We start from the raw sequence: 57671 nt of genomic DNA on the forward strand, positions 1-57671 counted from the left end.
TGTTTACGTGACTCGAAATCGAAGCTTTCAAGTTTTAAGAAATCTTGAACTTGCTTTGCCAAAGTTGGAAGAACTGGAGCCAAGTACACTGCGAGTTGACGGAATAAGTTGATACCCACAGAACATACATCAAGAACTTGTTGCTCTTGACCTTCTTGTTTAGCAAGTGCCCAAGGTTTTTTCTCATCAATATATTGGTTTGCACGGTCAGCAAGCGCCATAATTTCACGGATCGCCGTAGAGAATTCACGTGCTTCATATGCTTTAGCAATTGAATCGCCTGCATCAATAAAGATTTGTACTAACTCAGATTCTGTACATCCAGCAGATAAAGTATTGTTAAAGCTACTATTGACGAATTTTGCACAACGGCTAGCAATATTGACGACTTTACCGACTAGGTCTGAATTTACTTTTTGAACAAAGTCATCAAGGTTCAAGTCAGAATCTTCAACCTTATCTGAAAGTTTAGAGGCAAAGTAGTAACGTAAATATTCTGGGTTTAAATGCTGTAAATATGTCTCGGCCTTAATGAAAGTACCACGTGACTTAGACATTTTTTGTCCATTTACAGTCAAGAAACCATTTACGAACAAGCCTGTTGGAGTGCGATAGTTCGCACCTTCAAGCATTGCAGGCCAGAATAAAGCATGGAAGTAAACAATGTCTTTACCAATAAAATGATAAACATCGTTTTGACTATCTTTTTTCCAGAAATCATCAAAGTTTAAGTCTGGACGTTTAGTTTTGATATAGTTTTCAAAACTAGACATATAACCAATTGGTGCATCTACCCACACATAGAAATATTTATTTGGTGCGTCTGGAATTTCAAAACCAAAATATGGTGCATCACGAGAAATATCCCAGTCTGCTAAACCAGCTTCAAACCACTCATCTAACTTGTTCGCAATTGAAAGTGGTAAGCGACCTTCATCACGCGTCCATTTTTGTAAATATTCAGAGAAGTTTGGAAGCTTGAAGAAATAGTGGTCTGATGATTTTTCAACTGGTGTTGCACCACTTAAAGTTGAACGCGGGTTAAGTAACTCTGTTGCATTATAAGTTGTACCACACACTTCACATGAGTCGCCGTATTGATCTTCTGACTTACATTTCGGGCAGGTACCCTTAATGAAACGGTCAGATAAGAACATCCCTTTTTCTGGGTCAAATAATTGAGTTACAGGGCGAACTGCAATATTTCCAGCTTCACGGTTTTTAATGTAGATATCTGTTGAGCGTGCTTTGTTTGCATCGCTATGTGTTGAATCGTAATGATCGAAATGAACGCCAAAACCGTCAAAATCACGAATGTGTTCTTTTTGAACATTCGCAATTTGCTCTTCTGGGCTAATACCATTCGCTTCAGCACGTAGCATAATCGCTGTACCATGAGCATCGTCCGCACACACATAAGTCACATCATGACCCATTGCCCGCATGGCACGAACCCAGATATCTGCCTGGATGTAACCGAGTAAATGACCCATATGAATTGGACCATTCGCATAAGGGAGGGCATTAGTGACTAAAATTTTACGCACGGATCTCATTCTCTCATTCGTATTTATAAGGTGGAAGATTTTAACTGATGAGTGAAGAAAAACAAAGCATGAGAAGGATTGCTTCATAAGGGGGACGAGTGCAAGACAAGAGCTAAGCTTGAGTAGTTGGATAAGCAAAGATTAATAATCTTTGGCTAGAAGCAAGGGGAAGCAAAACATATTTTAAGTTAAAAGTTATTTCTCTTTAGAAAAGATAAACAAATCAAAAAATATTTGAATCTTCCTGTATTGTCTTTGTTTCAAATTGCAGTTACGGTCAGAAAATAAGTCATAACGATGTATAACTATTAACTTACTTCAGGTAATTTTTTTAATTAACGATGAGGATAACAACGATGACTACTGAAAATAAATTAGATGAATTAAAGGCAAAAGCGGCAGATGCAAAAGTAAAGGGTGAGAAAGCTTTGGACGACCTAAAGGAAAATGTTAAAGAGAAACAGGCCGCTGCAAAAGATGCTGTTGAAGATAAAGTAGATGAATTAAAGTCAAAGGCAGCAGATGCAAAAGCACAAGGTGAAAAAGCCTTGGATGATTTGAAGGACAATGTAAAAGAAAAACAGGCTTCTGCAAAAGATGCTGTTGAAGATAAAGCCACTGATTTGAAAGGCAAACTTGATGATGCTCAGCATAGTCTGCAAGATAAGTTTGATCACTTACGTACTGAAGCGGCCCATAAGCTTGATGATGCTAAAGCCAAAGCCGCAGAATTGAAGGAAGAAGCTGCATCAAAACTTGATGAATTGAAAACGCAGGCAACTGCAAAGTTTGATGAATTGAAGAAAACAGCAACCGATAAGCTGAATAAGTTAAAAAATCACGATTCTGCTGAATAAGCTGATTTAAACTAAAATCCGTACTGCTCACTCAAATGTTGAGGCTTTAAAATTAGCAATTATTCATTTCGAGTTGAGCGAGTACGGACCAATACTGTTACACTAGCTCCAATAAGCTGTAATGATCTGTTTTTGGAGTAAACAATATGTCTTGGCTTTCTTCATTAAAGTCTGTTTTTTCACCGGCACAAGAAGTGAAAGAAGATGAAATCCAAACCGTACTCCAAAATTATTTGCTACCCCATTCCAAAGATGCCTTAAAAGAGCGCATTAGTCAGCTTCAGGTGCAAGGTCGAGTTCTACAACTCACCATTAATGCATTTCCTGATGAAAAAGAGCATTTGCAGCAAATTCATGATGAATTAGCCGATGCCTTAGAAAAGTGTGGTATTGAAGAACTTAATTTGCACGTAGTTCAGCAAAAGCGCCCAGCACAAGAAAGCGCAGGTCAAGGTTGTTCATCTAAAGCGCCGAAAGAAAATCCGGACTTACCACCGGTAGTTGATGCTTCAACTAAGCCTGAACCTGATCCAAACAATCCACCGATTCAAAAAGCCGCGCCTCAACAAAGAGATGTTCCAGCTCATCCGCGAATTAAGAACGTTATTTTGGTTTCATCTGGTAAAGGTGGTGTTGGTAAATCGACCACTACGGTCAATTTAGCGCTTGCCTTACAAAAAATGGGACTCAAGGTTGGGGTATTAGATGCCGATATCTATGGCCCAAGTATTCCAACCATGTTAGGTAATGCTGGCAAAACACCTCTTATTGAAAGTGAAAATTTTGTACCTTTAGATGCATACGGTATGGCTGTACTTTCTATTGGACATCTCACTGGTGATAACAATACACCTGTCGCATGGCGTGGACCGAAGGCAACAGGTGCTCTAATGCAATTGTTTAATCAAACACTTTGGCCAGATTTAGATGTATTGATGATTGATATGCCGCCAGGTACAGGCGATATTCAACTCACACTTGCACAGCGTATTCCTGTGACTGGCTCAATTATTGTGACGACTCCGCAAAATGTTGCTTTATTGGATGCCACCAAAGGAATTGAGTTGTTTAATAAAGTTGGCATTCCTGTATTAGGCGTCGTCGAGAACATGTCGACTCATATTTGCTCTAACTGTGGGCACGAAGAACAAATTTTTGGTATTGGTGGCGGTGATAAGCTTTCCGAACAATACCATATTCCATTATTAGGTCGTTTACCTTTAAATGCTCAAATACGTGAGCATGCTGATGAAGGTAAGCCGAGTGTTGTTGCAATGGATGATGCAGCTGATAGTTATATTGAGATTGCTAAAGCAGTCTGGCAACAGATTGAAAAAATCCCTCAACGCACACGTGATGATAAGCGAATCTTTTGATTCATCCGACCCGACTTTAAGTCGGGTTTTTTATTGGTTGGTTAAAAGTAAAATTTAAATTACTGAATCTAAATAACAAAGCTAATCTTGAAATTGGCATGTAGATTGCTAGTTTACGCTTTTAAAAAGAAATAGGTTGAAAATGCAATTTAAATATACTTTTGGCGTCATCAGTTTATGTAGTGCGGTATTTTTAATGGGATGTAATGATGACAACTCAACTGTTTCACAAACATCGACAGTTGAAGAGCAGAAACAGAAACTACAGCCGATTATTATTCAAGGTGCTCTACCTGTAGAATCGCAACAGATGGCAGCTAAATTACAGAATGTGACTGTTGAAAATGTTGGTGGGTGGACCTTCTGGAAAGGAACACACAATGGTTATCCAATGATTATATCCAAAACACGTATGGGCATGAGTAACTCTGCTGCTGCAACAGCTTTAGCCATTGAGCGTTATAAGCCGATTGCAATTATTAATCAGGGGACATCAGGTGGACATGACCCAGATCTACATGTTTACGATATTGTTTTAGGAAAGTACGCAACTAATATTGGTGCATTTAGAACTCCTAAACAACCATTAGGAGCTGGATCAAATTCACTCACTTGGGTTGAAGCATTTGATGTTTTACCAACCGATGAGTCTGATCCCGAACCGATTGCAATTCGCAAATTTGAAGGCGATAAAGAGTTATTAATGGCGGCCCATAAAGTTCGTTATGACAAAGGTCAAGTAGTTGAAGGAACGATTGGATCAGCAGATGTTTGGAATAATGAATTGGATCGTATTCAATTTTTCCATCAACGTTATGGTACCTCTGTTGAGGAAATGGAAGCAGCATCAGTTGCACAAATTGCAAGCCAGTTTAATGTTCCTTTCTTAGGAATTCGAATTTTATCTAATAATATTACCAATAATGGCGCATATGACCCAGGTACTGGAGAAGCTTGCCAAGACTATGTGCTTAATGTGGCAGAAGAATATATGAAATCTAAACTAGCAAAATAATAATTTAACTCTATGCAAGAAGATGAGTTCTTAAAGAGCATCTTCTTGTTTTTTATAACCAGCTCGACTTTTCCAATTTCGAATGACCATCCAACGCCAAAAAACTTCAGTCACTATATAAAGTATGATTGCAAATACAAATGCTTCAACTACAAGTCCTGACATTAAGATTTTGGCGAGACTGAAATCTATATGTCCATGACCAAAGTGAGTAATCCACCTAGAAATTTGATGCAATACACCTAAAAGCATCTTTTTATTAATCATATGTACATGATAAATATGTGAACCAAACCAGAACCCAGTATATAAAATGGGAACTAAAGTGAGAGGATTACTGAGCCAAGCAAGCATTAGGCTAATAGGCAAATTCACTTCAAATAGCAATACTGCCATCACAATAAAGACGCTATGAAATGGAATAGGCAGTAAACCGAAAAATGTTCCTACAAAAACGGCTCTTGTAATTGATTTACGGTTGACATACCAAAGCACAGGATTAAGGGTTTTTTCCCCAAAAATCCTTAAAAATTTCATATTTGAAACTTTCTCTGGAGAAGGAAGCCAAGACTGAAAAAATTGCTTTGCCATAATCATAGGATAGTAGAGTCTGGTGACTCATATAAACACAAAAAAACAATATATTAATTGAAACTTATTGAAAGCTTAAAAATTAAACTTACTGCAGTAATAATTCATTATAGATCTTTTCGAGGTAAAAATAGATTTTAAATAAAAATACTTATATTACTTAATACAATTTGGTACGCAAAGTTCAACAACTGACTGCTAAGTTTTTTAGATTAAAATTTTAAAAAATTACCTATCTTATTGTTTAATATTTATTTTTAAATATTGAATGTTAACTTTTTAAAAAATTGTCTTACAATTAGATTTTGCCTTGGCGAAAAATATCTATTAATCTGAAATGACTACATTGTGAGGTCATTCAATGATTTCATGGCTATTTATTGGCTTAGTTGCCACAATTTTACTTACCCCAGGCCCAACCAATACTTTACTAGCATCGTCAGGAGTACAAGTAGGTCTTAAGAAGTCTGCGAAATTAATTCCGGCAGAAGTTCTTGGATATGTAATTTCTATTTCAGCTTGGGGAATGTTAATTGGGAAGGTATCCGCAACGCTTCCTTTCTTACCTCCTATGCTTAAATTGCTAAGTGCTTGTTACATCATTTTCTTAGCTATTAAATTATGGCATACAGCCAATCAGCAATTTGAGTTAGATCAGCCAACGATTCGCCCGCGTGAATTATTCTGTGCAACTTTACTCAACCCTAAAGCATTACTTTTTGCTTCAGCGATTTTCCCTGTTACCGCATGGACTGATTTTCATATTTATCTCATTCATATGCTGGCTTATTTAGCGTTAATTACACCGATTGCATTGTTCTGGATTTTCTTGGGTTCAATTTTGGCAGGCAATAAGGTACGGTGGTTAAATCAATCGAATTTACAAAAAACAGCCTCGCTGATCTTAGTGAGTTTCTCAATTCCGATTAGCTATTCTGCTTTATTAAACCTTTAAAAGTCTTACTGAGCTATTCTTATCGAGAAGAGTAGCTCAAGCATTGTTTTCATAATTGCTTTTTTACGTTAAAGTACGTCGCAATCAATGAAATTACCTTTTGGATAGAAAATACATGGCTATTAAGTCTGATCGTTGGATTCGCGAAATGAGCGAAAAACACGGCATGATTGAACCTTATGCAGAGAATCAAGTCCGTTTTGATAAGAATGGCGAAAAATTGATTTCTTACGGGGTCTCTAGCTATGGTTATGACGTACGCTGTGCCCGCGAATTTAAAGTTTTCACTAACGTACATTCTGCAATTGTTGATCCGAAAAATTTTGATGATAAAAGTTTTATCGACATTGAATCTGATGTTTGTATTATCCCGCCAAACTCATTTGCTTTAGCACGTACAATTGAATATTTCCGTATTCCGCGTAATGTTTTGACTGTATGTCTTGGTAAATCGACTTATGCGCGCTGCGGTATTATTGTTAATGTGACGCCTTTAGAACCAGAATGGGAAGGTCACGTGACTTTAGAATTTTCAAATACTACGAATTTACCTGCACGTATTTATGCTGGTGAAGGTGTAGCGCAAATGTTGTTCTTTGAAAGTGATGAGGTTTGTGAAACATCTTATAAAGACCGTGGTGGTAAGTACCAAGGTCAAACTGGTGTGACACTTCCTAAAACCTAAGTTGTTTTTTAATTTAGATTAAATTCGAAAAATGGGTCACTTTAAGTGGCCTATTTTTGTTGAAAAGTAAAGAAAGTGGCGTTCATCGGAATATTAATAAATGAACGTTTTCTTTTGTAAAAAATGATATAAAATGATCAATAATTGATTTGTTTCTTTGAGTTGTATCACACAAATTAAAAGAAACTAGATCGTAAATATCGGCGTTTTCTTTATGTATTTAATTCAAGGTTAAAGCAAGGGAAGCCAAATAAAAAGAAATCAAATTAGATTATGCCCCCAAGGATACGGAGGTCGGTCATGCGACAGTTTAAGTCCCTTCATGTAGCTATTCTAGCACTTGGAAGTTTATGCTTTTCTTCTGCTTATGCTGGTTCTACCTTAGTTCCAATGTCAGATGCTGAGTTGTCAGCTACTCGTGGCCAAGCCTTGATGAGTATGTCTTATATTGCGCCTACCGATGCTGCAAGTAATTCAAGTACTAACGGAAACATGGGATTCTATCGACTTGCTCTAGATGCTCAATTAGAACTCAATGCCAACATTAAAAAATTACAATTAGGTTGTGGTGGTGTTAATGGAGCAGGGGCATGCGATATCGATATCGATTACTTGAGCTTAAGTGGTGGTACTGTCGATAGTACTAGTGCAGAGCGAGCTGCGTCATCTGCTGTTATTACCAATCCATTTTTAGAGTTCGCGGTTAAAAACCCAAATTCAGCTTCTACACGTGAAATACAGGGTTTCCGCTTAAGTGCCAAATCACTTTCTGGTTTGCTCACTTTTGGTTTACAAAATGGTGATGCTGCAAGTGGTATTAATTCATTGAGTGGATACTTAGTGACGAAACCAACAGGGGGCACAGTAACTACAAATCCTTACTACGGTATTACTCAAGATGAAACAAATACTGCAATTACTGGTCGAGCAACTGTTTTAGGACAAGGGGTAACGGTTCCATTTACTTCTACTGGTTATAATTTAAATTTAGGTGTAGGTACTGGTACATTATCGATGGGGCAGCAAATCATTACTGGTAAACGCATAAATACAGCTAATCTAAATGCGACTGCACGCGTTGGAGGTTTGGCTATTACAGGAACTTTAGATGCAACCGCTTCTGTATTAGGTGCGCCACTTCCTATTTCAGGAAATGTAACTGGTTCTGTGGATAATCTAGATGTTAACGTAGCGATCAAACAAAGTTTGGGTTATTTCCATGCCGCGCAACTAAATGGTTCTGCTGGTTATTTATCTGTACAAGGTGTGAATATATTGTGGCCAGAGGCTGCATCAACTGCCCAAACAGGGTGGTGGCTAGAGCTTACAAACCCAATTGATATTGGTCAAATTACACCAACAGGAAGCGTGGATATTGCACTTTCTACCATCGTTGATGCTTTAGGGCAAGTCAGTGCTTTCTTAAATAGTCCTGGTCATGCAGTAAATTGCGGAGTTTTAGCGGCTAATTGTTTATTTGCAGGAAATCTTCCTGTTGGAACAGTTGATTTGACTGGTAAAACACCAGCTTCGATGGCTTTAACTAATGTAGTGTTACAAAAACAGAGTTTTTCTTCTAACTGTTATGGTTCTTTAAAATTCTGTTAATTACAGTAAATTAAACTGATAGTTTTCATTCATCGGAAAAATGTATTTTTGCTCATTTCATTTTGCATTTGACCAAATATTCAGCATAATAGAAATGTGGAAAAGTTGGCAATTTTGAAGCTTGCCTCTGAGAGATGAAAAAGGAAATCATTTTATCTCACATCAAGGACTGTTAAAGAAAAAGAAATATGGTGCGTGGCATCGTATAAAACAGGAAGGTCACGATGACTACACTTAATTATACGGTCAGTTTTCAAAAAACCGTTTTAGCAAGTTTAATTGGACTTTGTTTAAGTCAATCGAGTTTTGCTCTTGAAGAGCTCTCTGATGCCGGTTTAAGTGAAACTACGGGTGAGGGTATTGCAATATTACCCCAAAATGCATTTATGGTATTCCGTGGTGCTGGCCCCAATGAATCTGTAAATCAAATTATTACCGACCGTAGTAAAGATACAGGCTACATTAACTATGTACCCGTAGGCCCCTTAAGTGTTGCAGCTGCTGATACTAGTGGTAATGGCTCTGTTGGACCTGAAGATAAAGCTGTCGGAAAAGCGGATATATTTCTTTATGGCTTAGCCCTTTCTAAGTCAGATGGTGATGCAAACTCGCGTATTGCCAATACTGCAACAGCAGCAGCGATTTCAAGCTGGGGAACAGGTGCTAACCCTTGGATATTTAAAGTAAAAACTGCGAATAATATTCCTAACTTTAGCACTACAGATAGTGGTGGTTATCCTGTTACCTATTTATCTTTAGAGGCTCCTCTATACCAGCCTACGATTGATGGTGCAGCGGGAGCAGATGCATATAATTTAAAATTAGGTTTATGGGCTGATGCATTTGTACGAAACCCTAATATTGTGGCAACTACAAATGGTTCTTTAGCACAATTTCAATATGGCGATAGTAATGGATTAATTGGTACCAGCATTGATACAAGTCGTGCGAACCGTTTACGTTTACAAGGTATTCTAAATGGCTTTAGTCTAAATGGTAGCCAAATTAGCATGTTCCAAACGCTAGGAGGAGCAACTACTGCGGGTGGAATGAGTCCTTTTTATAACAATACATTGGGTATGTCTGGCTTAGTACGCTTAAATACAGGCGATAGTAAGAATACAAGCATTGTGACTGAAAATGTTACGAGTCAAACCCAAACTTATGCAACGAGTGCGAATAATGGTTGGCAAACAGTACATGCCGGTGCAAATTCAACCTTAAGTACAAGTAGCAGTGGAGATTGTGGTAATAGTAGTACAGGAAGCTTTAGCACATCACGTGGCTGTCGCTACTATGTAGAAAACCGCACAAGAACAGATACAAAAACCTCAAGTAAAACTCGAAACGCTTTTAATGATACTAGTAAAGTCTTACGATTTAGCACCCGTGAAACCTCAGATTCACCAAACGCATCAAATAATTTATATACACCAGCATTAGACTCTAGTGGCGCTATAGCACCAAAGTTTGCAGACAGTGAAGGTTTATATTTATACAATCCAAATATTAACTTGGTCTTAGGTAATTTATATCAACCTCTTATTTTAGGTTCTGACGGTAAAAACTTTAGTATAGAAATCGCACGAATTGCGAATAAGCCGGAAATATATAAACAGATCTACACCGATTACACTGGCGCTGATAATACATATAAAGGCTCTACTTGCAACGTTTATTCTTGTGCAAACCCTACGCATAGTAGTATTGCAATTGGGACAGTTTACAGTCCTGATAGTGGGAAAACCTTATTAGCAGATACAAGTGAAGGTGCAATAGGAGTTTCATTTGGTCGCTTAATTTCAACAGGTACACAGGTTTCTGGAACTTCTGCTGGTAGTCTAGTGTCATTGACTAACTCTGTGTCTGGAACAACCTCTGCAACCATGACAGAAGTCCGTTTCAAACAAAGACAACAGAATACTCAAACATGGAATCAAACCTATAGTTGTGGTTTATTTAATACAAGTTGTGGTTATAAAACAGCTGGTTATTTATATCAGTGGGAATATAACCAAGGTACAGGTACTTGGGTCATTACAAACCCAACAGCAAAACCAGCTGATGCTGCAACTTGTTCTGGTGCATTAGGATGTACGAGTACATCAGGTTCAACTCCAATGTACGGAACGGTTTCAAACCGCGATTGGAGTAATGCATCTATTCCTTGGTTGACTTCACGAAATGCAGTAGTTAACGATTTAATTGGAAGTAGTAATGGCACTACAGGTTATGTAATTCCAACTGCGAATCAGGCGCCTGCATTAAACAATATTACTCCTCTGAACAATTTAGGTTCTGCTGTGGTAGATGGCTTACTCATTCAGCATTTAAAACTCACTACAAAAGGTCTATAAGAGGAGGATAATGCGATGAAAAAAATAACTGCTTTACTCCTTACTCTGTGTGCAACTGCGACTCATGCAGAGTTACAAACCTTGGATAATGATGCTTTACAGGCGATTAATGGCCAAGCTGGTGCTGATTTGTCTTTAATGCTCAATTTAAACCAAACCAGTAACGGTATATTTGATAATGGTAGCGGTGGTGTTTGTGAAAACCTTGAGTTCTGCCACATTGGATTAGCAATTAATAAGCGTTTTGTGCAAGCAGATGCGACTAAACCAAGTGGTTGGGCCGAAAATAGTGATAGTGGTAATAAACTTTGGTTAGTGTTTAAAGGCGTACAAGGAACTTTAAATATTCAAAAAATGGGTTTAGATGGTGCTGATTTAAAGTATCTTGATAAAACCAATACCGAAATTATAAAACCTGCGATTCAACTTAGTTTTAGTGCAACACAGCCGATTTTAATCCGTAACTTTGGTTTTAACGCGTTATCTATTGAGCAAGATAACTTTACAAGCTCAACCACGACCCAAGGCTCAAGTACCAATATGTATGATTATGCATATTTCAAAAAACCAACGTATGCGGCAACTGCAAATAGTGCAAATCAGCAAGTTGCAACGGCTACACCTTCAGCCTATGACTATGGACGTGAAACAGGCTTTATGGGCTTAATGATGAACGGAAATTTGGCAATTCAAGGAAAAGTCATGGTGTTTAGCTGTGATGGTAGCCATCCCCGTTGTTAACGCTTAATGTAGATTTCAAAGGAACTGAAGTGATGAACAAAAATAAAGAAAGTCACAGCTCAAAGTTTATTTTAAATACATTAGCAACCAGCATGTTGTTAGTGAGTGGGCAAGTGTTTGCTTTAGAAGCTTTAACAGATGCTGATTTGAGTGCGGTAAACGGTCAAGATGGAATCTCGATTCAAACGACTTTTAATGAAATTAATATTGATAATGCTTATTGGGATGACCATGCGGGCACACCAACGAGTGCTGATCAGGTTTTAAGAGCGCAAGCCAGTGGCGTAAAAATACAAAAAAGTAATGCGTCCACTCAAACCTTAGGAACAAACTACCGTTTAGATGTGGGAAGTAATACAGCTACAGGTAAAGCTGGAATTGATTTTTCTATGCAAAGTAGCCCATCCCTCATTACAGTAAATAGCGTTAAAGTTTGTAATAGCTCTGCTACATGCTCACCTACGCTAGGGCAGTTGGCTATACAAACAACTTCTCCTTTAAATTTAGCACTGACTACTCAAGATGGTCTATTTAGTCCAAATAGCCAGTCAAATATGACATTAGGAATAAACAACGCAAATATTTATTTAGGACAGTTAGATGCCCGTAATCAGCTTAACCAGCTAATTTTAAAGAATTTTAACTTTAATTTTGTTGGTAAAGGTGTCATGTTCATCGATCCCGTTAGGGGCATTGTTTTACAAACGAATACTGGATCAAATGTAGCTGCTGTTGGGCAAACACCAAGTACGACTTATGGTTATGTAGACTTTAATCGGGTAGCAGACTCAGCTTCGGGCTTAACAGCTGGTACGTATGTAGATAGCAATGGTAAAGCGACTAATTCGGGTCTTAACATTGAAGTAATGCTTAGCTCTAATGTTGATAAAACTAATCCTTATGGACTAGATGCGACCAATACACCGCAAAATTCAAAAGGTTTAATTCGGCTAGGTGCCAGTGGACGTATGGTAAATAGTTATTTACAAGTCCGTGGTATGGATGGTTCTTCAGACACTACAACTTTAGGTACTGCAAATACTGCTTCGGGTACGAGCTCAAGTAATAGTATTTTGGGTAATACTGGAATTGCCTTTCGTATGAAAGGTGAATTCACTAAAGATAATGATTCAATGCTGGGTTCAGATGGTAAAGCCACGACTTTAGAAATTGGTGGGGCAGGTTTAAATGCTTACGGTTTCGAGTTCGGCAATTTAACAGGTCTTAACTCAGCTACGCGTGGTTATTTTGATAGCGGAAATATTTATTTAAATCTTGCTGATACAAAAACATTATTAATGCCAAATAATGCGACCTTAAACAGTATTCGTTTAGGGTCGGGTACTTTAACAACCGCCGCCGATTATCAACATAATATTCACCGCGATACGGTGACTAATCCATTTAGTTTGATTCTTGCAATGCGTGGAGCAGAGTTTCAAGCATTTTCAAGACGAGGACGTTTTACCACAAGTGCAAATGTTGCTGCTGCCAATCAATTTGCAGATAACGGTTTAACTAACCAGTGGGGCTTGGCTTTACCTTTTTATAATTTAAATGCCAATGCTGCAGTTTACGGTTTAGATGCGCCTGCAAATAGCGCTTTTTACTATACAAAAGATACTAACGGTAAACCCATTCAAAATGTTGTAGGTACTTCCGGAACAACTTCGCGTTTAGGATTTGGTGTCGCTGTTGGAACAACAGGTCGAGATACAGGCGGTACAAAAACAACTTCAATTTTATTAATTGATGGTTCTCCAAATGCTAATAATGCAGGCAACCCTACCGACTATTACATGGGCTTACGTAATATCGATATGTTCTTAAAAGGTAATGGCAGTATTGGTTTAGAAAATGGCAGTCTCAATATTAGTTTAAGAGAGATGCTCATTGCTTTATCAACTGAAATTGCAGCGGGCTATTTACCAGGCGCTAAATATAAAACTTGTCCGGCAACAGGGTCTTGTACCTCACCAATTGATAACTTTGCCAGAAATAATGACGTTTTATTTGGCTTAAAACTACGCTTAGGTGGTGATTTAAATTTATCGATTGTGCCAAATAGTTCAATCGCTGATGGTAGTGCTTTAACTGTACTCGGTGATTTCACAATGCCAGCCACAGCAACTGGAAATACAGTTCAAATTAGTGACCCAATTGATGGTTCGGCAATTGGTTTTGATAATATTACCGGTAAGCTAGCGTTTAATACCGCTTTAGTGGTGGGCAAAGATACAACAAGTGGTTTAGGTAAAGTGGGCGTAAATACAGCAGTGTACTTTAACCCTGATAAAAGTATTGACGGTGCTTTACGTGTTAAAGATATTAATTTCTATCCACCTTCAACAGGTGCAGGCGCACGTTTAGGTGAGCTTGCTATTACGGGTGGGCGTTTAACTAGTAACTTTAGCATCGTGCCGAGAAATGGTGCTTTTAACTAATAAAGCAAAGTGGCGATATCGCCACTTTTTATAAAAATTTATTTTGAATGTGATTGGATTTGCATTCGTCGGGTTATATCGATAATTGTTTTGTACCCATCTATTATTCTGATAATCTGAACAAATAATAAACGTTTGTCTCTTAAGGATTAGAGCGACATGAAAAATAAAAATATACTGTGCTGGTTACTACTTACCAGTAGTTCAAGTGTTTTTGCGATGCAGCCTTTGGATGACCAAAGTCTTTCAGCAACGACGGGTCAAAATGGTTTAACGCTAGGCATTCAGGCCGATAAAGTTAAATTTAATCAGTTTGCATTGATTGATACCAATGGCATCGCCTCTACGTCTTACAATAGTAAAGCTGGTCTTGTCATTGCAGGGAACTCTACGAATCCTGTTCCAAGTATAGAGTTTATTAAAGCAGCTGTATCGACCAATCCTTCTTTTAATATTGCTATTGATACCGATGCAGGTGCGGGTAAGCCTTTTGTAAATTTAGCTGTCACGATGGGTAGTGATGTAAATGGGATTCGACTTACACCGTTTTCAGTTTATTTGGCACCTAACACTTCAGTATCTAGCCCTGCTGATTATGCGGTGAGTAGTTATGCTCCAAAATCCATTTTTAGTTCGGGAACCACGGTAAATACAGGAGTAAAGGAGCTTGTTCGCTCTACAGGTAATCTTGATATTAACTTTGTACAAATCAATAAACCTCGTTTAAACATTCAGTTGGGGCATGCTGCTCAGTCTGTGATGGTTAAATTTGGTGGAGCACTTCAATCTATTTGTTCTGCCGCTGCGGGTTGTCCAATTACGTTAGTGTCCGATACTACAGGTGCTTCATTTGGATTTAAATTTGCAGGAACAAATGCAGCTACAGGTTTTCTTCTTGATGGGTTTTATGCTGGGGTCGATCCAACAGGATTAACTTTTGGTAATACAGGTGCATCTAGTAAATTTGATGCATCGCTTAACAATGTCACTCTAGGAAATTTAGCAACACAAAGTACAACAACTTTTAATAATTTACCTAACGGGTCTATGGGGAGTTTTGGAGTTACAGGCGCTTCAGTGACTGACTTTAAAATGAAAGTAAGCGGTTTCTAAAAAATAATTACTTAACCTGAAATACCAAAATAGGGTGGCTATATCAACAGTCACCTTATTTTATAAATTTTAAGTAATTAGCTATGTGATGAGCTAGTTTGTTCTAATTGATGAACAATTTCATCTAAAGCCTTAATACGTTTTACTTGATCCCACAGTTCTTTAGCTTGAGGGTAGGCTTTGGTCATCATGCCTAACCATTGTTTATAACGACCAACCATCCCAATTTCTGTTTTTGCCTGACCATTTAAAAAACGGATTTGTAAGTCAACCAGTTGCTCCCAACTAAATATAGCCTCATCCATATTTTTACGAATGCATTGTGTTAAATCAGGAGTCGTTACAGCACCGCGACCAATCATTAAATCTTCACAACCAGATTGCTGTTGGCAGGCCTTTGCATCTGCATTGTTCCAGATTTCGCCATTAGCAATGACATTAATTTTTAAAGCTTCTTTGATTGGTAGAATTTTTTCCCAATAAGCTGGTGGTGTATAGCCATCTGCTTTAGTTCGCGCATGTACTGTTAGCCAGCTTGCGCCAGCATCTTCAACCGCGTGCGCATTTTCCATGGTGTGGTTTTCATCGAGATAACCTAAACGCATTTTTGCTGAAACAGGAATATGCTCTGGTACAGCATCACGGACAGCTTTAATGAGCATATGTACCACGTCTGGTTCATCAAGAAGTACAGAACCACCTCGGTGTCGATTTACGGTTTTGGCAGGGCAACCAAAATTAAGGTCAATCGCTGGAGCACCTAGTTCAACCACTTTTGCTGCATTTGCTGCCAGCATATCTGGATTGTTTCCTAAGAACTGCACATGAACAGGTGTACCTGCTGCTGTTTTACCGTCGTTCTTTAACTCAGGGCAAAAACTATAATAGATATGGTCGGGTAAAATGCTGTCTGTAACTCGAATAAATTCGGTTACACACCAGTCGAAATCACCAACAGATGTGAGGGTATCCCGCATGATCGGGTCAGTTAAACCTTCCATTGGAGCGAGTATGAGTTTCACAGTCTGTGCCACCTGATTAAAACAAAAACAGCGTTATACGGGATATGTATAACGCTGTCTAGTAGTGCTGAAATTTTAATTGTTTTATCGGCCTAATATCATTTCAAGTACAAATTTACTGCCAATAAAACCAATTGCTAAAAGTGCAAAGCCAATTAGCGTAAAGCGAATTGCTTTTTGACCGCGCCATCCGAGTTTGTAATGGCCAATCAGTAATGAGCCATAAATAATCCATGAAATAATACTAAATACAGTTTTATGAGCGAGATGCTGAGCAAAGAAACTATCAACAGTTAAAAAGCCAAACGCGAGAGCAATTGTTAATAAAATAAAACCAGTAATAATTAAGTCAAATAACAACGATTCCATGGCCTGAATTGGAGGAAGTAAATTGACCCAAAAGCGTTTTTTTTGTTTCTTTTTGAGTTCACGATTTTGGAACCATATCAAGATTGCGTGTATGGTTGCCATCAGTAAAACTGCATAGGCGGAAAGTGAAAGAATAATATGCGTATCTAGGCCTAACGAATGCTGTTCAATAAATTGATCAGGTTTACTAAAGCCAAAACCTAAAATAAGTCCAATCGCTGCTACAGGAATACCGAGTAAGTTTAAAGGTACAATTGGACGAAAAGTACTAAAAATTAAACTTAACAATAACATAAGCCATGATGTAAAAGAGACTAAATTAAAAACATCATAGTTAATTCCTAATGGTGTCAGCATGGCATTACATAAAACTGTGCCGTGTAATAGCAGTGCCAAGGTTGTAACAAAAGCAAATAACCATGGATTTGGTTCACGTTTTGACATTAAACGTATGAACAGATACCAGAAAGAAGTGGTATATGCGATGAGTGCCAAAATTGTGTAAACCAAGGGGAGGCTAATCATGTCAAACCTTTTTCAGGATTAATTCATCTAGATAAGATATAAATTCGCTGCGAACTAAAGTATCCTATAGCATTCTATGCATAAATTTTCTATTTCGAGAAAGATTTTTTTGCAACTAGCCATTTTAAGCGGATTTTGCAATGTTTGATACCTTAACAGAACGACTCACACAGAGTTTAAGAAATGTTACTGGCTCAGGGCAGCTGACCGAAGATAATATTAAAGATACCTTACGTGAAGTACGTATGGCTCTTCTTGAAGCCGATGTCGCGTTACCTGTAACTCGTGAATTTATCGCGAAAGTTAAGGAAGAGGCATTGGGCCAAGAAGTGATGACTCAGTTATCTCCAGGCCAGGCATTTGTAAAAATTGTTTATGACGAACTCACCAAGATGATGGGTGAGGCGAATGAAACACTGGATTTAAGTGCGAAACCTCCAGTTGTTGTATTACTTGCCGGTTTACAAGGTGCAGGTAAAACGACAACTGCTGCCAAGCTGGCACGTTTCTTAAAAGAACGTCAAAAGAAAAAAGTAATGACGGTTTCTGCCGACGTTTACCGTCCAGCAGCGATCAAACAGTTAGAAACTGTCTCGGCAGAAGTTGGCGCAGGTTTTATTCCATCAGATCCTTCTGAAAAGCCAATTGATATCGTTAATCGTGCAATTGAACAGGCAAAAATTCAGTTTGCCGATGTGTTGATTGTCGATACAGCAGGTCGTTTACATGTCGATGAAGACATGATGGACGAAATTAAAGAATTACATGCAGCAGTTAAACCGACTGAAACTCTGTTCGTGGTTGATGCCATGACAGGTCAGGATGCTGCAAATACTGCTAAAGCATTTAATGATGCTTTGGCACTTACTGGTGTGATTCTTACTAAAACTGATGGTGATGCGCGTGGTGGTGCGGCACTTTCTGTACGTGCAATTACCGGTAAGCCAATCAAGTTCTTGGGTATGGGGGAAAAGCTTGATGCCTTAGAACCATTCCATCCGGATCGTGTGGCCCAACGTATTTTAGGTATGGGTGACGTACTTTCTTTAGTCGAAGAAGTTGAACGTAAAATCGACAAAGAAAAAGCCGAAAAGATGGCGAAAAAATTGCAAAAAGGTGGAAGCTTCAATTTTGAAGATATGCTAATGCAATTTGAGCAAATGAAAAAAATGGGCGGCATGATGGGCTTCTTAGACAAGTTGCCTGGCATGAGCGGTGCAGGAATACAGCAAGCAATTGAGCAAGCGAACCCTGAAAAACAAGTCAAAAAGATGGAAGCTATTATCCAATCAATGACTGTTAAAGAGCGCCGTAACCCTGACCTGATGAACCCAAGTCGTAAAAAGCGTATTGCGGCAGGTTGTGGTATGGATGTTGCGGAAGTGAATAAACTCATTAAGCAACAAGCGCAAATGGCTAAAATGATGAAGAAATTTGCGAATCCATCTGGTATGAGCAAAATGATGCGTTCTTTAGGCAATATGCAAAAGCAATTTGGCGGCGGCGGTGGTGGAATGGGCCCACTGTTTGGTAACAACGACCAAAAGAAATAAATTCATAAAATAAAAGGCGCCTAGAGCGCCTTTTATTTTATTCTGTGTTTTAGTCTTTAGGGTAATGAGCAATATATTGTTGCAACCCTTTAAGTAAAAGATCTGTTTCAACAGTTGGCTGGTACTTCTGTAGAAATTTAGCAAAAAGAGAGGCATCACCACCAGTCAGCAGCAGCTTTTTAGGAGATTGCTGCATAATATTTTCGATGGTACTAATCAGACCTAATAAAATACCGTGGTGTACTGCATCTACAGTGTTATTGCCCGGGTTCAGATTATCAAAAGCTGAATCTGGAATTTTAATACCTTTGGTATTTTGAATGAGTGCATCGCGCTGCAAATATAAATTAGGGAGGATGTAACCACCTAAATGTTGTTTGCCCTGCGTTAAATCAATGGTAAGCGCTGTTCCGCAACCAATAATACAATAATTTTCTTGTTCCTCAGCAACAGCAAGTACTTGTAACCAGCGGTCAATCCCGAGCTGACTTGGTACTTCATAGCCACATTGTAGGCCTGCATATTCCGAGTGGACTTTGGCAAAAACCACTGGAATTTCAAGCCATTTTAAAATCTGCTGAATACGCTGGTTGTTTTCAGTATCGAGTACTGAAGAAATTCCAATGCGATGCAGACCTTGATGCTTAAAGTGTTGAATTAATCCAAGTAATAAATCGGCTGGAGACTGCAAATGTAACTCAGCTGTATGTTCAATAATTTGCTGATTTTCAGTAATCCAGTATTTTAAACGGGTGTTTCCGATATCAAGCCATAAACTTTTCATGGGAAAAATACCTGATTACTGAGTTGATTGTGGTCTTAAACGACCTTGATAAAACTGCTGTGGTTCTGGGGTTTCAAGAATGACTGCACCTTCATTGGAGATTCCGACGAAACGGCCATGTACCAATCCTTGACTATGTTCGAATTGAACTAACTGATTTAGCCAAGCTGCATGATGGTTAAAACGACCTGCTAAGTTATAACAACCATGATCAAACCAGCGAGCTGCATTTTGAATCGCCACATAAAGCTCTGAAATTAACTCAAGCCGACTCATTTGCTCTAGACCTAAATCTTCTAAAGAGGTGATTGGCTGATCACTATCAGTCACTGGTGGTGTTTTTAAATTAATACCTACGCCAACAATAGCCTGATGTTGGGAAAGTGGTTCGACCAAAATTCCACCCCATTTCCCATGCGCACTATACAAATCATTTGGCCATTTCACTTGTAAGCTTAAGGCTTGCAACTGCGGGATTTGCAAAATATTTAGAGCAACTTCAAGTGCTAAGCGACCATCTAAGGGTGTTCGAGTTTGCACCAATGTGCTTAAATAAATGTTTCCTTCAGGTGAAATCCACTGCCGTTGATGTTGACCTCGCCCTTGAGTTTGTTGAGCACTGCAAACCAAGCCTGTTGTAATGCCTTTTTGGGCAATTTCACGAATATCATCATTGGTCGAAGTTGTGGTTGCTTTTAATAAAACCACTTCTGGAAGCTGGTTTTTTGCGCTTAAAAGTTGTTGTAGTTGGCGAGTCTCTAAATCCATGTTGAATATGAGCAGAGTGGTAAAACATTTATGGAGTTAATCATATATTTACTCATTGGCGCAATTGCTGGTTTTACTGCCGGATTGTTTGGGGTTGGTGGTGGACTAATTATTGTACCAATCCTCTATGTCGTTTTTACCCAGTTGCATTATGACCCTGCGGTAATCATGCATATTGCAGTCGGAACATCGCTTGCAACCATTATCGTGACATCATTTAGTTCAGTTTCTGCCCATCATAAAAAAGGTGCAGTCCTCTGGCCTGTTTTTCGTAATTTGGCACCTGGGCTAGTGATTGGTTCATTCTTAGGGGCGGGTATTGCCGATCTCATGTCTGGTCAGCATTTACAGCTTCTTATTGGTGTTTTTGCCGTTGTGATGGCCTATCGCATGTTTAAAGGCGCAAATGTGGTTGTTGACCCAACACGCCAGCTTCCTTCAACACCTATGCAATTTATGGCAGGTGGCGGTATTGGTATTGCCTCTGCAATTTTTGGTATTGGGGGCGGTAGCTTAACTGTTCCGTATTTAAACCGTCATGGCGTGGTCATGCAAAAAGCAGTCGCGACTTCTGCCGCTTGTGGTTTACCTATTGCTGTAGCGGGTGCAATTGGCTTTATGTGGTTTGGTGCTAAAGAGCACATTTCTGTACCTAACACGATTGGTTATGTGCATATCTATGCTTTTATTGGCATTAGTGTCATGAGTTTTGTGACGGCTAAACTTGGTGCCAAGGTTGCGCATGCTCTATCACCACAAATGCTAAAAAAATGCTTTGCTTGTTTACTCGTGGTGGTTGGAAGTTACTTTATTTATAAAGGCATTATGAATTAAAAATCGCTTTTATTTAGAAAAATATAGAAAAGGAAGCTTAGACTCACAAAGTTTAAGCTTTTTTATTTGAAGCTTTTAAAAGCCTAAAGATAGGTTTTTTATCCGATTTAAGTATGGATTTTGGGTGGGTTGGCTTAAAATGCAATAAAATTGTCAGACAATGACATAGTTTTTAATAGATGGGATCAGTTAAAAACAAGAATGCGAAAGAAAAGCATGGATTAATGCATATAAAAAGTAGCGGGTGATTTATGAATCTCGAAGAGACAGAAAGTCTTTCTGAGCAAATTGTCAAATATATTAGCGAACAGATTATTAGCGGCGAATTGGTCGAAGGTGAACGCATACAAGAGCTTCGTATTGCGAAAGAGCTCGATGTAAGCAGGGGATCAGTTCGTGAAGCATTATTATTACTCGAACGTACGCATTTAATTGAAATTTTTCCTCGTCGCGGTGCAATTGTCTCAGAAATGTCTGCACAACAAGTGAAAGCACTGTTTGATACAAACGTGATGCTATTAGGGCATATTGTACAACGCATCAGTGAAACATGGCGTGCGCACGAAGCTGATCAATTACAGTTGTTACAAGAACAATTACTTGAGCATGTGAAAGCAGGCGATATCGAAAAATTCTACGATGCCATTTTCCAATATCTCGCTGAACAACAAGATATGGTAGGTAATCCTTACTTAATGAAATTTTATAAAGAATTACTACCTTCACTACGTCGCAGTTATTTTTTGACCTTAAATACCTCTAAGCGGGAACTACAAGAAGCGTTTGCATTATTTAAACTCGTGACTGATGCAATTTTGATCCGAAAATCACAACAAGCCGCTTTATTTATGGAAGATTTTTGTCGACACTTACGTAACCTTGTGTTGGAATCGCTGACACGAATGAAACAGATTGAATTGGCTTGGGCGAGACGCTCACGCCGTTAGTTAGGGCATTATGCGTTTAAGCAGTTTAAAACTTTCCGGCTTTAAATCTTTTGCAGATAGTACAACTTTAAATTTTAAGGCGAACCGCACAGCAGTGGTTGGTCCAAATGGTTGTGGCAAATCCAATGTTATTGATGCAATCCGCTGGGTGATGGGGGAGTCAAACGCTCGTCAACTTCGTGGTGGTAGCATGCAAGATGTTATTTTTACCGGAACATCCAAGCGCAAGCCAGTGGGTGTTGCCAGTGTGGAACTGCGTTTTGACAATACCTACGGCAAATTGGGTGGAGCTTACAATGCGTATAACGAGCTCGCTGTTCGTCGTCAGGTGACTCGTGAAGGTAAGTCTGAATATTTCTTAAATGGTACACGTTGCCGCCGCCGTGATATTACCGACATTTTCTTGGGAACGGGTTTAGGACCACGTTCTTACGCTGTGATTGAACAGGGTATGATTAACCGTTTGGTTGATGCTAAGCCTGAAGAAATGCGTATTTTCATTGAAGAAGCAGCTGGTGTTTCTCGTTATCAAGCGCGTCGCCGCGAAACCTTGCAGCATCTTGAACATACTGAGCAAAACCTTTCACGTTTAGAAGATATTGCGCTTGAGTTAAAATCACAGCTTAAAACGCTAAAACGCCAGTCAGAAGCTGCGGTTCAATATAAAACCTTAGAAAGTCAGATTCGTACCCTAAAAATTGAAATTTTGTCTTTTCAGGCAGATAAAAGTGTACGCCTACAAGAAGAATATACAGTTCAAATGAATGAACTGGGCGAAACTTTTAAGTTAGTTCGCTCTGAGTTAAGTACAATTGAACATGATTTAGAATCGACCAGTGCTTTATTTCAGCGACTTATTCAGCAATCTTCACCACTACAACAAGAGTGGCAGCAAGCTGAAAAAAAACTGTCTGAACTTAAAATGACTCTAGAACAAAAACAGAGTTTATTTCAGCAAAATAGTACGACACTGGTTCAATTAGAACAGCAAAAAGCTCAGACGAAAGAGCGTTTAAAACTTTCCGAACTCCAGCTTGAAACACTGAATAATCAGCTAGAAGAACAAACTGAAGCTTTAACGACGGTTGAACATACCGCAGCCGAAGCAGAACAAAACTTTGCTGGTTTACAATCTCACCAAAAACAAGCACAGCAACAGTTTGAGCAAGTAAAAGCTCAAGTTGAAAAACAACAGCAGCAAAAAATGCAAATGTCTGCGCAAATTGAGCAGCTAGGCAAAAATGTTCAGCGTATTGAACAGCAAAAAGAAACACTGCAACATCAGGCAAGTCAGATTCAATCGCAAGTACACGAAGATGAACGAGGCGAGCTTGAGCAACTGCAACAGCAGCTTTGTCGTGAAATCTCAACGTTAGAGGCTGAAATTGAGCAGTATGTGCAACAGATTGAACAGTCTCAACAAGCGCATCAGGCAACCAAAAATCAGCAACAAACACTGAAAACAGAAATACAGGTTTTATTATCTGAGCAGAAAAACTTAAGCCAGCTTGTTGCTAAACAAAGTCCAAAGCAAAACCAAGATACGCTACGTTTAATGCAGGCTTTAGAGTTAACGGAGCAGGGTAAGCCACACGCGCAGATTATTGAAAAGTTTTTAGCAAAATGGTTGCAGGCGCATATTGTTGAAACCGAACAAGTCTTTCAGGAAGGAATTGCTCGCCAGTTAAAGCCTTCAGAACAAACAAGCAAATTTAAAGGGAATTTGGCCTGTTTAAATGAATGGATTGCGTCACCACAGCTTTCAATATTTTCCAATGTAGCGATTGCGCAAAATTTATCTGATGCTTTAAATGAGCAAAAGCAACTACAACATGGGCAGTCTATTTTGACTTTAGATGGTTATCATGTTGGGCAGGATTGGGTCATTGCTCTTATGTATGATGACGAAAGTCAAAGTGCGCAAGGTATGCTTAGTCATCGTATTCGTCTAGATGAAATTGAACAAATTATTCAAAAGCAGCAACCCGAACTACAAGCATTAGATCAAGTTACTGTTCAGGAAAAAGAAAAACTCGTACAGCTACAAGCAGACTTACAGCAGAAACAACAGGTTATTAAACAAAAACAAAAAGACTTGCAACAGCTTGATGTACAAATTGCTAAACAGCAAACTGCGGCACAAGCATTTTTACTGCAAAAACAGCAATTGAAAGATCAGTTAGCTCAGTTAGACATGCAGCTTGAAGAAGATGCAATGCAAAAAGACGATCTTGAAATTGATTTGCATGCGCTTGCGATGAAGCTAGAAACTATTTTACCTGACTATAAAACTTTGCAATTTCAGGTAGAAGAATTAACAGAGAAGCTTGAAGAGCAGCAAAAAGTCTTACAACAGCAACAACAAGAGCGCGAAATTTTACGTCGTAATAGCACGCAGACGACTCAACAAATTGAGTTGCTTGAAAAAGATATTTCATTCTTGCAGAGTCAATATCAACAAATTGCAGCGCAAATGGAACAGGCGAAAAAGTTTGTTGACCCTATTCAATTAGAGTTACCAAATCTTGAGTCAGAGTTTCAGCAACAATTTGCTCAAACTGAAAAGTTGCAAAAAAACTGGAATGAATGGCAGCTTGAACTCAATAGTGTGCAGGAAAAACAGCAGACTTTGACCGATCAGCGCCATCAGTACCAACAGCAAGATGAAAAGCTCAGAGAGCAGCTTGAAGCCAAGCGTTTAGCATGGCAAGCAGCTAAATCAGACCGTGAGCACTATCAAGAGCAGTTAAAAGAGTTAAATGCTGAACTTCAAACGGGCTTGAAAATAGATTTAACCGAGCACCAGCAAAAACTGGAAAAGGTACAAAAGCAGTTTGAAAAAATCGGTGCAGTTAATTTGGCAGCCTCACAAGAGTTTGAAGAAGTTTCTCAGCGTTTTGATGAGTTGAACCACCAAATCCAAGACTTAGAAAATACGGTAACTCAGTTAAAAGATGCGATGAAAAGCATTGACCAAGAAACCCGTAAACTCTTTATGACGACTTTTGATCAGATTAATCATGAGTTGCAAAACCTGTTTCCGAAGGTTTTTAATGGTGGTGAGGCAAGTCTGAGTCTGGAAGATGACTGGCAATCTGGGGTTAAGCTCATGGCGAGACCACCAGGAAAGAAAAATAGTTCTCTGGCCTTACTTTCCGGTGGAGAAAAAGCGTTAACGGCGTTAGCATTAGTATTTGCTATTTTCAGGTTAAACCCGGCACCGTTTTGTGTACTGGATGAAGTGGATGCACCACTCGATGATGCGAATGTACAGAGATATTGTAATTTGGTAAAAGAGCTTTCTGAACATGTACAATTCATTTACATTACTCATAATAAGCTGGCGATGACCATGGCAACTGATTTGTTGGGTGTTACTATGCCTGAACCGGGCACATCAAAATTAGTCACTGTCAATTTAGAACAGGCAAAAGAATACGGGTTAGTTTCGGAGTCATAGAATGGAAATCAATACGATTATTGGCATCGTTGTTGCCATTATTATCATGCTAGTTGGCTTAAGAATGATTTTAAAAAAGCCGAACCACGCTGAACCCTCGCTAGACAGTGATTTGCATATTAATCCTGAAAGTAATCAACCGGTTATTCCTCGTCATGTACGAGACCAACTTGAACAGCCTGAAGCGGTCGTAGCATCAGCAAATATGGCTGAACGAGTGGAACCAACTTTAAGCGAGCCAGTACAACCAGAAGAAAAGGAAACAAAAGAAGTAGAACAAGTTCAAATAGACCAGACACCGGCACCCGTTGTAAATACGCCAGTAGAAGAAGTTAAAGCTGAAGAAACTACTGTAAGTCCAACTGCAAGTGAAAATAGTTCAGTTGAGTTAACTGATACTGTTTCTGCTGCACCAGAAGCTATAAGCTCCTCTGAACAAAAAGTTGCAGAAGATCAGCCAAAAACTGAACCAGAATTAAGTTTAAATCCAAATATTGAAACTGCTGAAATTGCTGAATTTGAAGGTGAAAGTAATATTTTGGATGTTCATTTACATGAGCAACAACGTTATGACGACGAAAGTGCATTAGCAGTAGCAGAGCAAATTATTGCATTAAATGTTTATCCGAATCCGCGCCGTGCGTTATCGGGCGATAAAGCTCTGAAAGTACTTTTAAAATATGGTCTACGTTACGGTGAGATGTCTTGTTTCCATCGTTATGAAAATACCGATGAACCAAGTGCACTCATGTTCTCTGTACTTCGTATGACAGATAACGGTCCTGCTGGTTTCGATTTAGAAACTTTATCTGCTGAACAAGTTCAAGGTTTGGCATTTTTCCTTGCACTTCCAAACAGTAAAGCCGTGACTGGTTTTGATATGATGACCAGTATTGCAGGCCTAATTGCTCGTGAAATTGATGGTAAGGTTTATGATGAAAATAACCTTGAGTTTACGCCACAGTTAAAAGAGCATTGGCGCCATCATGTGATTGATTATCGTCCTGCACAGGCAACAGCCTAGTTTAAATTTTTTGTATAGGTTGCGATAATTGCAACATATCTAGTCGCAGCTCAGGGTGGAGAAATTTCCACCCTTTTTTATGGTGAATAATATAATGGCAATAACTTCCGTGATCGAACAGATGCGTCAGCTTATTCAACTGATTGCAAAGCATAACCATGCCTACTATGTCATGGATCAGCCGACAATCTCGGACAGTGAATACGATCATTTATTTCATCAGCTAAAAGCTTTAGAAGAGCAAAATCCTGAACTTATTCAAGCTGATTCACCAACAACAAAAGTAGGTGGACAAGCACTTTCAAAATTTGAGAGTGTGACGCATGTGGTGCCAATGCTTTCACTGGGCAACGTATTTAACCAAGAAGATTTATTTGCATTTGCACGCCGTGTAGAAGAGCGGCTACCAAACCAAAAAGTACAATACGAAGTTGAGTTGAAACTTGATGGTCTTGCGATTTCTCTATGGTATGAAAATGGCGTACTGGTTCGTGGTGTAACTCGTGGGGATGGTGAAACTGGCGAAGACATTACGCAAAATGTAAAAACCATTCGTAACTTGCCTAAAGTTCTGCACTCTGAAAAGTACGACATTCCGCGCTTGCTCGAAGTTCGTGGCGAAGTACTCATGCCGAAGTCTGGTTTTGAAAAACTCAATGCCGACCAAGAGGCAAAAGGTGAAAAAACTTTTGCTAACCCTAGAAATGCAGCAGCTGGAAGTTTAAGACAGCTAGATCCAAATATTGCTGCTAGTCGACCTTTGGCATTTTACGCGTATGGAATTGCACAATGTGAACCAAATCATGGTCTCACAACTATGCATGATAGCTTGCAATGGTTAACGGAACTTGGATTCCAAATTGCTGAGCGTCAGTACTTGTGTAATTCAATTCAAGAAGTACAGCAGCGTTATGAGCAAATTCAGCAAGAACGTCCAAGCCTCCAAGTTGAAATTGATGGCATGGTCGTAAAGGTCGATGACTTAAAACAACAACAGCAGCTTGGTTTCTTAAGCCGGGAACCACGCTGGGCAACTGCTTATAAATTCCCTGCACAAGCCGCACTGACCACTGTTGAGCAGATTGACTGGCAAGTAGGACGTACTGGGACTTTAACACCTGTAGCACGCTTAAACCCTGTTTTTGTGGGTGGTGTGACTGTTTCTAATGTGACTTTGCATAATATTGGTGAAATTCATCGTCTAGATGTACGTGTTGGTGACACGGTGAGTGTTTACCGTACGGGTGACGTTATTCCTAAAGTAGAAAAAGTTTGGCCAGAGTTCCGTCCCGCTGAAGCAGAAATAGTTCATTTACCTGAAAACTGTCCAGTATGTGCATCTCCTGTAGTTATGCCTGAAGGTGAGGCTCTTGCACGTTGTTCTGGTGGTTTATATTGCGCTGCACAGCGTATAGAGGCGATTCGTCACTTTGTATCGCGTAAAGCTCTGGATATTGAAGGTTTGGGAGATCGTTGGGTAGAATCTTTATTACGACTCGATTTACTTAAAGATGTGGCTGATATTTACCATTTGCATGAACACAGAGAAACACTGTTGGGCATTGAAAAAATGGGTGAAAAGTCGGTACAGAACCTCATTGATGCCATTGAAGCTAGCAAGAAGACGACTCTAGCGCGTTTTATTTATGCCTTAGGTATTCGTGGGGTAGGTGAGACAACTGCCAGAATGTTAGCCAATACATTCCAGACGCTAGAGGCTCTTAAAGCTGCGGATATTGAAGCCTTGAAGAAAACTCCAGATGTAGGCGATATTACTGCTGAATGGATTGCTGATTTCTTCTTGGCACCGCATAACATTGAAGTACTTGATCGTTTAATTGCTGCTGGTATTCATTGGGATGCACCAACAGCACCAACACGACAACCATTAAACGGTGAAAGCTGGGTACTTACAGGTACATTAGAGCAAATGACACGTGATCAGGCGACTCAAATGCTGCAAGCATTAGGTGCACGTGTAAGTGGTAGTGTATCGAGTAAAACTAAATGCGTGGTTGCGGGTGAAAAGGCTGGTTCAAAACTAGAAAAAGCAGCGAAATTAGGTATTCCTGTCATGAATGAAACAGATTTCTTATCACTCATGGCGGGTTATGGGCAGACTTTGAGCTAAAAGACTTAGCGAAATAAGAACCATTGATTTTAGTTACAAATTTATAAATTGATGGTTTATGCCATATTTGAACGCTTGTTTGAGCTTATAAATCGGACAAGCGTTTCTTTTTGCAGAGGAAATTTAAATAACTTAAACTGCAAATGCGTATGTTTCTCATTTTAATTTGATAAAAATCATAAACTTAACTATTTTTTATTTTGCAATCATTTTTAAGATTGCCCATAATAGACTCATACGATAGGAGATTTATTATGCGTGGCAATCCAGAAGTCATAGACTATTTAAATATGCTCATTGGCGGAGAGTTGGCTGCCCGTGATCAATATTTAATCCATTCTCGTATGTATGAAGATTGGGGTCTAAACAAGATTTATGAGCGTATCGATCATGAGATGCAAGAAGAAGCTTCTCATGCTGATGCAATTATTCGTCGTGTATTGTTTTTAGGTGCTAAACCAAACATGCACCGTGAAGATATCAATGTCGGTACAGACGTTGTATCTTGCTTAAAAGCTGATTTAGCACTTGAATATCACGTGCGTGAAAAATTAGCGACAGGTATTAAACTGTGTGAAGAAAAAGGCGACTACATTAGTCGTGACATGTTACGTCAACAATTATCAGATACCGAAGAAGACCATACTTACTGGCTAGAAAAACAGTTGCGTTTAATTGAACTGATTGGCCTACAAAATTATATTCAGTCTCAAATTTAATGATTTGAAGAACCCAGCTTAAGCTGGGTTTTTTATTCACTTGTTTTAATAAAATAAAGTCACTGCTAGACGTTAATATTGTCAAATTGAATATATTCAAAGCCTTACTATATAAGGCTTTGGTAGTTACAAAAAAGTCAGAAAAATTGTGTCAGGCCCCATGTTTTTTTTATGGAATTGGATATAATTTCGCCAATAAAAACCCTTGCCTGAAACTTAATATGGCAAGGGTTTTTCTATGGGGAATCGGTTGGTATGGATCGCCAATGGTTTTATGGTGAGCTTCGCGTATATGTTATTTTCCAAGTCTGCTGTTTTAGATACAGCTACTCTCTTAAGCACACAACGATTAGCAACTCGTCTCAGCTTTTTTAGCTTGGGCTTTGCGATATCTGCTTGGGCACCACTCATTCCTTATGCACAGCAACGTTTAAACCTAAATCATGCAAATTTTGGTTTATTGCTGCTTTGCATGGGAATCGGTTCAATGATCGCTATGCCTGCGACAGGGGCTTTAGTTAAGCATTGGGGATGCCGTCCATTAATTGCAGTGGCAACCATACTTTTAATGGTGTTATTACCAAGTTTAACGATCTGGCATAGTCTTGTATCGATGGCTGTGGCGTTATTTATTTTTGGTACAGCAGCAGGCAGCCTTGGCGTTGCTATCAATTTGCAGGCAGTGGTGGTGGAAAAACACAGCTTACGTGCGCTCATGTCTAGTTTCCACGGTATGTGCAGCCTTGGTGGTTTAATAGGTGCCATGCTTGTCACCACGCTACTAGCAATTGGCCTTTCACCACTCATGAGTACGCTGTCTGTGGTCATGATTTTACTGGTCGTTAGCTTTGTTGCTATTCCATCTGCTTTAACAACATTTGAGCAAGATGAACAAGGTGCAGCTGAAATAACTGACGCACCTAAAAAAACTTCGCGTCCGAATGGTACTATTCTCTTGATTGGAATGATGTGTTTTATTGCCTTCTTGTCAGAAGGTGCAGCAATGGACTGGGGTGGTATTTATTTGACTAGTAAATATCAGCTGAATCCTGCCTTTGCGGGGCTGGCTTATACATTCTTTGCACTGAGTATGACAAGTGGTCGTTTTGCAGGACATCTCTTGTTAAAACAATGGGGTGAGAAAACCATTGTGACCTATAGTGCAATTGTTGCCGCGCTTGCTATGGTCACTATTGTGATGGCACCTGTTTGGCAAGTTGTAGTATTGGGTTATGCACTTTTAGGTTTAGGCTGTTCTAACATTGTGCCTGTTATGTTTTCTCGTGTCGGCCGCCAGAATGATATGCCTAAAGCAGCAGCGCTTTCTATGGTTTCAACTATTGCATACACAGGGTCATTAAGTGGTCCAGCTTTAATCGGTTTAATTGGTCAGTGGACTAGTCTAACCACAGTCCTATCTGGGGTAGCTGTCTTATTAATCATGATTGCTGTACTCAATCGCTTTACGCTTGTGAAGGCAAAGTAACTTACGCTAACTCACCAGCCGAAAAGAACATCGAGAAAAACTTCTCGATGTTCTGTGAGTGTGAATTATTATAAGACATGATAAGTGGGTAAATACTTATCTTGTAATGAGAATTTAGATTTCGTGAAAGTCGGAGCATTTTCTAAATCTTTCAAGAAATTATTACGCCAATTACTCAAGTCTGTGGTTACTAAACCCTCTATTAGCTGTTCATAACGATTAATACGTTCTGCTTTAGACATCTCTAGAGCGGTTTTTAGAGTATCCATCATTGCTGCTCGATCTATTGGGTCAACAATCAAGGCCTGGGTCATTTGTTCAGCTGCACCAGCATATTTAGATAAAATTAGTACACCTGGGTTCTCTGGATCTTGAGCCGCAATATATTCTTTTGCGACCAAATTCATACCATCACGTAGTGAGCTAATCCAGCAAATATCAGAATTGCGATAAATATGCATTAGGCTGTCATGTTTAATGGTGTCATAGCAGCAATCAATTGGACGCCAGTCTTCCTGTGCAAACTCTTGATTAATCAGCTCTAGCTTGGTTTTAAAACGTTGGTATAAGCGTTGATAAGTAGGAATATCTGTACGTGAAGGTGTTGCAACTTGTAGATGACGTACTAGCCTATGATATTCTGGATTGGTTTCCAAGAAGGTTGCAAATGCATTGAAACGCTCAAGTAGACCTTTTGAATAATCAATACGGTCAACCCCGATAATAGTTTTTTGACGTGGAATATCTTCAAAGTTAAATACATTTGCTGTTTGAAATGCCTGTTGTGCTTGGCGCTGAATAAGTTCAGGTTGCACACCAATAGGGTAGGACTTAATCAATACCTGACGCTTTTTATAACTAATTCGGTCACTTAATATTTTTTGAGCTTCAAGTAAGCCCATGCACGTTTGCATACAGGTATTTTGATCAGCTTGAGTTTGTAGGCCAACTACATCATATTTGCAAAGGTCTTGTACTAGTTGTAACGCAACTGGAATTTTGCGCCAAATGTTTAAGCTTGCAAAAGGAATATGCAAAAAGAAACCGATTTTATTTTGCATTCCTAATTCGCGGCAATGACGGGCTACACTAAAAAAGTGATAGTCATGTACCCAAATAACATCATCCGGCTGAGCAATTTGTTTTAATTTTTCAGCAAATAAACGATTGACCCGTTGGTAAGTATTATATTCTTCAGCATCATATTCAATCAGATCGTCTCTATGATGCATAGCAGGCCATAAGACCTTGTTAGCAAAACCGCAGTAATACTGTGCATATTGCTGATGTGTAAGAGGGCAGGTAATGTAGTCAATCCCATGAGAATATGCCTGATCGAATTCAGGCGCTTCAGTATCGGTAATTTGTTGACCATTCCAGCCCAACCAAATACCGTTACTGTCATTTAATGCGTCTTGTACAGCTACTGCAAGGCCACCTGCTGAAGCCTTACCTGATGGCATACTTATTCGATTCGATAACACGATTAATTTAGACATATTTGTTCTCCATTCTGATCTTGACTATTTTTGACGTATAACTTTTTTATTTTTTCGAGAAAGAAAAAAAGAAAATTAGAAACGCTGTTAATATCTTTTAATCTATATTGAGCTTCTGTTTCACCAGAACCTACTTTAATTGAAGTGCCAAACTGTTGATTAATAAATATGAAACCCGATTCATCTGTTAAGTCATCTCCTATAAATATCGGATGAATTAATGGTAAATTAAGATGATTTAATATAGTTTGAATTGCTTTGCCTTTATCTGCCTGTTTAGGTACTAATTCAACTACAAATTTTCCTCTATTTAATTTTAGTTGAGGATGAAAATATTTAACCTGTTGCATAATATAAATTGCATTATTTTCTAATTCTGGTTTTTTTCGATAATGTAAGGCAATAGAATATCCTTTATCCTCAATTAATAAATCGGGATATTTTTCACAAAATTTTATAATATCTTCTTTTAATTTATTAAAATTAATATCACTTAAGTCTGGGCGAATATAAGTGCTAGAGTCAAAACGAATATCTAAACCATGTAGTCCAGCTATAGGAACTTCAATAGACTGAAGCAGCTTACTAGCCGTTTCAACATCGCGACCTGTTACAGCAACCACTGGTATATTTAATTCAATAATTTTTTTTATAACTTCTAATGTAGTATTAGGAATAAAACTATGTTCAGGATGAATTTGAAATGGAGCTAATGTTCCATCAATATCTAGAAATAAACAATAATTTTTATCTGAAGGTAAGGTATTTATAATATCATTGGGTGTAACAAAATATGTATCTTTTTCTCTCCCACCAGATATTATACTTTGACTATTCATTTTAACCTACCCAATATTTTGATCATTAATTAATCTTCTATCATTAAAATGAATTAATGAGTCATTTTTTTTAATAAAAAAACATAAGTATTAACATTAATTACATTGCACAATGGGTTTATGGGTGAAGTGTGGATTATGTTGTTTTTTGATTTGCTTCAATGTTTAGATAATTAAAGTTTTGTATGTTTCATATGAATAATTTAGGCTTTACTTATCAATATATTTCAGAATATTAACTACCTCTAAATGACTGATTTTACTTTTTGAAATTCAAGCGTTCTGTTGATTTTAAAAGATATTTAGAATTGAACTTCATATATAATCTTGCAAAAGTTGGCTGTGGACAGGTATATGAAGTTACAAAATAAAATTTTATTGATTACAGGTTGGGGAGTAGGCATAGAACCTTTGCAATCACTTAAATTGCACTTGGAAAAAGCTGGTTTTGAAATACAACTGATTAATATTTTTAATGTTTTAGATAGTAGCTTTCAAGCACAGCTTGATTTAGTGGCTGAAGTTGATGTGATAATAGGCTGGTCTCTAGGTGGGCAGTTAGCAACTCAACTGGTTGATATTTTTTACAAGCAAACAGGGCAAACAAAAACTTTAATTACGCTCGCTTCAAACCCTTGTTTCGTTGCTCATGATAATTGGCAAACCGCAATGCCTGCTGATGTATTTAGTCAATTTAAAGGGTCTCTTTTACAGAACCCGCAAGCCACTTTAAAGCGTTTTTATTATTTGATTACACTTGGCTCATCTCAAGCGAAACAAGATTGGATGAGTGTACAAAACATCGCAAATCCACCCGCACAGGAAATACTGGTAGACGGTTTAAAAATGCTAGAACAGTTAAACTTGGTAGATAACTTGAAAAACTATTCAGGTCTACAGCTTCATCTGTTTGCTGAGCAAGATAATGTCATTCCTTGCAAAATTATCGAGAATTTTAAGGATTTCGCTACAGAAAACATGACTTATAAGTTACTAAAAGACGCTACACACGCTTTTCCGTACTTACAGGTAGAAAGAACAATTGAAGAAATCTGCCAATTTTTAACAATTCATCAGCAAAGTTAATAAGCTTTGATTGATATCGCAATTTTCTTTCATTATTAACAGGTTTAACATGTGTTCAATGAGAGATTTGAACGCTGTAAAAGGGTATAGAGGATGACCGATAATTTTGATTTGGAACATATTTGGCATCCATATACTTCAATGACCCAACCGTTACCAACATTCAAAGTTAAGCGTGCTTATGGTGCGACCATTGAACTCGATGATGGTAGAACTTTAATTGATGGCATGTCCTCTTGGTGGTGTGCAATTCACGGCTATAACCATCCTGAACTCAATCAGGCAGTGACAGATCAATTACAGAACATGTCACATATCATGTTTGGCGGGTTAACTCATGATCCTGCGATTGAGCTTGGTAAAATTCTTTTAAAAATTACACCGCCAAGTCTCGATAAAATTTTCTATGCAGATTCAGGGTCGGTTGCCGTTGAAGTTGCTTTGAAAATGGCTGTGCAGTTCTGGACAGCACAAGGCCAACCACAAAAAACAAATTTTATTACTACGCGTTCTGGTTACCACGGTGATACATGGAATGCGATGTCTGTATGTGATCCAGTTACAGGCATGCATCAAATTTTTGGTACCAGCTTACCGAACCGTCTTTTCGTGGCGGCACCACAAACCAAATTCTACGAAGAATGGAATCCTCAAGATATTGCCGAGCTAGAACAAGCTATTCAGCAAAATCATGAACATCTTGCCGCACTCATTATTGAACCAATTGTTCAAGGTGCAGGGGGCATGCGTTTTTATCATCCTGAATATTTACGTCAGGCTAAGGCGCTTTGTGAGAAATATCATCTGTTATTAATTTTTGATGAAATTGCTACTGGCTTTGGCCGTACAGGTAAGCTTTTTGCGTGGGAACATGCTCAAGTCGAACCGGATATTATGTGCCTAGGTAAAGGGTTAACAGGCGGCTATATGACGTTATCTGCGACCTTAACAACAAAGCATGTTGCAGAAACGATTAGTCGTGGAGAGGCTGGAGTATTTATGCACGGCCCAACCTTTATGGCCAATCCACTTGCTTGTGCCGTTGCCTTGAAAAGTACGCAATTATTAATTGAGCAAGATTGGCAAGCTAATATTAAGCGAATTGAGCAACAGCTTAGCCAACATTTAGTGCCTTTAAATCAGCTTGATTATGTTGCTGATGTACGAGTGCTGGGTGCAATTGGTGTAGTAGAACTCACCTTTAATGTCGATATGAAAACTTTACAGCAACAATTTGTAGACCGTGGAATTTGGATTCGCCCTTTTGGCAAACTGGTTTATGTGATGCCACCTTATGTCATTACTCAACAAGAGCTAAGCGATTTGCTTGAACAATTGGTTGAAGTTGTTAAAACATTGCAGGGAGCACATTAAGATGTCATTGCTTGATCACTTTGCTACAGAGTTAGATGAGTTAAAACAACAGGGTAATTTCAGACAATTTACCCAAAATGTGCAGCATGGCCGTTTTATTACAATTCAAAATAAAACAATGCTCAACTTAGCTTCAAATGATTATCTTGGACTGGCGGCTGATCTTAATCTTCGTCAAGAGTTTTTAGATAGCTTGCCGTTAGAGCGCAGCTATTTTAGTTCTTCATCGGCTCGTTTACTGACAGGTAACTTTGAAGAATATGAACAGTTGGAAAATAGCCTAAGCCAAGCATTCGGTGGTCGGTCGGCTCTGCTATTTAATAGTGGCTATCACATGAATATTGGTATTTTGCCAGCTGTTTCTGATAGCAAAACTTTAATTTTGGCAGATAAATTAGTTCATGCGAGCATGATTGATGGTATACGTTTATCTGGTGCGCAGTATGTACGTTATCGACATAACGATTTACAGCACTTAGAACAACTTCTGCAAAAATATCATGATGATGACAAGATTGAACGAATCATTGTGGTCACAGAAAGTATTTTTAGTATGGATGGTGATGAAACGGATTTAGCCGCATTAGTCCAGCTTAAAAAACGTTTTGCTAAAACCATGCTTTATGTCGATGAGGCACACTCAATTGGGGTGCGTGGTCAGCAAGGCTTAGGATGTGCTGAACAATATAATGTCATTCAAGAAATTGACTTTTTAGTAGGTACATTAGGTAAAGCATTAGCAGCAGTCGGTGGTTACATTATTTGCGATCCTATTATTAAAGATTATCTCATAAATAAAATGCGCCCGCTTATTTTTAGTACAGCTCAACCTCCGATTGTTATGGCTTGGGCAAATTTTATATTCCAAAAAGTATTGGTTGCTCGGCCTCAGCGTGAACACTTAAAAAATATTAGCCAATATCTTCAACAAGCCGTTATAGAAAAGGGTTATGTAAGTCCTTCGACCAGCCATATTGTTCCAATTATTGTGGGAGAAAGTCAGGCTGCTATTGATAAGGCAAAACATGTTCAAGAATGTGGTTTTTATGCTATGCCTGTACGTCCACCAACAGTACCTAAAAATAGTTCACGTTTGCGTATTTCTTTAACGTCAATGGTCGAACAACACGAGCTTGAAGCACTGGTGAGTTTTCTGTGAGTCTGAATAAAAACTTAGTTGCCGAGCGTTTTGCTAAAGCAGGGCAAAGCTATTCAGAGCATGCAGTTGTTCAAAAACAAATTTGCCAAAATTTAACGGGCTTACTAAAGCAATTTTGTCCAAGTACGATGTCACGTATTTTTGAAATTGGTTGTGGTTCTGGCAATTTAACTCGTCTGCTTGTTGACGCTTTTCAAATTGAAGATTTAATTTTGAATGATCTGTACTCAGAGGTGCAGACGCACTTCAATCATCAAGAAAATTTGAAATGGTTGATTGGGGATATTGAAACTTTAGATTTGCCCCAACAGCTCGATATGATTGTTTCAGGTTCGGCTTTGCAATGGATGCAAGATTTACCGCGTTTGCTTAAGCGTTGTAATGATGCTTTAAATGACACTGGTTGGCTATGCTTTTCAACATTTGGCCCTAAGAACCTATTTGAAATTAAAGAGCTAACTGGACAAGGTTTAAGTTATTGGAATCTTGAAAGTTGGAACAATGCCTTAACTCAGGCTGGTTTTGAAGTTTTGCATTTATCTGAGTCAGAAACTCAGCTCTATTTTGATTCGCCTAAAGCTGTATTACAACATTTGAAAGCAACAGGTGTAACGGCAACCGCTCAGCATCGTTGGACCAAGCAAACTTTACAGCAGTTTTATCAAGATTATGATCGGTTTAAGCAGGCCGAGGGATATGCCTTAACATACCATCCGATTTATTGTATTGCCCGGAGAGTGAAGTAAATGAGTGGCCAGATCTATTTTGTCAGTGGGATTGATACCGAAATTGGTAAAACTTACGCGACAGGTTTTTTAGCAAAATTATGGACTGAGCAAGGTAAAAAAGTAATTACCCAGAAACTCATTCAAACAGGTAATGCTGATATTTCTGAAGACATCGAGAAGCATCGTGAAATCATGGGACAAGGTTGGTTTCAGGAAGATCACGATAAGCTGACTATGCCTGAAATCTTTAGCTATCCAGCTTCACCTCATTTAGCAACACGCTTGGATAATAGAGAAATTGATTTTCAAAAAATTGAAAATGCGACTCAAACATTGGCTGAGCGTTTTGAAATTGTATTGTTAGAAGGTGCAGGTGGGTTAATGGTGCCATTAACCACCAGTCTACTCACAATTGATTATGTGGCTCAGCATCAATTCCCCGTTATTTTAGTAACATCAGGTCGTTTAGGAAGTATTAACCATACTTTACTTAGTCTTGAGGCGCTTAAGTCTCGTGGGCTGAAATTAAAGGCTCTAGTTTATAATCTAAAAGATGAATCAAAAGATCCATTAATTTCTAAAGATACTTCAAATTACTTGAAAGATTATTTAGCTATTCACTTTCCAGAAGCAGAGTGGATTGAATTGGCAAAAATGAGTTAATTTGACAACAAACTATAAAAAAACCGCTCTAATTTGAGCGGTTTTTTAATTCAAAAGCTGAGCTTAGAACTTTTTAAATCCACGGTTAAGACCAGTCGATTTACGCTGATTACCGGTGTTTGCTGGTGCTTCTTTTTCATCATCACGACGTTGTTGACGTAAATAGCCACCACGACGCGCTGCCATTGGCTTTTCAGTCATACGGTCAGTACGACGTTTCGCCATACCAAATAAGCCTGTACCTTGACGCGGTTTTAACTCAACAGATTTTGCTAAGTTGTCGATATCAGTTTTGTCGAGTTCCATCCAACGGCCAGTACGTAATTCACGTGGTAAAATCACAGTACCGTAGCGAGTACGTAATAAACGACTTACTTTAAGGCCTTGTGATTCAAAAATACGGCGTACTTCACGGTTACGACCTTCTTTCACCACAACTTGATACCAGCGGTTAATACCTTCGCCACCAATTTCAGAGAAAGACTCGAACTTGGCTGGGCCATCTTCAAGCTCTACACCGTTTACCATGTTTTGACGTAGTTTTGGTGTTACTTCACCCATTACACGTACAGCGTATTCACGTTCAATTTCATTAGATGGGTGCATTAAGCGGTTAGCAAGTTCACCATCATTTGTAAATAATAATAAACCTGTACTGTTAATATCCAGACGACCTACCATTACCCAACGATCATTTGCAATTTGTGGTAAATGATCAAATACAGTTGGACGTTTTTCAGGATCATTACGTGAACAGATTTCACCCTCAGGTTTATAATAAATCAGTACACGACGACGAATTTCGTCTTCGATTTGAAACTGAACTTTACGACCATCAATGCGTAATTCATCGCCTGGTTCAATGCGTTCACCCACTTGGGCAACGCTGCCGTTTACACTCACGCGTCCTGCGGCAATAACCTCTTCCATATATCGACGGGAACCTAATCCGATTCGCGCTAATACTTTTTGCAATTTTTCACTCATGACAGCACAACCTTAGACATAATGATCAACAGTCCACCTCTTTATGATTTCGGTGCATTTGCATCGAGAGCCATAAATGCTTCCTTGGCGTTCTGTAGGGGAGGCAATTGGCCTAAAGAGGCTAGACCAAAAGCATTCAGAAATTGAGGCGTTGTAATTAGCAACGCAGGTCTTCCGGGTAAATCTCTAAAACCGGCTTCTTTAATCCAGTTCCAGTCAAATAGCGTTCTGAGAATCTGACTATTATTAGATACACCACGAATTTGTTCAATATCAGCACGCGTGACTGGTTGATGATACGCAATGACAGCCAACGTTTCTAGTAAAGATGGCGACAGTTTTGTTGGTCGCTCTGGCCAAATCTGCGCAATAATATTGCGATATTTGGATCTTACCTGAAAACGAAAGCCTTGCGCAGTTTCTATCAACTCAATAGAGCGGCCATGTTGTAAGAGGGCAAGTTGTTGTAAAAGCTGACGAAGCTGTTGTTTGTTATATTGATTATTAAAAGCTTCTTTTAAACGAGCAATCGAAACAGGTGCTTCACTGGCAAAAATAATCGCTTCAAGTTGCAATAAAACTTCGTGATGAATGTCAGCTAATGACAAATCGGTATTATTTTGTTCAAAACTCATGTCGCAGTCCCTTGAATAGCCAATGGAGCTTCAACACCTGTCGCAATAATTTTAATCTTTTGTTGTCGGGTTAACTCTAACACAGCCATAAAAGTTACAACCATGCCCATACGGCCTTGTTGCGGATTCAGTAATTCTTTGAAACTTAACACGTCGCCTGACTCTAATTTCTCTTCAATATATGCGATCCGTTCTTCTAACAGTACAGGCTCTTGTGCAATTGTATGTGTTACAGGTTCTGGGCGGTTAAATACGCAAAACAAAGCATCATGTAACGCCGAAACATCATAACCTTCATAAACAGGTGCAATATGGCCCAAACTTACATTGGCACTAAACGTATCACGGTCAAGAACTGGCATTTGCCCTAAACGCTCAGCAGCTTGCTTAATACGTAAATAAGTCTCAAGTCGATCAATAAGATCTTGCTTAGGATCTTTTTCAATACTAATAACAGTTGGCTTAGGTAAGAGTAATCTAGATTTCAAATCAGCCAATAAAGCAGCCATGACCATGTAGTCGGCAGTTAGCTCAATATTTAAAGACTTCATGCTATCCATGTAAGCTAAATATTGAGTTGCAATAGGGGCGATATCGAGCTGAACTAAATCAAAACCGTTTTTCTGAATCAGATAAATTAAAAAGTCGAGTGGTCCTTCAAACTGTTCGAGTAAAATCTCGAAGGCAGCTGGAGGAATATAAAGATCTTCAGGAATCGTGTCGTGCCACTCATCTAAAACACGGATGTGTGGAACGTCTTCCATGGATTGATGAAGTGATTGGTTCATTACGATTATAAGCCACGCGAATTTTCAAAAGCATGAGACTTGTTTTCAAGTCAATAAGAGCTGTAGCAGAAGAACAGCAGATAGTGCAAAACATTCTAAAGGAATTGTGACTTTTAATAAATTGCTTAACGACTAAAGTGTAAAAAAAATCCAAACTAAATAAAGAGTATTTTTTTTCTTGATAATACTTTTTTTTTAACTGTTGGTAAAAAGGGGAATAAGTGCTTATTCGAAAGCACTTACGTCTCCTGCCCCATGACGGATCACTTCTGGATGTTCACCCGATAAGTCAACAATACTGGTGGTTGTCAAAGTTCCGAACCCACCATCAATAAATACATCAATCCGTTTAGCTAACTGATTTTCAATATCGTAAGGATCATCAAGAGGGTCTTCGTGTCCTGGTAAAATTAGTGTACTTGTCAGTAAAGGTTCACCAAGTTCTTTTAATAAAGCCTGACAAATTGGGTTGCTTGGAATACGTAAACCAATTGTTTTCTTTTTGGGGTGCATTAACCTGCGTGGAACTTCACTGGTTGCGGGTAAAATAAAAGTCGTAACAGCAGGTGTATTTGCCTTTAATAATCTATAAGTCGCATTATCAACTTTTGCATAAGTTGCGATATCTGATAAATCACAGCACATAATTGCATATTGGTGCTTAGGACCTAAATCACGAATCTGAGCAATACGTTCCATGGCATTTTTATTACCGATCTGGCATCCGATTGCATAGGCAGCATCGGTAGGGTAGACCACAACATCGCCTGCACGAATACGCTCAACCGCTTGATCAATGAGGCGTTGCTGTGGATTTTCAGGATGTACATGTAAATGCAGCATATTTTAGAGACTCCATCACGCCAGTATTAAAAATAGTATTAGACTTTTCAAACTTGGGAAGCAAGTAACTTACGTAGTTTTTTTGTCATTTAATCAAGGAGTTCACGTTTAAATTCACTTGATTGTAACGCTGCACCTGCTCGCGTACATTGGCAAATACATTCAATGAATCGCGCTGCATCAACAGGTAATTTAGCTTCTCCAGAAAAATAGCGTTGTACTTGTGTATAAACATTATCTTTAAACTTTTTGCCATCTCCGCCATCACCTGTCAGGTTGTCGAGCGAGACTCTAAATTTTCTGCCAAAAGAATGGGAAAATAACCATTCAATCGCTTGCGGCTTAATTTCCACCTGTTCAAATAAATCTTGCTGTTCTTTAGTTCGACCATCTGGGGCGTACCAATACCCTAAATCAGGCAACAGACGACGTTTTGCGCCTGCAATTGTCCAATGGCTAATTTCATGCAAAGCACTATTGAAAAAACCATGGGCAAATTGAATTTTGGCTGGCTCATGTTCGTTTGCTGGGAAATATTCTGGTTCAAATTCTCCACGAACTAATGTCACATTATGGTGGGAAAACCAGTGATTAAAGTGTAAAATAAGCCAATCAACTTGCTCAGACTCTAATTTTGAGCTTGGCCATGGTGAGAGTTGCACCACGTCAGGTAAAAGAGTGTTTTGGTGAGTTGAATGGGTGCAAACGAGTAATGAAGTGTTAACTTCAGGTTGCGGCTGCAACAGGTGCATTGCTTAATTTACCCCGAGTTCTGTCTAAAGAAGTACAAAATTGTATCTTAATCTTTGACAGAGTACCGATGAATTTGTAGAATTGCCGCCTTAATTATGTCAGCAAATACCTTTCCGGCACAGATTGAGCCGTTTAAATGGGCTGAGCAAGGCTTTACATGGTCAGGTCAACTGCCATTGTCTCGTCTTACTCGTATTGCTCGTGAAGCTGTTGGATCAATTGATAACCAATTGATCAACATAGACTGTAAGCTATCAATGGATGCATATCATCGCATTGTGTGGTTAGATGGTCATATGGAAACAAAAGTTCCAATGGAGTGCCAACGTTGTTTGGAACCTGTTGAAATGCCAATTGTTTCTGACTTTCATATTGCACTTGTAGATGATGAGTCACTGATAGAGCGCTTGGATGAGGATGCTGATTTCATCGTTTTAGGTGAAAGTGAGTCTTCGACAAAAGGTGATTTTGATACACCTGCTTCGATTAACTTGCTCGCATTACTAGAAGATGAACTGTTATTGTTGATGCCTTTATCTCCCAAGCATGATGCTTGTGAACATAAACATCAACCTACCATTCAGAACGTTGTCGAAGAGAAACGGGATAACCCGTTTGATGTTTTGGCAGGTTTGAAGGGTAAACTTAACTCATAATTTGTGTTATGATTATGAGATAAGACAACTGAATTTGTTCTGATCCATTTTTTCGATCTTTGTAAGGAGCCATCATGGCCGTTCAGCAAAACCGTAAAAGTCGCTCTCGCCGTGACATGCGCCGTTCACATGACGCTTTAACCGAGAATGCATTAACAGTAGACCAAGCAACTGGTGAAACTCATCGTCGTCACCACGTGACTAAAGACGGTTTCTACCGTGGTCGCCAATTATTCGCTAAAGCAGCTGATGCTGAATAATTGCATGATATGCATTAAGCGTGATGCTTAAGTATAGAAAAAATGGGAGCGAAAGCTCCCTTTTTTTGTTGTTTTTCGCAATTATAAATATACAAATTAAATGTTAAATTTCCGCTCCAGAGAAATGAGTGAAAACCCAAAAAGGATTTCTTATGTCTGCTAAACGTCTTGAACAAGTAGCTTTAGCCACAAAAACTGCATTTGTGTTTCCGGGTCAAGGTTCACAAAAAGTTGGTATGCTCGCTGAACTCGCAGAACAGTTTAGTGGAGTTGGGCAAACTTTTGCTGAAGCTTCAGACGCGCTGGGATTTGATCTTTGGCACATTGCGCAAAGTGGTGAAGGTTTAGACCAAACACAAAACACCCAACCTGTATTATTAACTGCTAGCATCGCTTTATGGCGTCTTTGGTTAGATTTGGGTGGTTTAGCGCCTAAATACCTTGCTGGTCACTCTTTAGGTGAATACAGCGCTTTAGTTGCAGCGGGTTCAATGAGTTTGGCAGATGCAGTTAAATTAGTTAATTTGCGTGGAAAACTCATGCAAAGTGCTGTTCCTCAAGGGGAAGGTGCGATGGCTGCAATTCTTGGTCTGGCCGATGATAAAGTAGTTGAACTATGCCAGAGTGTAACTGCATCAGGTCAAGGTTCAGTTGAAGCTGCAAATTATAATTCACAAGGTCAGGTTGTAATTGCGGGCAGTACTGCATCTGTACAGCAAGTGATGGCATTAGCAAAAGAACAATCTGCTAAAGCAATTGCTTTACCAGTTTCTGTACCTTCGCATTGTTCATTGATGAAGCCTGCTGCAGAAAAATTTGCAGAAGCTTTGGAACAAACTGCCATTGAGCTACCTACCATTCCTGTAATACAAAATGTCAACGCGGGAATTGCTACCGATGTTGCTCAATTACGTCAGGCATTAACAGCACAATTGTACGAGTCTGTGCAATGGACACGTACCATGCAGTCTCTTCAAGACCAAGGTATTCAGTACATTGTTGAATGTGGTCCTGGTACAGTATTGAGTAATCTCGCAAAGCGTTTACCAAATATCGAAAAAGCTTTTTCTATTGATAGTAAGAGCAAAATGGAAGATGCCCTAAATGCTGTTTTAGTGGCAGAAGGAAAAATTGCATGACACAAGAACGCAAAGTTGCATTAGTAACGGGCGCGAGTCGGGGCATTGGCGCTGCAATTGCCCAGCAACTTATTCAAGACGGTTATTTTGTCGTAGGTACTGCGACTTCTGAATCTGGTGCACAAAAGCTAACAGATAGCTTTGGTGAACAAGGTGCAGGTTTGGCGCTAGACGTGCGTAATCTCGATGAGATTGAAGCAGTCGTGTCTCATATTGAACAGAATTATGGTCCTGTACTTGTTCTCGTTAACAATGCAGGTATTACGAAAGACAATTTGTTGCTTCGTATGTCTGAAGATGATTGGGATGACATTCTCAATATCCACCTTAAAGCCGTTTATCGTTTATCTAAACGCGTACTTAAGGGTATGACGAAAGCACGTTTTGGTCGAATTATTAATATCAGTTCTGTTGTTGCTCATTTTGCAAACCCAGGCCAAGCAAACTACTCTGCTGCTAAAGCAGGTATTGAAGCATTCAGCCGTAGCCTTGCAAAAGAGATGGGTAGCCGCCAAATCACTGTAAACAGTGTGGCACCAGGTTTTATTGCAACAGAAATGACAGATGCACTTAGTGAAGACATTCGCAAAAAAATGAGTGATCAAGTGGCTTTAAATCGTTTAGGTGAGCCACAAGATATCGCAAATGCGGTGAGTTTCCTTGCAAGTGATAAAGCAGGTTACATTACCGGTACGGTATTACATGTAAATGGTGGTTTATACATGGCCTAACGCCGATGTATAAACTTTTAAAAATTTTTATATTCAATTAAACTAGTGGCAAATCAAACGCCACAAGCAATGAGGAGAATTCCTGTGAGCGATATCGAACAACGCGTTAAACAAGCAGTTGCAGAACAACTTGGTCTTAAAGCTGAAGAGATTAAAAACGAAGCATCTTTCATGGATGACTTGGGTGCTGACTCTTTAGATTTAGTTGAACTTGTTATGTCTTTCGAAAATGACTTCGACATCACTATCCCTGATGAAGATTCAAACGAAATCACTACAGTTCAATCTGCAATTGACTATGTAACTAAAAAACTTGGTTAATTCGCATATTGCTGATTAAAAAGAAGGCCACCGTAAGGTGGCTTTTTTTATTTAATCAAAATCATTGATAGGGATACATATTTTTACAAGATCAACCTCAATTGATAGCAGAGGTGTCTCTTTTTTCAAGTATAACAATAAAGGTCAGTTTAATGACTTTACTATAAACAATAATATGAGGACTAAAAGATGGGTCTTTTTGATTTTGTAAAAGGTATTGGAAAGAAAAATACCGCACCAGCAGAACCACAACCAGCTCCAGCAACACCAGCAGAACCTTCTGCACAAGAAGTGGCAAATAAATTATTAGGATTAATCAAAAGTTTAGGCTTGGGAGTGGAAGGCCTATCTGTAACATATAATGGTTCAACTGATACTGCGACGCTTCATGGTCAAGTACAAAGCCAAGCAGACAAAGAAAAAATTATTCTTATTGTTGGTAACGTAGACCACGTTGCGCAAGTAGATGATCAAATGACGGTTGCTACTCCTGAGCCAGAAAGTAAATTTTATACGATAAAATCAGGTGATAATCTTTCAAAAATTGCGAAAGAATTTTATGGTGATGCCAACCAATATCAAAAAATCTTTGAAGCAAACAAACCAATGCTAAAAGATCCAGATGAGATTTTCCCTGGACAAGTTTTACGTATTCCTCAGTAATTGGAATAAATAAAAAGGCGCTTTAAGCGCCTTTTTATTTGGTTGTTAAAATCGTTTTGGAATCTTTTGTCCATTAGGTACAGGCGTTTCAGCATTTTTTAAAACACCAAATAGCCATGTTTCTGCATGTTGTACTGCAATTTTTAAAGAATCACCCAAAGCTAAACGACCTGCAATAAAGCTTGCCAGTGAACAACCTGAGCCGTGATATTCACCTTCAAGGCGAGGGCAACTACTACTCGCTGCAAGTTCACCATCAATATATAAACTATTTTTAATGAAGTCAGGGGTATCTTCGTGACCGCCTTTTACTAATACAGCTTTAGCGCCCATTTGAAATAGCTTTTCTGTTGCTTGTTCTAAGTCATCAATACCTGTTAGTGCTCGTAATTCGACTGTATTTGGCGTAATAAGCGTCGCTAGGGGGATAAGCTCAACAAATGCTTTAACTAAAGTTGCTTGGTCTCCTAAAGAACCACCACTGTTTGCAACTAAAACAGGGTCAAGTACATATTGATAGTCAGGATGAACACGTAAAAATTCAGCAAGTGCAGCAATATTATCTGTAGTGCCAAGCATACCTGACTTAACACATTTAATCGGTAAGTCATCTACCACGGCATTTGCTTGAGCTAGTAATAGTTCTTTTGAGGTTGCTTCAAAGCCAAATACTTGTTGTGAGTTTTGAATGGTGAGGGCAGTACATGCAATTGCTGCATGAGCACCACTTTGTCCAATTGCTTCGATATCGGCTTGTAAACCTGCACCACCTGAAGGGTCTAAACCCGAGAAACAAAGTACGGTTGGACGCACGGTTATTTCCTTTTCAATTTAAATTTACGTTAGTATAAGAGAGTTTGATTAAACTCTCGACCAATTGAACTAAATACTTTACTGGGTTAATGATTGAATGGCTATAAAACATATTTTGATTGATTTGGATGGAACCTTAACAGACCCTAAAGTTGGTATCCATACTTCAATTCGCTATGCAATGGACAAGCTTGGCTATCCATTAGCTGCCGATTTAAATATTGATTGGACCATTGGCCCGCCTTTAAAACCATCACTTGCAAAATTATTGGCTACTCAAGACGATGATTTAGCTGAACAAGCTTTATTGGCTTATCGTGAGCGTTTCTCGGTCATTGGTCTGTTTGAAAATGAAGTATATCCATCTGTAGTACAAACACTGAGCGCTTTAAAAGACGAAGGATATCGTTTATTTGTTGCTACTGCTAAACCAACGATTTATGCGAAACGAATTTTAGATCATTTTGAATTAAGTCAATATTTTGTACATATTTATGGAAGTGAATTGACAGGTGAGCGGACCAATAAAGCTGAGCTTATTCATTATATTCTTGAGCATGAGCAATTAAATCCTGAAGAGTGTTTAATGGTAGGTGACCGTCAATATGATGTTTTAGGTGCTCGTCACAATGGTATTGAGGCGGTAGCTGTGACTTATGGTTATGGAACAGCAGAAGAACTTGCTCAAGTACAGCCAAAAGCAATGATTAATCAGTTCTCTGAACTTTTGGACTATGTTGAAGAACTGGCAGCACAAAAGAAAGTTTCTTAAATATAAATAAGTTTTAATTTATAGGTTTGGCTTTGTCGTAAAGCCAAACCTTTTTTATTTAAATACCGTGTTGTTGACGGTATTGAACAAGTTCTTCAATCGTAATCACGGTTAAGTGATGAGTTTGTGCATATGCTAAAACTTGAATGCCTGATGCCATAGTGCCATCTGGATTAGTCAATTCACATAACACGCCAGCAGGTTTGAGACCAGCTAATCTGGCTAGATCAATAGTCCCCTCAGTATGACCACGTCGAGTAAGTACGCCACCATTACGTGCACGTAATGGGAAAACGTGACCAGGACGGTTTAAGTCACTTGCAACAGCACCATCTTTAATAGCAGTTTTAATCGTTGTTAAACGGTCTTTAGCAGAAACACCAGTGGTAACGCCTTGAGCAGCTTCAATGGTCACTGTAAATGCAGTATGAAACTGACTTGAGTTTTGAGAAACCATTGGTGGGAGATCTAAGTGATCTGCTAATTCTTCTGTCAGGCATAAACATACAATACCTGAGCCATCACGAATCATACGTGCCATGGTCTCAACAGTTAGAGTTTCAGCTGCAACAATTAAATCTGCTTCATTTTCACGGTCAAAGTCATCCATAACCAAGACTGGTTTGCCTTGACGGATATCTTCTAATGCTTGTTGAATGCGTTGTTCAGCAGGGGAGAGGGCTGAGAAAAAAATTTCTGGTTGAATTAAGCTAGACATAATGAAACGCTCTCGTAAAAATACGGTTGAACATTTCAGGACTGATGTAAAAACAGGCTGGCACTGAAATAAAACGGATTTATCCCAGTTCGTCGTCTTCTTTCATCCGGACTATACCGTCGGCTTTGGAATTTCACCAAATCTGCTCAAATTACATAATTTAAGCTCGTGGGCTTGTTAATTTATATATGAAAATTAACTTTACCACCGGTGGGGAATTACACCCCGCCCTGAAGCGATGGGTTTTATTATAGCGCGCTTGAAGAAATTGGCTAGATGCTTTTGTAGAATGCTAAGTCTCATTATGAATAAGTATTTTTAGAAATCGAAATAGGTTTTTTAACAAGAGCTTACTTGTTGGTTTTAAAAGTGAATGCTATGTTTTTTATAGAAAATTATAAATAAAACAGGTTTTTCATGCAGATTAGAGACTATTATCCCTTTAGGAATACTTTATTTATTCAGCATCTCCATATTTTTAGTTATTTATTTATGGCGGTAAGTATTCTGTATTTGATTGCTGCTAACTGGTTGATGCTTCCTGATAGCATTCAACTCAGCATTCCACCTGTTATATTACTTGTCACTGCTTGGGTGAGCGTAACAGATACCTTAAGCGAGGGAGTTCGGCAGACCTTACATGGTATTTGTGGTTTGATGGTCGGTTTGAGTTTGGCTGTAATAGGACAAGTTTATCAAACAGGTGCAGACAGTTATTTATTGTTCTTGATTTGGACTTTGCTTTTATTACCTTGGTTATATCGACCTAATATTGGTATTTTTAATTTAGTTTGCATTAGCAGCCAACTTACACTTTTTTTATTTTTTCGACAGACTTTTTGGGCAGAAAAATTTCCTTATTTATATCTATTCACTCTAAATTTATTAAGCCTTATCGAGTTTTGGGTCTGTATAAAGAAGTATCGTGCATTACGTTTTGTTTTTATCGCTTGGTTTGCTGTCATTTCAATCATTGGAATGATTCAATACTTATCGAATGCAAACATTCCTTATCTGATCTCGGCTTTCCTTTCAGGAATAATCGCTTTTTATTATTTCTTTAAAAAAAATGATCAATTATGTGCCAGTTTAATGGCTGCTGTTCTTGGTGTGACTGCAACAATATGGCTTGTAGATGGGATTAATCATTTATTTAAAGATTCTAATGAGTTCATTTTTCTACTGATTGCGGGCATTATTTTTATTTGGTTTGCACTTATTAGTTATTTCTTAATAAGAATTTTTCGCCAAAGCCGTTTTTATGTCATTCCTTTAGCAATTGGTGCTTGGCTTGCTGGTTTAGCACTTGCAGCATTTACACTCGTATTTTGGGAGACTATTTCTTTAATTATTGGCATCATCTTTGTTGCTATAGCTATAACTTTACTAACAAAATCTCAAAATTATTTCATTCGGCAATTTGCATATTGTTTATTTATTAGTGGCCAAACTGCTTTTTTATTCCATCTTGGATCTGAAACAAATCAAATTTTATGGGTATTGATTGCCCAGATTTTTATTCTATGTATTAGTTATTTTCTTAAGTCTCATTGGTTCTTTATTTTAATTCAAATGCTCGCAACTTATGGAATAGCATTTTTCTATCTATTGCAACTAGACCATTCAATATGGTCAGTAAACTCTGCTCAAACTTATTTTAATTTAACTTTACTTAACTATTTGATCTTTAGCTTAGTACTGCTGATAGGGAGTAAAGCAATTGTATCGTATGAGCGGAGTATCTTTTTATGCGTACTTGCTGTGATTTTGGTGAACTCATTCTTTGATAATTTTATAGGGTTAGCATTGCTTGATTCGGCTGATCAGTTATTATGGTTTCTCTATGCCTTACCAAGTCTATGGTTATTGTGCTTTAGTTTTTTCTATCTATTTAGTCAGCTTCAAACTATAACTTTTTTTGCTTTTCTCTTTTTGGGAATATTGCTTATTGCACTTGGCTATTTTGATGTATTCATTCTATTTGTAATTTTGACATGGGCTTTAAAAAATAAAGATCGCATTGTTTACGGTATTACGCTTCTTGTGTTCGCTACTGTACTTTGGCAACTTTATTACAGTTTGCAATTAAGTTTTCTAGCTAAAAGTGCATCAATCTTGGTGTCAGGAATTATATTGTTGGCTTTATATAGGTTGCTCCTACAAGAAGCTAAGAACAATTTTGTTGGGGGAGAAAATTAATGAAAAAGTATTTCTCTCTTATTCTTGCAATAGTCACTGTATTAGTTTTTACAGGTTTGGTTGCGAAAAATGAATGGCATCTACATCAGAGTAAAAGTATGTTTATTAAGCTTAAACCCGTTGACCCTCGCTCTATTTTACAAGGCGACTACATGGCGCTGGCGTATGAATTAAATTTACAATCTCTTAAATCACCATCAGGAAACGAAGGTAATGCTTTAGATCAAGTGATTTTTAATCATGCCAATATTCCAGCAAAAGTTATTTTAGATTCACAAAATCGAGTAATTCGTACAATTTTAGACACTAATAATTCATCTGCTGGGCAAAGCTTAATTTTAAAAAATCCTGAAAATCGTTTGCAGGCTTTGTACCCAGCTTCTAGAAGCTTCTTATTTGCCGAAGGTCTAGCTCATTGCTATGAAAAAGCAAAATACGCTGAATTTAAAGTAAATATAAAGGGTGAAGCGATTCTATTTGATTTACGAGGAGAAGAGCTACAATCTTTAAATTGTAAGCAGCAGCAAAGCTGGTGGAAGGGTGCGGTTAGGAGTTTATAGACACTATAAAAAAAGCCCGTATTACGGGCTTTCTTGTTTTTTTTAATCTTTAATTAGGCAACTTGTACAGGAATGCAGTTCGCTGTGTGGTTGACCGTATTATTTGGATTTGCATAGACCAAACGTGGTTTGTGAGCATTTGCTTCAGCTTCTGTGAAGTCACCAAACGTAGCAATAATAACTAAATCACCGACATCTGCTTGGTGAGCAGCACCACCGTTTACTGAAATAATGCCAGAGTTGTCTTCACCACGGATCGCGTAAGTTGTGAAGCGCTTGCCATTAGTTACGTTCCAAACGTGGATTTCTTCGTATTCACGAATACCAGCTAAATCCATCAATACGCCATCAATTGCACAAGAACCTTCATAGTGAAGTTCAGCATGGGTTACAACTGCACGGTGAATTTTGCATTTTAATAAACGAGATAGCATGGCTAGCGTCTCCTGAGTAGACCTAAGAAGATCTTATAGTGAAATCTTTTGCCTTTGCCGTTCTGGCAAGGTGGCTGATGCGCATTTTGCTCCTAAAAAAGCAAGATAGCAAGCTTGATTGTTCAACAATTTAAGCTGGTTTATACGCATTAATTTGGTTCATAGCTTGTGATACCTGTCCTTGAACAAGTAACTTCACTTTAGAGAGAGCATGATCAATTGCTCCGTCCATTAAGCTTTGTTCACTGCTTGGCGCTTTTCCAAGTACATGCCCAGAAACTCTTTCTTTTGAACCTGGATGTCCAATACCAATTCGTAAACGATGAAAGTTTGGACCAATATGTGGGACAATATCACGTAAACCGTTATGACCACCGTGCCCACCGCCTGTTTTAAGACGAATTACACCAGGATTCATATCAAGTTCATCATGAGCAATCAGAATTGCTTCAGGAGCAATTTGATAGAATTTTGAGAAAGGAACAACACTTTGACCGGAACGGTTCATATACGTCGTTGGTAGAAGTAAGCGAACATCATGCCCCTCTATATTACCACGACCACTGATTCCGTGAAATTTTGGATCATTTTTTAATGTAATGCCATATTTATCTGCAAGCTGTTCAACGAACCAAAAACCTGCATTATGGCGGGTTTGGGCATATTCTGAACCAGGATTGCCCAAACCAACAATTAGCGAAATATTTGACACTAATTTACGCCTTTAAACACTTATGCGCGTTTGAAGTCAGCGTGCATAGGAGTGTTTTTAGATGGGTGACGTTGTAACGCTTGGATTTTAACGTTTTCAACTTTGTCGCCCACTTTGATTTCTACAACTTCTTCAAAGAAAGCATTGCTTTCTAAAGCTTTTACAAGCTCACGAAGTTCTAAAGTTACACTTACAGGCTCAGCGTTACCGCCGTAGATGATAGCTGGAACTAAAGATTCGCGACGAAGGCGGCGGCTCGCACCTTTCCCTTGTTTGTCTTCAGCACGCGCTTGAGCGTTGAATACGAAGTTTGCCATGAGATAAATCCTCATTAAAGATTAAATAAACTAAACTTGCGACCAGTTTAGTGATAGAAAACCCCAGCCAAAGCCAGGGTTAAGAAAAGCTGCAATATTATAAACTATCGAACATCGCGCTGATAGACTCTTCGTTATTAATACGACGAATCGTTTCAGCAACCATGCTAGCAACAGAAACTTGGCGAATTTTACCTAAGTTTAATGCTTCTTCAGAAAGAGGAATTGTGTCAGTTACAACTAACTCATCAATGACTGAGTTACGTAAGTTCTCAATTGCTTTACCTGAAAGTACAGGGTGAGTTGCATAAGCAACAACACGACGTGCACCAAATTGTTTAAGCGCATCAGCTGCTTTACACAATGTACCAGCAGTATCAACCATGTCATCTACAATAACGCAATCACGATTTTTTACGTCACCAATCAAGTGCATAACTTGCGACTCATTGGCTTTTTGACGACGTTTGTCGATGATTGCTAAATCGATATCACCCATCTGTTTGGCAACAGCACGAGCACGTACTACACCACCAACGTCAGGAGAAACCACCATAAGGTTATCATGCTGTTGTTGACGTAAGTCAGCAAGCAAAGCAGGAGTACCATAGATGTTGTCGACTGGAATATCGAAGAAACCTTGGATTTGGTCAGCATGTAAATCAATCATTACGACACGATCAATACCAACAGTGGTAAGCATGTCTGCAACAACTTTAGCTGTAATCGGCACACGTGCAGAACGTGGACGACGGTCTTGGCGAGCATAACCAAAATAAGGGATAACAGCGGTAATACGACCAGCACTTGCACGACGCAAAGCATCTGCCATAACCAAGATTTCCATAAGGTTATCATTGGTAGGGGCACAAGTAGGCTGAACGATAAATACGTCTTTACCACGAACATTTTCAGTAATTTCTACTGAAATTTCTCCATCAGAAAAGTGACCGACTGATGCAGCACCTAGAGGGATATGTAAGTGACTTACGACTTTTTGAGCGAACTGTGGATGAGCATTTCCACTAAAAACGACAAGATTGGGCATGAAGCACCCTTGGCGGTTGGTATGTAATGAAGTAGATGGCAGGGGCGGCTGGATTCGAACCAACGGATGCCGAGATCAAAACCCGGTGCCTTACCACTTGGCGACGCCCCTAATGCGGCAGAACTTTAATATTTTTGCAATGCAATGTCAAGGATAATCAACAAAAAGCAAGGCAATTAAGTCTGTCTTTAAAATAAGAAGAATGGCAGGGGCGGCTGGATTCGAACCAACGGATGCCGAGATCAAAACCCGGTGCCTTACCACTTGGCGACGCCCCTAAATTTGATGATATATAATGGCAGGGGCGGCTGGATTCGAACCAACGGATGCCGAGATCAAAACCCGGTGCCTTACCACTTGGCGACGCCCCTAATATAATCATCATTACAGGTGAAATTGGCAGGGGCGGCTGGATTCGAACCAACGGATGCCGAGATCAAAACCCGGTGCCTTACCACTTGGCGACGCCCCTAACTTGTAACCTTAAAATGATTAAGAGGAGATTCTTTTAAACTATTTACCACATAAGCTTTACATGGTGAATGTTTAAGAATGTCATCAATATTCATTTCATTCGTTACTTCAGTAAAAACACAAGCACCTGTACCTGTAAGCTTTGCTTGACCAAATTGATCAAGATATTGCATTGCTTCTTCAACTTCAGGGTATAACTTTCTAGCCAGAGGCTCAAAGTTATTTCCAAAATTAGAAGGTTCTAACTGATAGGCGCAAAATTTAGTGGTCTTAGAGTCTCTTGTCAATGTTTTTTGTGAAAAAAGCAATTGAGTGCTGATAAAACAATCAGGTTTTAAAATAATGAACTGTTTTTGATCTAAGTCTATGAATGATAAATGTTCACCTATGCCTTCAGCCCATGCATTTTTACCATAAATAAAAATAGGAACATCAGCACCGAGCTTTACGCCATAGTCAGCAAGTTCATCCTGACTTAGTCCACATTGCCATAATTGATTTAAAACAATGAGGGTTGTAGCTGCATTAGAGGAACCTCCGCCTAAACCTGCGCCCATTGGAATATTCTTCTCAATTTTGATGTGCAGACCAGAGAGTTTTTTTGCATGCGGTTTAAGTATTTGAGCAGCTTTATAAATCAGATTTTGTTCAAGTTGAACTTCTCCTAAACCTTCAATCTGGATTTCATTTTTATCAATAAGAGAAAAAGTCATCCAGTCATATAAATCAATGAGTTGAAAAATGGTTTGCAGTTCATGATAACCATTTTCACGACGTCCTGTGATATGTAAAAACAGGTTGAGCTTAGCTGGAGAAGGAACTCGAATCATAGATTTAAATAATTAGATTTAGCGGTTTTGGATGACCATTGTAATACGGTTTTCTTTATCTTCAGCAAGTGCTTGCTTCAAAACCAGTTTATTTGGCAAAGTTTGTTCACCATCATAACTAAAATTAACCGTCCAGCCATCTTCGATAAGTTGGCTCACACGATTTGCATTATCTTTGCTGATTTGGGCATTTAAAGTTGCTGGCTTTGCCAAAATCCAACTGGTTAGATGAGTAATCGGTGCTTGCCAACCAGTAGCACGTTCTAAAAGTTCTTCAGGTGATGCGGCTGTAATCACGCCAGTTTTAGCACTGTTTAAAGTAACTTCACCTGGTTTACCCTGAATTTGTGTCTTTCCGACACCTAAAATACCACTTAATTCGATATCAAAATTATCTTGCTGCTGAACCCATGTGAAGAATGCACTACCACTTTGCTGTGGGGTACGCACTCCAATTTTACCTTGTAAGTTGAAATGTTTTTCATCTTGCACTTGGTGGGAAATTGCGGGTTTGGGCTGAGTAAAATGCTGACAACCGGTTAAAAATAACACACTTGATCCACAGATCGCTGTGCACAGTTGGGCAAATTTGCTCATATATTTAACTCTTTTTTGCTGATGTAGGTAAAATTAACGCATCAAGCTGGTGTAATTGTGGATCATTCGCGTGCTTTTGTTTCAGTTGTTGTAACACAGCACTAAATTCAGTTAATGATCCTTGCATATACAGTGCCTTAGCGTAACGAATCCCAATATTTATGTTATGACTAAGCTCGTAAGCTTTGCCTAAAGCTTCCGCTGCGCCCTCATAATCATTTTGTAAAAATGCGATATAGCCCAGTGTATCCAAAATCGAAGCTTGTTCTGGTGCATATTCCAATGCTTGTTCAGCATATTGTCGTGCTTCTTTTAATCTACGGTTTTGTAAAGCCAGCGTATATGCATAGGCATTCAGATAGGTCGGACTATTTGGTTCTAACTGCAATAATTGCTTAAGTGTTTTATCAAGTTTATCGCGGTCGGTATAAGGGTCTAATAATAAAACTTCTGCATAGATGAGTTCCGGATCATCCGGTAAGTTTTTGATTGCTTCATCTAATAAATTTAATGCAGCTTTTTTATTGCCCATTTTCTTTAAAATTTCGGCTTGTGCCTGATAGAGAAAGCTTGCATGTTGTGGATAATTAACTCGCTCTTGAGTTAAAAACCGTAATGCATCATGTAAATTTTCTTGTTTATCATAGATCGCAATTAGATTTCGTCTTGAAACAATGTAGAGGCTACCATCAACTAAACGGTAATAAGCTTTGGCAGTTTCATAGTGCTGTTTTCGCTCAGCATTAATAGCTAAGTAGTAATATGCTTCGTTTTGATATTTTGCAGAGTTGCGTAAATCAACTAAATATTGTTCAGCTTTATCATATTGTTTGAGGTCAATACTGGTTAGACCTGCAATAAATAATGCTTCTTCAGCCCGAGGATTACTCTCAATAATTTTTTCTAATTTTTCAAGAGCAAGTTGAGGCTGATTAATCTGAATGAGATAACGAACCTCAGCTAAGCGAATATCTAGATTTTTCTTGTATTTACGGCTTGATTTTGAATACCATTTTAAAGCACCTTCTTGATCATTTAGAGCAATCAATAGGTTCGCTTTCATCAAGATAAAGCTCGTTACTTTTGGACGACGGCGTAGCGCACGGTTAATGGTATTTAGAGCAGGTTCTAATTGACCATTTTGTGCCTCTAGATTAGCAATAAGCGCTAAAATAGAAGGATTTTCCTTTTCTGCACTTGAACGTAAAGCCGTTAATAAAACATCTCGGTCTTGTGCATTTTCGGGTGCAATACTCGCCAGAATTTGTTCAAGATCGGCAGTTGGATCAATTTTTAAAATCTTATCTAAAGTTTCGGCAGCAAGCTGGTATTCATGTGTTTTTAATGCAATATGCGATAAATAAAATAAAGCAGGAACATCTTTGGGTTCTTGAACCACCCAATGTGTTGCAACATTTAATGCGGCTTGTAGATCGTTATATTCAAGAGCGACATCTAGTGCACGCTGTTTAATTGTTGTTGAGTTGCTTCTAATCGCAAGCACAGTGTAGTTGTGTAGTGCTGTAGGAATATCGTCGTAAGCTAAAGCAAACTCTGCGACCATACTCTGTTGTAGAGCCTGATCAAATGAATGCACTGCATAGGTCTCTTGCAACGGACGTGCATAGACATATGAGGACATGCTACCTAACAATAAGAATGTGGTAGAATACTGTCTTATCGAAGCACCGTTAAAATTAATACGGCTATTCATTTGACGCAATTTTTATTGATCCAAAGTAATGCTTTTTATGACACCGATGTTGCACAATAGCATAAATTTAGCGAAATGATGATCTGATATGTCTTTCTTTGCATTGGGTGTCAACCATCAAACAGCTTCTGTAGAACTCCGCGAGCAAATTGCTTTCAATGCAGAGCGATTAAGTACTTTGCTTGCCGAGCAACGTTATCACGAGTCTTTAAAAGACTTAGTGGTTGTCTCGACCTGTAACCGTACAGAAGTCTACGCCATGGCGGAAGATGCCGAAAGCCTTCTGAAATGGTTAGCCGACGCCAATAATATTGATGTAAAGCATTTAATTCATCATGTTTATCGTTACGAAAATGCTCAAGCCATCACACATTTAATGCGTGTCGCAAGTGGTTTAGATTCACTCATGTTGGGTGAGCCACAAATTTTAGGGCAGGTAAAAAGTGCT

At 38.7% G+C, this 57671-nt stretch carries 55 protein-coding genes, 4 tRNA genes and 1 riboswitch (2 of these 60 cut by a window edge); of the genes, 33 read left to right on the top strand and 26 right to left on the bottom strand.

Annotated features, from left to right (window positions below):
* On the bottom strand, positions 1 to 1547 hold the 5' portion of the coding sequence (gene metG, locus ACLCEG_RS16555; RefSeq protein WP_216133818.1) for a methionine--tRNA ligase. 517 nt of this gene lie to the left of the window's left edge; the window shows 1547 of its 2064 coding nt (coding positions 1-1547); the start codon lies at positions 1545 to 1547; the stop codon falls past the left edge of the window.
* A 356-nt stretch (positions 1548 to 1903) separates the two neighbouring features.
* Here metG and ACLCEG_RS16560 point away from each other — a divergent pair, with 356 nt between their 5' ends.
* The 3 genes from ACLCEG_RS16560 to ACLCEG_RS16570 all read left to right on the top strand — a co-directional run bounded on the left by ACLCEG_RS16560 (position 1904) and on the right by ACLCEG_RS16570 (position 4795).
* Positions 1904 to 2404 (top strand): hypothetical protein, encoded by a 501-nt coding sequence (locus tag ACLCEG_RS16560; RefSeq protein ID WP_004703453.1) that lies wholly within the window; start codon positions 1904 to 1906, stop codon positions 2402 to 2404.
* A gap of 146 nt (positions 2405 to 2550) precedes the next feature.
* Entirely contained in the window at positions 2551 to 3780 is a 1230-nt protein-coding gene (gene apbC, locus ACLCEG_RS16565; RefSeq protein ID WP_216133819.1) for an iron-sulfur cluster carrier protein ApbC, read from the top strand.
* Positions 3781 to 3922: 142 nt separating this feature from the next.
* Entirely contained in the window at positions 3923 to 4795 is an 873-nt protein-coding gene (locus ACLCEG_RS16570; protein WP_191108661.1) for a 5'-methylthioadenosine/S-adenosylhomocysteine nucleosidase, read from the top strand.
* A gap of 30 nt (positions 4796 to 4825) precedes the next feature.
* Here the strand turns inward: ACLCEG_RS16570 and ACLCEG_RS16575 are convergent, their stop codons facing one another.
* On the bottom strand, positions 4826 to 5392 hold the full coding sequence (locus ACLCEG_RS16575; protein WP_410568380.1) for a DUF2062 domain-containing protein: 567 nt from the start codon (positions 5390 to 5392) through the stop codon (positions 4826 to 4828).
* A gap of 355 nt (positions 5393 to 5747) precedes the next feature.
* On the opposite strand from ACLCEG_RS16575, the gene ACLCEG_RS16580 reads away from it, so the two are divergent.
* From ACLCEG_RS16580 to ACLCEG_RS16610, 7 genes are all read left to right on the top strand, one after another.
* Positions 5748 to 6341 (top strand): LysE family translocator, encoded by a 594-nt coding sequence (locus ACLCEG_RS16580; protein WP_004703445.1) that lies wholly within the window; start codon positions 5748 to 5750, stop codon positions 6339 to 6341.
* 115 nt (positions 6342 to 6456) lie between these two features.
* Complete coding sequence (gene dcd / locus ACLCEG_RS16585) at positions 6457 to 7026, top strand: dCTP deaminase (protein ID WP_002120290.1); 570 nt, start codon at positions 6457 to 6459, stop codon at positions 7024 to 7026.
* A gap of 300 nt (positions 7027 to 7326) precedes the next feature.
* Positions 7327 to 8634 (top strand): hypothetical protein, encoded by a 1308-nt coding sequence (locus ACLCEG_RS16590; protein WP_410568382.1) that lies wholly within the window; start codon positions 7327 to 7329, stop codon positions 8632 to 8634.
* A 224-nt stretch (positions 8635 to 8858) separates the two neighbouring features.
* Complete coding sequence (locus tag ACLCEG_RS16595; protein WP_410568384.1) at positions 8859 to 10991, top strand: hypothetical protein; 2133 nt, start codon at positions 8859 to 8861, stop codon at positions 10989 to 10991.
* Between the two features lie 15 nt (positions 10992 to 11006).
* Positions 11007 to 11732, top strand: coding sequence for a DUF6160 family protein (locus tag ACLCEG_RS16600; protein ID WP_410568386.1), 726 nt, complete (start codon positions 11007 to 11009; stop codon positions 11730 to 11732).
* 32 nt (positions 11733 to 11764) lie between these two features.
* Positions 11765 to 14176 (top strand): DUF6160 family protein, encoded by a 2412-nt coding sequence (locus tag ACLCEG_RS16605; RefSeq protein WP_410568388.1) that lies wholly within the window; start codon positions 11765 to 11767, stop codon positions 14174 to 14176.
* Between the two features lie 159 nt (positions 14177 to 14335).
* Positions 14336 to 15289, top strand: coding sequence for a DUF6160 family protein (locus ACLCEG_RS16610; protein WP_410568390.1), 954 nt, complete (start codon positions 14336 to 14338; stop codon positions 15287 to 15289).
* Between the two features lie 77 nt (positions 15290 to 15366).
* Here the strand turns inward: ACLCEG_RS16610 and ACLCEG_RS16615 are convergent, their stop codons facing one another.
* Both ACLCEG_RS16615 and ACLCEG_RS16620 read right to left on the bottom strand, forming a co-directional pair.
* Complete coding sequence (locus ACLCEG_RS16615) at positions 15367 to 16311, bottom strand: tRNA dihydrouridine synthase (protein ID WP_139344660.1); 945 nt, start codon at positions 16309 to 16311, stop codon at positions 15367 to 15369.
* An 84-nt stretch (positions 16312 to 16395) separates the two neighbouring features.
* The gene (locus ACLCEG_RS16620) at positions 16396 to 17205 is read right to left on the bottom strand and encodes an inner membrane protein YpjD (protein ID WP_004703432.1); all 810 of its coding nucleotides are present in this window, start codon (positions 17203 to 17205) and stop codon (positions 16396 to 16398) included.
* Positions 17206 to 17345: 140 nt separating this feature from the next.
* Here ACLCEG_RS16620 and ffh point away from each other — a divergent pair, with 140 nt between their 5' ends.
* Positions 17346 to 18758 (top strand): signal recognition particle protein, encoded by a 1413-nt coding sequence (ffh, locus tag ACLCEG_RS16625; protein ID WP_004703430.1) that lies wholly within the window; start codon positions 17346 to 17348, stop codon positions 18756 to 18758.
* A gap of 49 nt (positions 18759 to 18807) precedes the next feature.
* Here the strand turns inward: ffh and ACLCEG_RS16630 are convergent, their stop codons facing one another.
* Both ACLCEG_RS16630 and ACLCEG_RS16635 read right to left on the bottom strand, forming a co-directional pair.
* Complete coding sequence (locus ACLCEG_RS16630; protein WP_410568393.1) at positions 18808 to 19542, bottom strand: pantothenate kinase; 735 nt, start codon at positions 19540 to 19542, stop codon at positions 18808 to 18810.
* Between the two features lie 15 nt (positions 19543 to 19557).
* Entirely contained in the window at positions 19558 to 20310 is a 753-nt protein-coding gene (locus tag ACLCEG_RS16635) for a biotin--[acetyl-CoA-carboxylase] ligase (RefSeq protein WP_004888550.1), read from the bottom strand.
* Positions 20311 to 20340: 30 nt separating this feature from the next.
* On the opposite strand from ACLCEG_RS16635, the gene ACLCEG_RS16640 reads away from it, so the two are divergent.
* From ACLCEG_RS16640 to ACLCEG_RS16670, 7 genes are all read left to right on the top strand, one after another.
* The gene (locus ACLCEG_RS16640) at positions 20341 to 21144 is read left to right on the top strand and encodes a sulfite exporter TauE/SafE family protein (protein ID WP_039251612.1); all 804 of its coding nucleotides are present in this window, start codon (positions 20341 to 20343) and stop codon (positions 21142 to 21144) included.
* Between the two features lie 251 nt (positions 21145 to 21395).
* Positions 21396 to 22091, top strand: a complete 696-nt coding sequence (locus ACLCEG_RS16645) for a GntR family transcriptional regulator (RefSeq protein ID WP_049066133.1) — start codon at positions 21396 to 21398, stop codon at positions 22089 to 22091.
* A 10-nt stretch (positions 22092 to 22101) separates the two neighbouring features.
* Complete coding sequence (gene smc / locus ACLCEG_RS16650) at positions 22102 to 25551, top strand: chromosome segregation protein SMC (protein WP_410568396.1); 3450 nt, start codon at positions 22102 to 22104, stop codon at positions 25549 to 25551.
* A gap of 1 nt (position 25552) precedes the next feature.
* On the top strand, positions 25553 to 26575 hold the full coding sequence (locus ACLCEG_RS16655; RefSeq protein WP_410568398.1) for a cell division protein ZipA C-terminal FtsZ-binding domain-containing protein: 1023 nt from the start codon (positions 25553 to 25555) through the stop codon (positions 26573 to 26575).
* Positions 26576 to 26669: 94 nt separating this feature from the next.
* Complete coding sequence (gene ligA, locus ACLCEG_RS16660) at positions 26670 to 28706, top strand: NAD-dependent DNA ligase LigA (RefSeq protein WP_410568400.1); 2037 nt, start codon at positions 26670 to 26672, stop codon at positions 28704 to 28706.
* 254 nt (positions 28707 to 28960) lie between these two features.
* The gene (bfr, locus tag ACLCEG_RS16665; RefSeq protein WP_001214863.1) at positions 28961 to 29425 is read left to right on the top strand and encodes a bacterioferritin; all 465 of its coding nucleotides are present in this window, start codon (positions 28961 to 28963) and stop codon (positions 29423 to 29425) included.
* 292 nt (positions 29426 to 29717) lie between these two features.
* The gene (locus ACLCEG_RS16670; protein ID WP_410568447.1) at positions 29718 to 30911 is read left to right on the top strand and encodes an MFS transporter; all 1194 of its coding nucleotides are present in this window, start codon (positions 29718 to 29720) and stop codon (positions 30909 to 30911) included.
* A gap of 68 nt (positions 30912 to 30979) precedes the next feature.
* Here ACLCEG_RS16670 and ACLCEG_RS16675 read toward each other — a convergent pair whose 3' ends face one another.
* Together ACLCEG_RS16675 and otsB are read right to left on the bottom strand one after the other, a co-directional pair.
* The gene (locus tag ACLCEG_RS16675) at positions 30980 to 32410 is read right to left on the bottom strand and encodes a trehalose-6-phosphate synthase (RefSeq protein WP_410568402.1); all 1431 of its coding nucleotides are present in this window, start codon (positions 32408 to 32410) and stop codon (positions 30980 to 30982) included.
* A complete protein-coding gene (otsB, locus tag ACLCEG_RS16680; RefSeq protein ID WP_410568404.1) occupies positions 32398 to 33249 on the bottom strand; it encodes a trehalose-phosphatase in 852 nt (283 codons plus the stop codon). Before otsB ends, ACLCEG_RS16675 begins: the two co-directional genes overlap by 13 nt.
* A gap of 354 nt (positions 33250 to 33603) precedes the next feature.
* Here otsB and ACLCEG_RS16685 point away from each other — a divergent pair, with 354 nt between their 5' ends.
* The 5 genes from ACLCEG_RS16685 to bioD all read left to right on the top strand — a co-directional run bounded on the left by ACLCEG_RS16685 (position 33604) and on the right by bioD (position 38259).
* On the top strand, positions 33604 to 34335 hold the full coding sequence (locus ACLCEG_RS16685) for a hydrolase (RefSeq protein ID WP_410568406.1): 732 nt from the start codon (positions 33604 to 33606) through the stop codon (positions 34333 to 34335).
* Between the two features lie 93 nt (positions 34336 to 34428).
* Positions 34429 to 35709: an adenosylmethionine--8-amino-7-oxononanoate transaminase gene (bioA, locus tag ACLCEG_RS16690; protein ID WP_410568408.1), complete on the top strand. Its 1281-nt coding sequence runs from the start codon at positions 34429 to 34431 to the stop codon at positions 35707 to 35709.
* Position 35710: 1 nt separating this feature from the next.
* Positions 35711 to 36868, top strand: a complete 1158-nt coding sequence (locus ACLCEG_RS16695; RefSeq protein ID WP_410568410.1) for an 8-amino-7-oxononanoate synthase — start codon at positions 35711 to 35713, stop codon at positions 36866 to 36868.
* Entirely contained in the window at positions 36865 to 37614 is a 750-nt protein-coding gene (gene bioC, locus ACLCEG_RS16700) for a malonyl-ACP O-methyltransferase BioC (protein ID WP_410568412.1), read from the top strand. The genes ACLCEG_RS16695 and bioC overlap by 4 nt, the downstream gene beginning before the upstream one ends.
* On the top strand, positions 37615 to 38259 hold the full coding sequence (bioD, locus tag ACLCEG_RS16705) for a dethiobiotin synthase (protein WP_019457041.1): 645 nt from the start codon (positions 37615 to 37617) through the stop codon (positions 38257 to 38259).
* Positions 38260 to 38322: 63 nt separating this feature from the next.
* Here the strand turns inward: bioD and rluB are convergent, their stop codons facing one another.
* From rluB to ACLCEG_RS16730, 5 genes are all read right to left on the bottom strand, one after another.
* Positions 38323 to 39246, bottom strand: coding sequence for a 23S rRNA pseudouridine(2605) synthase RluB (gene rluB, locus ACLCEG_RS16710; RefSeq protein WP_004703404.1), 924 nt, complete (start codon positions 39244 to 39246; stop codon positions 38323 to 38325).
* A gap of 41 nt (positions 39247 to 39287) precedes the next feature.
* A complete protein-coding gene (gene scpB / locus ACLCEG_RS16715; RefSeq protein WP_004703403.1) occupies positions 39288 to 39881 on the bottom strand; it encodes an SMC-Scp complex subunit ScpB in 594 nt (197 codons plus the stop codon).
* Positions 39878 to 40669, bottom strand: coding sequence for a segregation and condensation protein A (locus tag ACLCEG_RS16720; protein ID WP_410568414.1), 792 nt, complete (start codon positions 40667 to 40669; stop codon positions 39878 to 39880). Before ACLCEG_RS16720 ends, scpB begins: the two co-directional genes overlap by 4 nt.
* A gap of 225 nt (positions 40670 to 40894) precedes the next feature.
* A complete protein-coding gene (locus ACLCEG_RS16725; protein ID WP_004703401.1) occupies positions 40895 to 41512 on the bottom strand; it encodes an L-threonylcarbamoyladenylate synthase in 618 nt (205 codons plus the stop codon).
* An 89-nt stretch (positions 41513 to 41601) separates the two neighbouring features.
* Positions 41602 to 42264 (bottom strand): elongation factor P hydroxylase, encoded by a 663-nt coding sequence (locus ACLCEG_RS16730; RefSeq protein WP_068936110.1) that lies wholly within the window; start codon positions 42262 to 42264, stop codon positions 41602 to 41604.
* 96 nt (positions 42265 to 42360) lie between these two features.
* Between ACLCEG_RS16730 and ACLCEG_RS16735 the strand changes: the two genes are divergently transcribed.
* From ACLCEG_RS16735 to lysM, 6 genes are all read left to right on the top strand, one after another.
* Positions 42361 to 42921, top strand: a complete 561-nt coding sequence (locus ACLCEG_RS16735) for a YceD family protein (RefSeq protein WP_004703397.1) — start codon at positions 42361 to 42363, stop codon at positions 42919 to 42921.
* 74 nt (positions 42922 to 42995) lie between these two features.
* Complete coding sequence (gene rpmF / locus ACLCEG_RS16740; RefSeq protein ID WP_000290730.1) at positions 42996 to 43181, top strand: 50S ribosomal protein L32; 186 nt, start codon at positions 42996 to 42998, stop codon at positions 43179 to 43181.
* A gap of 152 nt (positions 43182 to 43333) precedes the next feature.
* On the top strand, positions 43334 to 44320 hold the full coding sequence (gene fabD / locus ACLCEG_RS16745; protein WP_004703394.1) for an ACP S-malonyltransferase: 987 nt from the start codon (positions 43334 to 43336) through the stop codon (positions 44318 to 44320).
* Complete coding sequence (fabG, locus tag ACLCEG_RS16750) at positions 44317 to 45051, top strand: 3-oxoacyl-ACP reductase FabG (protein ID WP_000191300.1); 735 nt, start codon at positions 44317 to 44319, stop codon at positions 45049 to 45051. The genes fabD and fabG overlap by 4 nt, the downstream gene beginning before the upstream one ends.
* Before the next feature lie 84 nt (positions 45052 to 45135).
* Positions 45136 to 45372 (top strand): acyl carrier protein, encoded by a 237-nt coding sequence (gene acpP, locus ACLCEG_RS16755; RefSeq protein WP_001279871.1) that lies wholly within the window; start codon positions 45136 to 45138, stop codon positions 45370 to 45372.
* 189 nt (positions 45373 to 45561) lie between these two features.
* Positions 45562 to 46035 carry a peptidoglycan-binding protein LysM gene (gene lysM, locus ACLCEG_RS16760; RefSeq protein ID WP_004703391.1) on the top strand — a complete coding sequence of 158 codons (474 nt, stop codon included), beginning with the start codon at positions 45562 to 45564 and terminating at the stop codon, positions 46033 to 46035.
* Positions 46036 to 46080: 45 nt separating this feature from the next.
* Here lysM and ACLCEG_RS16765 read toward each other — a convergent pair whose 3' ends face one another.
* A complete protein-coding gene (locus tag ACLCEG_RS16765) occupies positions 46081 to 46848 on the bottom strand; it encodes a hydroxymethylpyrimidine/phosphomethylpyrimidine kinase (protein ID WP_191106916.1) in 768 nt (255 codons plus the stop codon).
* Between the two features lie 97 nt (positions 46849 to 46945).
* Between ACLCEG_RS16765 and ACLCEG_RS16770 the strand changes: the two genes are divergently transcribed.
* Positions 46946 to 47620 (top strand): HAD-IA family hydrolase, encoded by a 675-nt coding sequence (locus ACLCEG_RS16770; RefSeq protein ID WP_410568417.1) that lies wholly within the window; start codon positions 46946 to 46948, stop codon positions 47618 to 47620.
* A gap of 58 nt (positions 47621 to 47678) precedes the next feature.
* Here the strand turns inward: ACLCEG_RS16770 and ribB are convergent, their stop codons facing one another.
* Positions 47679 to 48338 (bottom strand): 3,4-dihydroxy-2-butanone-4-phosphate synthase, encoded by a 660-nt coding sequence (gene ribB, locus ACLCEG_RS16775; RefSeq protein WP_410568418.1) that lies wholly within the window; start codon positions 48336 to 48338, stop codon positions 47679 to 47681.
* A gap of 90 nt (positions 48339 to 48428) precedes the next feature.
* A riboswitch (FMN riboswitch) is annotated at positions 48429 to 48579 on the bottom strand.
* 176 nt (positions 48580 to 48755) lie between these two features.
* On the opposite strand from ribB, the gene ACLCEG_RS16780 reads away from it, so the two are divergent.
* Together ACLCEG_RS16780 and ACLCEG_RS16785 are read left to right on the top strand one after the other, a co-directional pair.
* Positions 48756 to 50537 carry a DUF2157 domain-containing protein gene (locus ACLCEG_RS16780; protein WP_410568420.1) on the top strand — a complete coding sequence of 594 codons (1782 nt, stop codon included), beginning with the start codon at positions 48756 to 48758 and terminating at the stop codon, positions 50535 to 50537.
* On the top strand, positions 50537 to 51097 hold the full coding sequence (locus ACLCEG_RS16785) for a GDYXXLXY domain-containing protein (protein ID WP_410568422.1): 561 nt from the start codon (positions 50537 to 50539) through the stop codon (positions 51095 to 51097). The genes ACLCEG_RS16780 and ACLCEG_RS16785 overlap by 1 nt, the downstream gene beginning before the upstream one ends.
* 53 nt (positions 51098 to 51150) lie before the next feature.
* Here the strand turns inward: ACLCEG_RS16785 and panD are convergent, their stop codons facing one another.
* The 11 genes from panD to ACLCEG_RS16840 form a co-directional block, all read right to left on the bottom strand.
* Positions 51151 to 51531, bottom strand: a complete 381-nt coding sequence (gene panD / locus ACLCEG_RS16790) for an aspartate 1-decarboxylase (protein WP_004703382.1) — start codon at positions 51529 to 51531, stop codon at positions 51151 to 51153.
* Positions 51532 to 51661: 130 nt separating this feature from the next.
* Positions 51662 to 52243, bottom strand: coding sequence for an aminoacyl-tRNA hydrolase (pth, locus tag ACLCEG_RS16795; RefSeq protein ID WP_002050315.1), 582 nt, complete (start codon positions 52241 to 52243; stop codon positions 51662 to 51664).
* A 20-nt stretch (positions 52244 to 52263) separates the two neighbouring features.
* Entirely contained in the window at positions 52264 to 52560 is a 297-nt protein-coding gene (gene rplY, locus ACLCEG_RS16800; RefSeq protein WP_002050375.1) for a 50S ribosomal protein L25, read from the bottom strand.
* Between the two features lie 97 nt (positions 52561 to 52657).
* Positions 52658 to 53608 carry a ribose-phosphate pyrophosphokinase gene (locus ACLCEG_RS16805; RefSeq protein WP_004703381.1) on the bottom strand — a complete coding sequence of 317 codons (951 nt, stop codon included), beginning with the start codon at positions 53606 to 53608 and terminating at the stop codon, positions 52658 to 52660.
* A 36-nt stretch (positions 53609 to 53644) separates the two neighbouring features.
* Positions 53645 to 53719, bottom strand: a tRNA-Gln gene (locus tag ACLCEG_RS16810).
* A gap of 92 nt (positions 53720 to 53811) precedes the next feature.
* Positions 53812 to 53886 (bottom strand) — tRNA-Gln (locus tag ACLCEG_RS16815).
* 18 nt (positions 53887 to 53904) lie between these two features.
* Positions 53905 to 53979 (bottom strand) — tRNA-Gln (locus tag ACLCEG_RS16820).
* Between the two features lie 26 nt (positions 53980 to 54005).
* Positions 54006 to 54080: transfer RNA gene (locus tag ACLCEG_RS16825), tRNA-Gln, on the bottom strand.
* On the bottom strand, positions 54079 to 54912 hold the full coding sequence (gene ispE / locus ACLCEG_RS16830; protein ID WP_410568424.1) for a 4-(cytidine 5'-diphospho)-2-C-methyl-D-erythritol kinase: 834 nt from the start codon (positions 54910 to 54912) through the stop codon (positions 54079 to 54081). Before ispE ends, ACLCEG_RS16825 begins: the two co-directional genes overlap by 2 nt.
* A gap of 18 nt (positions 54913 to 54930) precedes the next feature.
* The gene (gene lolB / locus ACLCEG_RS16835; RefSeq protein ID WP_077163880.1) at positions 54931 to 55509 is read right to left on the bottom strand and encodes a lipoprotein insertase outer membrane protein LolB; all 579 of its coding nucleotides are present in this window, start codon (positions 55507 to 55509) and stop codon (positions 54931 to 54933) included.
* 4 nt (positions 55510 to 55513) lie between these two features.
* Positions 55514 to 57223 carry a tetratricopeptide repeat protein gene (locus ACLCEG_RS16840; RefSeq protein ID WP_324624700.1) on the bottom strand — a complete coding sequence of 570 codons (1710 nt, stop codon included), beginning with the start codon at positions 57221 to 57223 and terminating at the stop codon, positions 55514 to 55516.
* Between the two features lie 88 nt (positions 57224 to 57311).
* On the opposite strand from ACLCEG_RS16840, the gene hemA reads away from it, so the two are divergent.
* A protein-coding gene (gene hemA / locus ACLCEG_RS16845; RefSeq protein WP_077164615.1) for a glutamyl-tRNA reductase crosses the window boundary here: on the top strand, positions 57312 to 57671 show its start. It continues 924 nt past the right edge of the window; only the first 360 of its 1284 coding nucleotides appear in the window; its start codon is at positions 57312 to 57314; the stop codon falls past the right edge of the window.

The sequence above is a fragment of the Acinetobacter sp. H1(2024) genome, assembly GCF_046557555.1.
Lineage (GTDB): Bacteria > Pseudomonadota > Gammaproteobacteria > Pseudomonadales > Moraxellaceae > Acinetobacter > Acinetobacter seifertii.

Bases quoted from the DNA above. Each gene is read 5' to 3' on its own strand.
- fabD (WP_004703394.1), top strand. From the start codon at position 43,334: ATGTCTGCTAAACGTCTTGAACAAGTAGCTTTAGCCACAAAAACTGCA.
- ACLCEG_RS16640 (WP_039251612.1), top strand. From the start codon at position 20,341: ATGGAGTTAATCATATATTTACTCATTGGCGCAATTGCTGGTTTTACT.
- ACLCEG_RS16720 (WP_410568414.1), bottom strand. From the start codon at position 40,669: ATGAACCAATCACTTCATCAATCCATGGAAGACGTTCCACACATCCGT.
- ACLCEG_RS16675 (WP_410568402.1), bottom strand. From the start codon at position 32,410: ATGTCTAAATTAATCGTGTTATCGAATCGAATAAGTATGCCATCAGGT.
- apbC (WP_216133819.1), top strand. From the start codon at position 2,551: ATGTCTTGGCTTTCTTCATTAAAGTCTGTTTTTTCACCGGCACAAGAA.
- ACLCEG_RS16605 (WP_410568388.1), top strand. From the start codon at position 11,765: ATGAACAAAAATAAAGAAAGTCACAGCTCAAAGTTTATTTTAAATACA.
- ispE (WP_410568424.1), bottom strand. From the start codon at position 54,912: ATGATTCGAGTTCCTTCTCCAGCTAAGCTCAACCTGTTTTTACATATC.
- rluB (WP_004703404.1), bottom strand. From the start codon at position 39,246: ATGAGTGAAAAATTGCAAAAAGTATTAGCGCGAATCGGATTAGGTTCC.
- ACLCEG_RS16570 (WP_191108661.1), top strand. From the start codon at position 3,923: ATGCAATTTAAATATACTTTTGGCGTCATCAGTTTATGTAGTGCGGTA.
- ACLCEG_RS16670 (WP_410568447.1), top strand. From the start codon at position 29,718: ATGTTATTTTCCAAGTCTGCTGTTTTAGATACAGCTACTCTCTTAAGC.
- ACLCEG_RS16785 (WP_410568422.1), top strand. From the start codon at position 50,537: ATGAAAAAGTATTTCTCTCTTATTCTTGCAATAGTCACTGTATTAGTT.
- ACLCEG_RS16840 (WP_324624700.1), bottom strand. From the start codon at position 57,223: ATGAATAGCCGTATTAATTTTAACGGTGCTTCGATAAGACAGTATTCT.
- ribB (WP_410568418.1), bottom strand. From the start codon at position 48,338: ATGTCTAGCTTAATTCAACCAGAAATTTTTTTCTCAGCCCTCTCCCCT.
- ACLCEG_RS16620 (WP_004703432.1), bottom strand. From the start codon at position 17,205: ATGATTAGCCTCCCCTTGGTTTACACAATTTTGGCACTCATCGCATAT.
- ffh (WP_004703430.1), top strand. From the start codon at position 17,346: ATGTTTGATACCTTAACAGAACGACTCACACAGAGTTTAAGAAATGTT.
- ACLCEG_RS16590 (WP_410568382.1), top strand. From the start codon at position 7,327: ATGCGACAGTTTAAGTCCCTTCATGTAGCTATTCTAGCACTTGGAAGT.
- ACLCEG_RS16780 (WP_410568420.1), top strand. From the start codon at position 48,756: ATGCAGATTAGAGACTATTATCCCTTTAGGAATACTTTATTTATTCAG.
- bioA (WP_410568408.1), top strand. From the start codon at position 34,429: ATGACCGATAATTTTGATTTGGAACATATTTGGCATCCATATACTTCA.
- ACLCEG_RS16630 (WP_410568393.1), bottom strand. From the start codon at position 19,542: ATGAAAAGTTTATGGCTTGATATCGGAAACACCCGTTTAAAATACTGG.
- ACLCEG_RS16695 (WP_410568410.1), top strand. From the start codon at position 35,711: ATGTCATTGCTTGATCACTTTGCTACAGAGTTAGATGAGTTAAAACAA.
- bioD (WP_019457041.1), top strand. From the start codon at position 37,615: ATGAGTGGCCAGATCTATTTTGTCAGTGGGATTGATACCGAAATTGGT.
- ACLCEG_RS16575 (WP_410568380.1), bottom strand. From the start codon at position 5,392: ATGATTATGGCAAAGCAATTTTTTCAGTCTTGGCTTCCTTCTCCAGAG.
- lolB (WP_077163880.1), bottom strand. From the start codon at position 55,509: ATGAGCAAATTTGCCCAACTGTGCACAGCGATCTGTGGATCAAGTGTG.
- ACLCEG_RS16560 (WP_004703453.1), top strand. From the start codon at position 1,904: ATGACTACTGAAAATAAATTAGATGAATTAAAGGCAAAAGCGGCAGAT.
- ACLCEG_RS16635 (WP_004888550.1), bottom strand. From the start codon at position 20,310: ATGGATTTAGAGACTCGCCAACTACAACAACTTTTAAGCGCAAAAAAC.
- dcd (WP_002120290.1), top strand. From the start codon at position 6,457: ATGGCTATTAAGTCTGATCGTTGGATTCGCGAAATGAGCGAAAAACAC.
- ACLCEG_RS16600 (WP_410568386.1), top strand. From the start codon at position 11,007: ATGAAAAAAATAACTGCTTTACTCCTTACTCTGTGTGCAACTGCGACT.
- ligA (WP_410568400.1), top strand. From the start codon at position 26,670: ATGGCAATAACTTCCGTGATCGAACAGATGCGTCAGCTTATTCAACTG.
- ACLCEG_RS16610 (WP_410568390.1), top strand. From the start codon at position 14,336: ATGAAAAATAAAAATATACTGTGCTGGTTACTACTTACCAGTAGTTCA.
- ACLCEG_RS16770 (WP_410568417.1), top strand. From the start codon at position 46,946: ATGGCTATAAAACATATTTTGATTGATTTGGATGGAACCTTAACAGAC.
- panD (WP_004703382.1), bottom strand. From the start codon at position 51,531: ATGCTATCTCGTTTATTAAAATGCAAAATTCACCGTGCAGTTGTAACC.
- ACLCEG_RS16595 (WP_410568384.1), top strand. From the start codon at position 8,859: ATGACTACACTTAATTATACGGTCAGTTTTCAAAAAACCGTTTTAGCA.
- ACLCEG_RS16645 (WP_049066133.1), top strand. From the start codon at position 21,396: ATGAATCTCGAAGAGACAGAAAGTCTTTCTGAGCAAATTGTCAAATAT.
- ACLCEG_RS16685 (WP_410568406.1), top strand. From the start codon at position 33,604: ATGAAGTTACAAAATAAAATTTTATTGATTACAGGTTGGGGAGTAGGC.
- rpmF (WP_000290730.1), top strand. From the start codon at position 42,996: ATGGCCGTTCAGCAAAACCGTAAAAGTCGCTCTCGCCGTGACATGCGC.
- scpB (WP_004703403.1), bottom strand. From the start codon at position 39,881: ATGAGTTTTGAACAAAATAATACCGATTTGTCATTAGCTGACATTCAT.
- ACLCEG_RS16580 (WP_004703445.1), top strand. From the start codon at position 5,748: ATGATTTCATGGCTATTTATTGGCTTAGTTGCCACAATTTTACTTACC.
- ACLCEG_RS16655 (WP_410568398.1), top strand. From the start codon at position 25,553: ATGGAAATCAATACGATTATTGGCATCGTTGTTGCCATTATTATCATG.
- rplY (WP_002050375.1), bottom strand. From the start codon at position 52,560: ATGGCAAACTTCGTATTCAACGCTCAAGCGCGTGCTGAAGACAAACAA.
- fabG (WP_000191300.1), top strand. From the start codon at position 44,317: ATGACACAAGAACGCAAAGTTGCATTAGTAACGGGCGCGAGTCGGGGC.
- smc (WP_410568396.1), top strand. From the start codon at position 22,102: ATGCGTTTAAGCAGTTTAAAACTTTCCGGCTTTAAATCTTTTGCAGAT.
- ACLCEG_RS16805 (WP_004703381.1), bottom strand. From the start codon at position 53,608: ATGCCCAATCTTGTCGTTTTTAGTGGAAATGCTCATCCACAGTTCGCT.
- ACLCEG_RS16725 (WP_004703401.1), bottom strand. From the start codon at position 41,512: ATGCTGCATTTACATGTACATCCTGAAAATCCACAGCAACGCCTCATT.
- ACLCEG_RS16730 (WP_068936110.1), bottom strand. From the start codon at position 42,264: ATGCACCTGTTGCAGCCGCAACCTGAAGTTAACACTTCATTACTCGTT.
- otsB (WP_410568404.1), bottom strand. From the start codon at position 33,249: ATGAATAGTCAAAGTATAATATCTGGTGGGAGAGAAAAAGATACATAT.
- bfr (WP_001214863.1), top strand. From the start codon at position 28,961: ATGCGTGGCAATCCAGAAGTCATAGACTATTTAAATATGCTCATTGGC.
- ACLCEG_RS16735 (WP_004703397.1), top strand. From the start codon at position 42,361: ATGTCAGCAAATACCTTTCCGGCACAGATTGAGCCGTTTAAATGGGCT.
- lysM (WP_004703391.1), top strand. From the start codon at position 45,562: ATGGGTCTTTTTGATTTTGTAAAAGGTATTGGAAAGAAAAATACCGCA.